This is a genomic window from Corallococcus sp. 4LFB (assembly GCF_046520365.1).
Classification (GTDB): Bacteria; Myxococcota; Myxococcia; order Myxococcales; family Myxococcaceae; genus Corallococcus; species Corallococcus caeni.
Window position 1 is genome coordinate 1 of sequence record NZ_JBKGHJ010000003.1, and the last position, 54904, is coordinate 54904.

63 protein-coding genes (1 of these 63 cut by a window edge) are annotated in these 54904 nt (G+C 68.9%); 14 read left to right on the plus strand and 49 right to left on the minus strand.

From position 1 onward, the window contains the following. The 13 genes from ACLEQD_RS00585 to ACLEQD_RS00645 all read right to left on the minus strand — a co-directional run. On the minus strand, nt 1–576 hold a 576-nt coding region (locus ACLEQD_RS00585; protein WP_410380917.1), incomplete at its 3' end, for a DUF2924 domain-containing protein. 109 nt (nt 577–685) lie between these two features. Beyond that, the gene (locus ACLEQD_RS00590; protein ID WP_141593112.1) at nt 686–910 is read right to left on the minus strand and encodes a DUF6900 domain-containing protein; all 225 of its coding nucleotides are present in this window, start codon (nt 908–910) and stop codon (nt 686–688) included. 184 nt (nt 911–1094) lie between these two features. Beyond that, complete coding sequence (locus ACLEQD_RS00595; RefSeq protein WP_141593113.1) at nt 1095–1319, minus strand: DUF6900 domain-containing protein; 225 nt, start codon at nt 1317–1319, stop codon at nt 1095–1097. A 71-nt stretch (nt 1320–1390) separates the two neighbouring features. Continuing rightward, complete coding sequence (locus ACLEQD_RS00600; protein WP_141593114.1) at nt 1391–1684, minus strand: hypothetical protein; 294 nt, start codon at nt 1682–1684, stop codon at nt 1391–1393. An 81-nt stretch (nt 1685–1765) separates the two neighbouring features. Then, a complete protein-coding gene (locus ACLEQD_RS00605; protein WP_194858591.1) occupies nt 1766–1984 on the minus strand; it encodes a hypothetical protein in 219 nt (72 codons plus the stop codon). Nucleotides 1985–2115: 131 nt separating this feature from the next. Beyond that, the gene (locus ACLEQD_RS00610) at nt 2116–2553 is read right to left on the minus strand and encodes a hypothetical protein (protein ID WP_141593115.1); all 438 of its coding nucleotides are present in this window, start codon (nt 2551–2553) and stop codon (nt 2116–2118) included. A 10-nt stretch (nt 2554–2563) separates the two neighbouring features. Beyond that, nucleotides 2564–2893, minus strand: a complete 330-nt coding sequence (locus tag ACLEQD_RS00615) for a hypothetical protein (RefSeq protein ID WP_410380920.1) — start codon at nt 2891–2893, stop codon at nt 2564–2566. Continuing rightward, a complete protein-coding gene (locus tag ACLEQD_RS00620; RefSeq protein WP_410380922.1) occupies nt 2878–4473 on the minus strand; it encodes a hypothetical protein in 1596 nt (531 codons plus the stop codon). The genes ACLEQD_RS00615 and ACLEQD_RS00620 overlap by 16 nt, the downstream gene beginning before the upstream one ends. Before the next feature lie 64 nt (nt 4474–4537). Next, on the minus strand, nt 4538–5644 hold the full coding sequence (locus ACLEQD_RS00625) for a phage tail protein (RefSeq protein WP_410380925.1): 1107 nt from the start codon (nt 5642–5644) through the stop codon (nt 4538–4540). Nucleotides 5645–5883: 239 nt separating this feature from the next. Then, on the minus strand, nt 5884–6279 hold the full coding sequence (locus ACLEQD_RS00630; protein ID WP_141593118.1) for a hypothetical protein: 396 nt from the start codon (nt 6277–6279) through the stop codon (nt 5884–5886). Nucleotides 6280–6284: 5 nt separating this feature from the next. Next, nucleotides 6285–6980 carry a hypothetical protein gene (locus ACLEQD_RS00635; protein WP_141593119.1) on the minus strand — a complete coding sequence of 232 codons (696 nt, stop codon included), beginning with the start codon at nt 6978–6980 and terminating at the stop codon, nt 6285–6287. Nucleotides 6981–6987: 7 nt separating this feature from the next. Next, nucleotides 6988–7515 (minus strand): hypothetical protein, encoded by a 528-nt coding sequence (locus tag ACLEQD_RS00640; RefSeq protein ID WP_141593120.1) that lies wholly within the window; start codon nt 7513–7515, stop codon nt 6988–6990. A gap of 1 nt (nt 7516) precedes the next feature. After that, entirely contained in the window at nt 7517–9046 is a 1530-nt protein-coding gene (locus tag ACLEQD_RS00645) for a baseplate J/gp47 family protein (RefSeq protein WP_410380927.1), read from the minus strand. A 688-nt stretch (nt 9047–9734) separates the two neighbouring features. Here ACLEQD_RS00645 and ACLEQD_RS00650 point away from each other — a divergent pair. Further along, nucleotides 9735–11231, plus strand: a complete 1497-nt coding sequence (locus ACLEQD_RS00650; RefSeq protein WP_141593122.1) for an AAA family ATPase — start codon at nt 9735–9737, stop codon at nt 11229–11231. 200 nt (nt 11232–11431) lie between these two features. Here the strand turns inward: ACLEQD_RS00650 and ACLEQD_RS00655 are convergent, their stop codons facing one another. The 27 genes from ACLEQD_RS00655 to ACLEQD_RS00785 form a co-directional block, all read right to left on the minus strand. Next, the gene (locus tag ACLEQD_RS00655; RefSeq protein ID WP_141593123.1) at nt 11432–11818 is read right to left on the minus strand and encodes a GPW/gp25 family protein; all 387 of its coding nucleotides are present in this window, start codon (nt 11816–11818) and stop codon (nt 11432–11434) included. A gap of 10 nt (nt 11819–11828) precedes the next feature. Continuing rightward, entirely contained in the window at nt 11829–12503 is a 675-nt protein-coding gene (locus ACLEQD_RS00660; RefSeq protein ID WP_141593124.1) for a hypothetical protein, read from the minus strand. An 8-nt stretch (nt 12504–12511) separates the two neighbouring features. Continuing rightward, a complete protein-coding gene (locus tag ACLEQD_RS00665; protein ID WP_141593125.1) occupies nt 12512–13090 on the minus strand; it encodes a phage baseplate assembly protein V in 579 nt (192 codons plus the stop codon). A gap of 10 nt (nt 13091–13100) precedes the next feature. Beyond that, nucleotides 13101–14384, minus strand: a complete 1284-nt coding sequence (locus tag ACLEQD_RS00670; RefSeq protein ID WP_410380930.1) for a phage late control D family protein — start codon at nt 14382–14384, stop codon at nt 13101–13103. Further along, a complete protein-coding gene (locus ACLEQD_RS00675) occupies nt 14381–14722 on the minus strand; it encodes a hypothetical protein (RefSeq protein ID WP_141593127.1) in 342 nt (113 codons plus the stop codon). The genes ACLEQD_RS00670 and ACLEQD_RS00675 overlap by 4 nt, the downstream gene beginning before the upstream one ends. Beyond that, entirely contained in the window at nt 14722–15234 is a 513-nt protein-coding gene (locus tag ACLEQD_RS00680; RefSeq protein WP_141593128.1) for a peptidoglycan-binding protein, read from the minus strand. The genes ACLEQD_RS00675 and ACLEQD_RS00680 overlap by 1 nt, the downstream gene beginning before the upstream one ends. Nucleotides 15235–15248: 14 nt before the next feature. Then, nucleotides 15249–17933, minus strand: a complete 2685-nt coding sequence (locus ACLEQD_RS00685) for a phage tail tape measure protein (protein ID WP_141593129.1) — start codon at nt 17931–17933, stop codon at nt 15249–15251. 191 nt (nt 17934–18124) lie between these two features. Next, on the minus strand, nt 18125–18898 hold the full coding sequence (locus tag ACLEQD_RS00690; protein ID WP_141593131.1) for a hypothetical protein: 774 nt from the start codon (nt 18896–18898) through the stop codon (nt 18125–18127). Between the two features lie 234 nt (nt 18899–19132). After that, nucleotides 19133–19594: a phage tail protein gene (locus ACLEQD_RS00695; protein ID WP_141593132.1), complete on the minus strand. Its 462-nt coding sequence runs from the start codon at nt 19592–19594 to the stop codon at nt 19133–19135. 11 nt (nt 19595–19605) lie between these two features. Next, the gene (locus tag ACLEQD_RS00700; protein ID WP_141593133.1) at nt 19606–21822 is read right to left on the minus strand and encodes a phage tail protein; all 2217 of its coding nucleotides are present in this window, start codon (nt 21820–21822) and stop codon (nt 19606–19608) included. Further along, entirely contained in the window at nt 21819–22148 is a 330-nt protein-coding gene (locus tag ACLEQD_RS00705; RefSeq protein WP_141593134.1) for a hypothetical protein, read from the minus strand. The genes ACLEQD_RS00700 and ACLEQD_RS00705 overlap by 4 nt, the downstream gene beginning before the upstream one ends. Further along, a complete protein-coding gene (locus ACLEQD_RS00710) occupies nt 22145–23047 on the minus strand; it encodes an IPT/TIG domain-containing protein (protein WP_141593135.1) in 903 nt (300 codons plus the stop codon). The genes ACLEQD_RS00705 and ACLEQD_RS00710 overlap by 4 nt, the downstream gene beginning before the upstream one ends. Then, nucleotides 23047–23652, minus strand: a complete 606-nt coding sequence (locus ACLEQD_RS00715; RefSeq protein WP_141593136.1) for a hypothetical protein — start codon at nt 23650–23652, stop codon at nt 23047–23049. Before ACLEQD_RS00715 ends, ACLEQD_RS00710 begins: the two co-directional genes overlap by 1 nt. A gap of 7 nt (nt 23653–23659) precedes the next feature. After that, the gene (locus ACLEQD_RS00720; RefSeq protein WP_141593137.1) at nt 23660–24301 is read right to left on the minus strand and encodes a hypothetical protein; all 642 of its coding nucleotides are present in this window, start codon (nt 24299–24301) and stop codon (nt 23660–23662) included. After that, the gene (locus ACLEQD_RS00725) at nt 24298–24576 is read right to left on the minus strand and encodes a hypothetical protein (RefSeq protein WP_141593138.1); all 279 of its coding nucleotides are present in this window, start codon (nt 24574–24576) and stop codon (nt 24298–24300) included. Before ACLEQD_RS00725 ends, ACLEQD_RS00720 begins: the two co-directional genes overlap by 4 nt. Further along, a complete protein-coding gene (locus ACLEQD_RS00730; protein WP_141593139.1) occupies nt 24573–25097 on the minus strand; it encodes a hypothetical protein in 525 nt (174 codons plus the stop codon). The genes ACLEQD_RS00725 and ACLEQD_RS00730 overlap by 4 nt, the downstream gene beginning before the upstream one ends. After that, nucleotides 25097–25735 carry a hypothetical protein gene (locus ACLEQD_RS00735; RefSeq protein WP_410380934.1) on the minus strand — a complete coding sequence of 213 codons (639 nt, stop codon included), beginning with the start codon at nt 25733–25735 and terminating at the stop codon, nt 25097–25099. The genes ACLEQD_RS00730 and ACLEQD_RS00735 overlap by 1 nt, the downstream gene beginning before the upstream one ends. A 1-nt stretch (nt 25736) precedes the next feature. Further along, the gene (locus tag ACLEQD_RS00740) at nt 25737–26114 is read right to left on the minus strand and encodes a hypothetical protein (protein WP_141593141.1); all 378 of its coding nucleotides are present in this window, start codon (nt 26112–26114) and stop codon (nt 25737–25739) included. An 8-nt stretch (nt 26115–26122) separates the two neighbouring features. Continuing rightward, nucleotides 26123–26290, minus strand: coding sequence for a hypothetical protein (locus ACLEQD_RS00745; protein WP_410380936.1), 168 nt, complete (start codon nt 26288–26290; stop codon nt 26123–26125). Next, complete coding sequence (locus tag ACLEQD_RS00750; protein ID WP_141593142.1) at nt 26284–27063, minus strand: phage major capsid protein; 780 nt, start codon at nt 27061–27063, stop codon at nt 26284–26286. The genes ACLEQD_RS00745 and ACLEQD_RS00750 overlap by 7 nt, the downstream gene beginning before the upstream one ends. 44 nt (nt 27064–27107) lie before the next feature. Further along, complete coding sequence (locus ACLEQD_RS00755) at nt 27108–27806, minus strand: hypothetical protein (RefSeq protein ID WP_410380940.1); 699 nt, start codon at nt 27804–27806, stop codon at nt 27108–27110. Continuing rightward, complete coding sequence (locus ACLEQD_RS00760) at nt 27803–29155, minus strand: XkdF-like putative serine protease domain-containing protein (protein WP_410380942.1); 1353 nt, start codon at nt 29153–29155, stop codon at nt 27803–27805. Before ACLEQD_RS00760 ends, ACLEQD_RS00755 begins: the two co-directional genes overlap by 4 nt. Next, complete coding sequence (locus tag ACLEQD_RS00765) at nt 29148–29333, minus strand: hypothetical protein (protein WP_141593145.1); 186 nt, start codon at nt 29331–29333, stop codon at nt 29148–29150. Before ACLEQD_RS00765 ends, ACLEQD_RS00760 begins: the two co-directional genes overlap by 8 nt. 55 nt (nt 29334–29388) lie before the next feature. Further along, the gene (locus tag ACLEQD_RS00770; protein WP_410380944.1) at nt 29389–30468 is read right to left on the minus strand and encodes a head morphogenesis protein; all 1080 of its coding nucleotides are present in this window, start codon (nt 30466–30468) and stop codon (nt 29389–29391) included. Beyond that, nucleotides 30449–30730 carry a hypothetical protein gene (locus ACLEQD_RS00775; protein WP_141593147.1) on the minus strand — a complete coding sequence of 94 codons (282 nt, stop codon included), beginning with the start codon at nt 30728–30730 and terminating at the stop codon, nt 30449–30451. The genes ACLEQD_RS00770 and ACLEQD_RS00775 overlap by 20 nt, the downstream gene beginning before the upstream one ends. After that, entirely contained in the window at nt 30727–32526 is a 1800-nt protein-coding gene (locus ACLEQD_RS00780) for a phage portal protein (RefSeq protein WP_228558382.1), read from the minus strand. The genes ACLEQD_RS00775 and ACLEQD_RS00780 overlap by 4 nt, the downstream gene beginning before the upstream one ends. Next, nucleotides 32523–32723 (minus strand): hypothetical protein, encoded by a 201-nt coding sequence (locus tag ACLEQD_RS00785; RefSeq protein WP_410380946.1) that lies wholly within the window; start codon nt 32721–32723, stop codon nt 32523–32525. Before ACLEQD_RS00785 ends, ACLEQD_RS00780 begins: the two co-directional genes overlap by 4 nt. 328 nt (nt 32724–33051) lie before the next feature. Here ACLEQD_RS00785 and ACLEQD_RS00790 point away from each other — a divergent pair, with 328 nt between their 5' ends. After that, nucleotides 33052–33309 carry a hypothetical protein gene (locus ACLEQD_RS00790; RefSeq protein ID WP_410380948.1) on the plus strand — a complete coding sequence of 86 codons (258 nt, stop codon included), beginning with the start codon at nt 33052–33054 and terminating at the stop codon, nt 33307–33309. A 121-nt stretch (nt 33310–33430) separates the two neighbouring features. Further along, the gene (locus ACLEQD_RS00795) at nt 33431–34315 is read left to right on the plus strand and encodes a hypothetical protein (RefSeq protein ID WP_141593149.1); all 885 of its coding nucleotides are present in this window, start codon (nt 33431–33433) and stop codon (nt 34313–34315) included. A 156-nt stretch (nt 34316–34471) separates the two neighbouring features. On the opposite strand, the gene ACLEQD_RS00800 is transcribed toward ACLEQD_RS00795, so the two are convergent. From ACLEQD_RS00800 to ACLEQD_RS00810, 3 genes are all read right to left on the minus strand, one after another. Beyond that, the gene (locus tag ACLEQD_RS00800) at nt 34472–35578 is read right to left on the minus strand and encodes a hypothetical protein (protein WP_410380949.1); all 1107 of its coding nucleotides are present in this window, start codon (nt 35576–35578) and stop codon (nt 34472–34474) included. Further along, entirely contained in the window at nt 35575–36483 is a 909-nt protein-coding gene (locus ACLEQD_RS00805; protein ID WP_410380951.1) for a YncE family protein, read from the minus strand. Before ACLEQD_RS00805 ends, ACLEQD_RS00800 begins: the two co-directional genes overlap by 4 nt. A 103-nt stretch (nt 36484–36586) precedes the next feature. Beyond that, nucleotides 36587–37195 (minus strand): terminase, encoded by a 609-nt coding sequence (locus ACLEQD_RS00810; RefSeq protein WP_228558652.1) that lies wholly within the window; start codon nt 37193–37195, stop codon nt 36587–36589. A gap of 440 nt (nt 37196–37635) precedes the next feature. Between ACLEQD_RS00810 and ACLEQD_RS00815 the strand changes: the two genes are divergently transcribed. Together ACLEQD_RS00815 and ACLEQD_RS00820 are read left to right on the plus strand one after the other, a co-directional pair. Next, the gene (locus ACLEQD_RS00815) at nt 37636–37905 is read left to right on the plus strand and encodes a hypothetical protein (RefSeq protein ID WP_410380953.1); all 270 of its coding nucleotides are present in this window, start codon (nt 37636–37638) and stop codon (nt 37903–37905) included. 196 nt (nt 37906–38101) lie between these two features. Then, nucleotides 38102–38716, plus strand: a complete 615-nt coding sequence (locus ACLEQD_RS00820) for a tyrosine-type recombinase/integrase (RefSeq protein ID WP_141594636.1) — start codon at nt 38102–38104, stop codon at nt 38714–38716. A 1039-nt stretch (nt 38717–39755) separates the two neighbouring features. Here the strand turns inward: ACLEQD_RS00820 and ACLEQD_RS00825 are convergent. The 6 genes from ACLEQD_RS00825 to ACLEQD_RS00850 all read right to left on the minus strand — a co-directional run bounded on the left by ACLEQD_RS00825 (nt 39756) and on the right by ACLEQD_RS00850 (nt 44444). Continuing rightward, nucleotides 39756–40730 (minus strand): AT hook motif domain protein, encoded by a 975-nt coding sequence (locus tag ACLEQD_RS00825; RefSeq protein ID WP_410380955.1) that lies wholly within the window; start codon nt 40728–40730, stop codon nt 39756–39758. A gap of 8 nt (nt 40731–40738) precedes the next feature. Next, complete coding sequence (locus ACLEQD_RS00830; protein WP_141648559.1) at nt 40739–41569, minus strand: hypothetical protein; 831 nt, start codon at nt 41567–41569, stop codon at nt 40739–40741. Continuing rightward, nucleotides 41545–41883: a hypothetical protein gene (locus ACLEQD_RS00835; RefSeq protein ID WP_013375358.1), complete on the minus strand. Its 339-nt coding sequence runs from the start codon at nt 41881–41883 to the stop codon at nt 41545–41547. Before ACLEQD_RS00835 ends, ACLEQD_RS00830 begins: the two co-directional genes overlap by 25 nt. After that, on the minus strand, nt 41880–42539 hold the full coding sequence (locus ACLEQD_RS00840) for a 3'-5' exonuclease (RefSeq protein WP_141649525.1): 660 nt from the start codon (nt 42537–42539) through the stop codon (nt 41880–41882). The genes ACLEQD_RS00835 and ACLEQD_RS00840 overlap by 4 nt, the downstream gene beginning before the upstream one ends. Then, nucleotides 42539–43714, minus strand: coding sequence for a RecB family exonuclease (locus tag ACLEQD_RS00845; protein WP_410380958.1), 1176 nt, complete (start codon nt 43712–43714; stop codon nt 42539–42541). Before ACLEQD_RS00845 ends, ACLEQD_RS00840 begins: the two co-directional genes overlap by 1 nt. Before the next feature lie 130 nt (nt 43715–43844). After that, a complete protein-coding gene (locus tag ACLEQD_RS00850; RefSeq protein ID WP_410380960.1) occupies nt 43845–44444 on the minus strand; it encodes a hypothetical protein in 600 nt (199 codons plus the stop codon). A 1636-nt stretch (nt 44445–46080) separates the two neighbouring features. Between ACLEQD_RS00850 and ACLEQD_RS00855 the strand changes: the two genes are divergently transcribed. The 9 genes from ACLEQD_RS00855 to ACLEQD_RS00895 form a co-directional block, all read left to right on the plus strand. After that, nucleotides 46081–46890, plus strand: a complete 810-nt coding sequence (locus ACLEQD_RS00855; protein ID WP_410380962.1) for a sigma-70 family RNA polymerase sigma factor — start codon at nt 46081–46083, stop codon at nt 46888–46890. A 155-nt stretch (nt 46891–47045) separates the two neighbouring features. Next, nucleotides 47046–47387, plus strand: a complete 342-nt coding sequence (locus tag ACLEQD_RS00860) for a hypothetical protein (RefSeq protein WP_410380963.1) — start codon at nt 47046–47048, stop codon at nt 47385–47387. A 6-nt stretch (nt 47388–47393) separates the two neighbouring features. Beyond that, complete coding sequence (locus ACLEQD_RS00865; RefSeq protein WP_410380965.1) at nt 47394–48128, plus strand: hypothetical protein; 735 nt, start codon at nt 47394–47396, stop codon at nt 48126–48128. 87 nt (nt 48129–48215) lie between these two features. After that, complete coding sequence (locus ACLEQD_RS00870; RefSeq protein WP_410380967.1) at nt 48216–49730, plus strand: DEAD/DEAH box helicase; 1515 nt, start codon at nt 48216–48218, stop codon at nt 49728–49730. A gap of 26 nt (nt 49731–49756) precedes the next feature. Then, a complete protein-coding gene (locus ACLEQD_RS00875) occupies nt 49757–52963 on the plus strand; it encodes a hypothetical protein (protein ID WP_410380969.1) in 3207 nt (1068 codons plus the stop codon). 788 nt (nt 52964–53751) lie between these two features. Continuing rightward, nucleotides 53752–53931 carry a hypothetical protein gene (locus tag ACLEQD_RS00880; protein WP_410380971.1) on the plus strand — a complete coding sequence of 60 codons (180 nt, stop codon included), beginning with the start codon at nt 53752–53754 and terminating at the stop codon, nt 53929–53931. A 91-nt stretch (nt 53932–54022) separates the two neighbouring features. Beyond that, nucleotides 54023–54580 carry a DUF2924 domain-containing protein gene (locus ACLEQD_RS00885; RefSeq protein WP_410380973.1) on the plus strand — a complete coding sequence of 186 codons (558 nt, stop codon included), beginning with the start codon at nt 54023–54025 and terminating at the stop codon, nt 54578–54580. Further along, nucleotides 54577–54777: a hypothetical protein gene (locus ACLEQD_RS00890; RefSeq protein ID WP_410380975.1), complete on the plus strand. Its 201-nt coding sequence runs from the start codon at nt 54577–54579 to the stop codon at nt 54775–54777. The genes ACLEQD_RS00885 and ACLEQD_RS00890 overlap by 4 nt, the downstream gene beginning before the upstream one ends. Next, nucleotides 54774–54904: the start of a recombinase family protein gene (locus tag ACLEQD_RS00895; RefSeq protein ID WP_410380977.1), read on the plus strand. It continues 1423 nt past the right edge of the window; the window shows 131 of its 1554 coding nt (coding positions 1–131); it begins with the start codon at nt 54774–54776; the stop codon falls past the right edge of the window. Before ACLEQD_RS00890 ends, ACLEQD_RS00895 begins: the two co-directional genes overlap by 4 nt.

Here is a 54904-nt window from a genome sequence, read left to right on the forward strand (position 1 = left end):
CTTGAAGAAACGAGTCCGGCTCGGGATGCCCGCGTCGCGCCAGGCCTTGTCCAGGACCGCCAAGTCCTCCGCGTCGAAGGAGAGGGGGATGACGCGCTTGCCGTCCTCGCCCACCTTCACCTCGCGCTCGGGACGGGGGCCCACCGGCACGCGCCCGGCCTCCGCCTCCCGGATCTTCCACTTGAGGTAGGGGATGTCGCTGCTGCCTGTCGGGCGTCCCACGACTTCGCGGTACTTCGCCTGCACCTCCTCGAGCGACATGTTGGCGAAGCGCCCGCGACGGGGAGCCGGCTGCGTGCCCTCGGCCGGGGTGTCGGCCCGTGCGGCAGGCGCCGGAGGCGCGCTGGGGGTGGCGGCCGTCGCCCGGTGGGTGGGGCTTCTCCGCTTCTTCGCGGCGAGTGCCTCCTCGATGCGGCGGATGAGGTGCGTCCTGTTGGGGCTGCGCGTCTCCTCGCCCACGACTTCGCGGTACCGGGCGCGCAGCTCCGTCAGGTTCATGGACTCCAGCTTCTTCGTCTTCGTCGTCTTCGTCGTCTTCGTCGTCTTCGTCGTCTTCGGTGCGGCGTTGCGAGGCATGGTGGTGTTTTCCTTTCCGGGCCGTGGGTACACGTCTGCCGTTCACGGGGGCGGCCCGGCGGCCCTCGTGCGCGGCTGCCCCGCTGGGCGGGGCGTCGGTGGTGGTGGACTACTTGGTGGGTGTGTTGCTGGCGTCGCGCTTGCCGGCTTGGTAGGCCGCTTCGAGGGCGTCCCTCAGTTGCCATACCGCCACTTCGTAAATGTCGAGGCTGTCGCTGTTGCGTGTCTTCAGTGTTTCAATGTTCATCTCCTCGCGCGCAACGCGTTCGAGGGTTTCTGCGGGCGCCCGGGCGGGCTTCGAGGGGCTGCTGGGGCGCGGCTTGCTGGGCGTCATTGTTTCGTCCTCCCTGTGCGCCTTGGGCAGGCGCGTGCGAGGCATATGCGCTCTGTTTTTGAGGCATAGCAAGTCGAGTGGAGAGGGTTTGGGGTCGCCCTGGCTGTGACGGGCGCAGGGAGCTGTTTCGCTGTTGGTGTGTGTCTATTTGCTGGGGCCCTCCTGGAGCGAGGGAGGGAAGGCGCTATTTGCTGGGTGTGTTGCCGGCGTCGCGCTTGCCGGCTTGGTAGGCCGCTTCGAGGGCATTCCTCAGTTCCCCTACCCCCACGTTGTGGAAGTCGAGGCTGTCGCTCCAGCGCCTCTTTAGTGTTTCGATGTCCATCTCTTCGCGCGCAATGCGCTCGAGGGTTTCTTCGGGCGCCGGGGTGGGCTTCGTGGTTTTGGCGGGCCGGGGCTTGCGGGGTGTCATTGTTTCGTCTTTCCGTGCGCCTTCGGCGGCGCGCGTGAGGCATACGCGCTCTGTTTTGCGCGTATGGCAAGTCATTGCCCGCTAGGCTTGCTCAGGTGCGCGAAACACTCCAAGTCGATGGCGCGTGGATCGACATGGACGAAGGGGGTGGTGCCGTCCGGGAGGACGGGGGCGGCGTCGATGCAGTCCTCGGCCGTGACGCCTCCGAGGCGCGCCAGCGTCTCGTCGTCTTTCACGTAGTAGTCGTCCGCGTCCGGGTTGGCGTCGGGGCGAAGGGCGCCGCGCAGCACCGCGAAGATGCGGACCTTCTGCCCCCGGAGGCCGGGGATTTCGCTGCCGAGGTACGTGGTGTCGGTTCCGAACATGTGTCTCTCCCAATGCGTGCTGGTGATTTCGGTGCTGCGAATTCGGTGCGGCTTGGCGGGCAACGAGTGGCCTCGCGGCCTCTATTCATCCATCAAGTAGAAGAAGCAGCTCAGGTCGTCGGCGCGCACCGTGACGCGCGTGGGGCTGCAGGTGCGATCCGGGAGGAGGCGGGCCACCTCGACGCGGTCCGAAGCCTTGACGTCGTGTCCACGGCTGTGGACCGCGAGGATGCGGACCTCCTGCTGCTTGTGTCCGGGGACTTCGTCGCCGAGGTAGATTGCGGTGGTGCCGATATACATATGAGTCTCCCCTCGCGCAGTGGGGTGCGCGCGAAGACATACATGCTCTATCTTCGAGGCATAGCAAACCGAGAAGAGTGATGTTCGGACTGCTTCGGGGTGTGGGGTCTGGTTTTGCTGGTGGTGTGTGTCTATTGGCTGGACTCTTCAGGGGCGCGGGGCTGTTCGTCGGCGAGCACCGCGATTCGGAGGCCCTGCGGGAACCAGCGCTCGCGAGCCTCCTGCGACAGGGGATGCACGGCCACCTTCCTGGCGCCGCCCCCCTTGGGCTTGAGCACCGTATGCAGGCGTCCGCGCTGGACGAGCTCTGCGTGGACATGGCCGACGAGGAGTCGGTGCAGGTGTCCGAAGCTCCCTGGCGCCGGATGCGCCGGCTCGCTCTCGGCGGCGCGGATGAGAAATTCGGTGGAGCGGCAGGCGGGACAGGGAGGGAGCTGGACGAGGCTGTCGTCCACGTCCTCCCGACGCGCGACGCCGACCTCCAGGGTATCGAGGGAGAGGCGATTGCCACTGCCGCACCGGGCGCAGCGCTGAAGTACGTCGTCGGTGGTGACTTCGTGAATGGCCATGGGGGCGCCCTTACGCGACAGCGGTGTATGAGCCGAACCAGTACGTCGCGGCGAGGCCTGGGAGGTTTTGGTGGCTGTAGAAGGCGAAGCCGTCTTTGTCCGGCACCATGACGGTGGGATTGCCGACGAAGCTTCCGGAGAAGGCGTAGGGGCTGAGGGTGATGGAGGAGGGCGCGGAGGGGAAGCGACTGCGGAACGTCACCGAGCCGCCGCCGGCCAGGCTGTCATGCGCGACAGTGTCGCTGTTGCTGTACTGGAGGCCGAGCCGGCCCACCTCGCGCACGCTGCCCGCCAACTCGAAGGAGGTGTTGCTGGCGGTGCTACTCAGCGGGAGTCGCAACGTGCGCGTCCAGGAGGCGAAGGTGGCGGTGAGGCTGGCGTCATGGAGGAACTCGGCCTCGTTGCGTGAGAGGCGGAAACCGCCCGCCGCCGCCCCGGTGGTGTCGCGGGCCCAGGCGCTCCCATTCCAGGCGGCGTTGAGGGTGAACCACACCGAGTCGCTGTCGGCGTAGAGGCGCAGCCGCGCGGCTGCGCGCCCGCGCCCTGGGTGTCGAGGAGAAGGACGCGACCGGCGCCCAGGACGGGCTGGAGGATGGCCTTGTGCTGGCCCGCCGACGTCTCGTTGCCGCGGAAGTGCCCGCCGCTGAAGGTCGAGAGGACTTCCGCGAGGGCCGCTTCGACGGTGCCCGCCGTCAGCAGGTTGCCCGCGTCCGCGACGGAGACGGAGGAGGCCGCGTGAGCATCGGCGGACTGGGTGACGTGCCCGTTGAGGAAGCCCAACAGCGCGGCCATCTGCTGCCGCAGGCTGCTGGCAGGGAGGGAGTGGGGCGTCCCGGCCAGCGCGTCTCCTCCGACACGAGAGGCGCCGGGACTGTTTGCCGTCGTCTCGCCGAGGCGGGTGACGACCTCCTGGAGTTGAGCCTGCACGCTGGTGCCGCTGATGTAGCCGTGGGGTGTGGCGCCAATGGCGCTGGCGTGGTGGGCCCCCGTGGCCGCGCCCTGGTGGGCGTTGACGAAGCCCAGCAGCGAGGAGAGCTGCGCATCCACGGTGCCTGCAGGCAGGAGGTTGGGCGTGCCGGGCACCGCGTCCGCACCCACGCGGGAGGCGCCCGGTGTGCCAGCAGCGGCCGAGGAGAGCTTGTCCGCGACTTCGTCCACGGCCTCCTGCACGGTGGTGGAGGTGATGAATCCGTGGGGCGCGTAGTCCACGGCACCAGCCCCGTGTCGCCGGGCGGCGCCGGAGAAGTGCCCGGCCAACTCGGCGTCCACCTCGTCCAGTGTCGCCTGCACCGTCTCCGTGCTGGGGCTCAGGACGTCCCAGGTGCCGCTCTCCACGGCCACCGAGGTGCCCCGGGCGAAGATGAAGGCCTGCCGGCGGGAGGTGTCCAAGTCCGCGGCGAGAATCTGCGTCTGCCCGGGGCGCCGCCGGACGTCACACAGCAGCAGCTCGTCGGGCTGGAGGGCGGGCTTGGGCGCCTGGCCGACGGGGCCCTCCGGCGCCTGGCGCACCACCAGCACGAAGGACTCGTCGCGGCGGAAGTACACCTGCTGGGAGTTGCCGTCCGTGCGCGGCTCGGACAGCAGTCGGGTGAAGCGCAGGAAGATGCCCACCCACCGCTCGCTGCCCGAGGTGGAGACGTCGGTGGGGATGCCGGAGACGTCCACCGCGCAGTCCACCGTTTGCCCGGTGCCGAAGAAGATGCGCTGGCCGAGGTTGTCGTAGGCGCGGCCCGGAGCCGTCAGGTCGACGGAGAGGTTGGGCACGGGAGAGTGCGGCGCGGGCACGGCCCCGGAGATGACACCGTGGACGCCCAAGTCAGAGGCGAGGTTGCGGTCGGCCTGCTCCAACTGCGCGAAGGCCAAGTCCAGCTCCGCCTCCGTCACCTTCTGCCTGAAGAAAAAATCCAGCCGGTTGCTCATGCCTGTGCCCTCCAGAGGAAGACAAAGGCCGGGCGCGAGAAATCGGGGACATGCTGAGCGAGCTTCAGTGCAAGACGGTCGTTTCGCCCAGCTCGCTGAGTCCCAGCTCCCAGTGCTCGGGGAGAATGGGCGGCAAGGGCTCCACCATGTCCACGAAGTGGGTGTGCGCGGGCTTGAGGTACTCGACGAGGGCGCGCAGGCGCTGGCGCTCCGAGAGCGTGAGAAGGCGGTCCACCTCGACGTTGAAGGCGTAGCGGGCGAATCGCTCGGAAGGGCCCAGCACCCAGTCGACGCCCAGCTCGGACTCGCCCAGCACGAGGGTGTCCGAGGCGAAGGGGGAGATGGCCCTCACCTCGATGCCCAAGAAGAAGCGGATGGCGTTGCGCAGGCCCAGTGCGGTGCCCTTCTGCTGGTACATGTGCACGAGGATGGCGGCCAGACGGCGCCGAGCGAGGACGTCCAGCTCGAAGGCGAAGGGGTTGCCCAAGTCCTGGAGGATGGCGTCCAGGAATGCCTCCGGCGCGCGCTCCAAGTCGAAGACGTCGGGGAAGGCGTCCAAGTCGGACAGGAGCAAGTCCGTCACCTCCTGGAGGCAGGACACGAAGCGGTGCAGGTCGCCCGTCACGTCGTCGCGGCGGTTGTGGCGGGGCAGCATGTCCCAGAGGCGGAAGTGCCGAGAGGGCGGCCTGGCCGGCCGGAAACCCGCGAAGGTGGCGCGGTGGTAGGGGGCGAGCACCAGGTTGCCGTGCGCGTCCGTCACGCCCTCCACACGCACTTCGTACACCACGTCCGGCGTCAGCTCCGTGTCGAGGGCGAAGTGGACGAGAAGGCCGTCTGCTGCGGCCTCGGTGACAACCACCGGGACGGCGGGCGCGCCGCGCGGGGTGAGGGTGAAGCACGCCGAGGGCGGCACCCGGACAGACTCGTAGAAGGCGAGGCGCACGGACTTGGGCCCCACGGCCTGCGCACCCACGAGGCGCGGGGCCGTCCTGTCCTCCACGGTGAAGGTGTACGTCTCGTCGAGGAGGTGCGCGCCACCGGCCGTGGCCGAGATGACGTGCACGGAGACGGTGGCCTGGCTGGCCAGCGGCACCGCCGGGTGGAGCACGACACGCAGGGTGTCCGCCGTCTGCGTCGCCGCCGCCAGCGGCCCCGCGAAGGCGGGTTGCACCTCGACGCTGTCCCGCCCGCGAAGGCGAGGACTCCGTCCACCCAGACGCGGGTGGACGCCCGGGCGATGCCGTCTACGCCGACGTCCACCAGCTCCAGCTCCAGCGCGGCATCAACGGGGACGTCCTCCTCCTCGGGGCCCGGAGCGCGGTTGAGGAGGAGGGGGCGGCGCGTCTCGGCGAAGAGGGAGACGGTGTCGACGTAGAGGGTGGGCAGCTCAACCGTGGCCATAGCGACACCTCACGGGGAAACGAGCTCCAGGCGGACGCCCACCGTGTGGACGCCGGAGAGCTTCGAGACGTTGGCGGCCATGTCCGTGACGAGGCGCTCGCGGCCGGGGCGCCCGAGGCAGCGGGCGTACTTCACCCCGCCCACGACGAGGGACGCTTCCCAGGCCAGGCCCGCCGGGGCGCCTGAAGGCACACGGAGGCGCAATGCGGCGCGGACCAGGTCCACGCCGGTGACGTCCACGGTTTGCGTCACCTCGGCATAGTCCCCGGGAGCCAGCTCGAAGCGGCGCCCAGGCTCCTCGTCGCCGAGGACGAAGAGGTACTCGCCCGAGGCGGGCGTGGCCCGCTGGGGACGAATGCGTCCCTGGCCCAGGCCGAGGCGGCTCGTGAAGGCGGTGAGGGCCATGGGCGTCACACTTGCCGGGACAGCTCGAGCGAGTCGAAATAGGCGCGGCGCGTGACGTCCTTTACCGCGAAGCCGAAGCCGCCCCGGCCGGAGGTGAGGGGTTGGCTGCCGGAGTTGATGCCGAGGGCGTCGTCGATGAAGGCGGCCATGCCCGGCACGGGCTGCCAGTCGGGAGGCGTGCCGAGCGGGTGCGCGGCCAAGTCGTTGTGGAAGGCCTTGAGGACGACGTCGCCGTTGGCGTTGACGATGACGTCCAGGCGCAGGTGCAGCCAGGCACCCTGCGAGAAGCTAGCCGAGGACTTCAGCAGGACGCCGGGGCCGTCCGCGTCAGGCAGGCCCGTGGCCACCGCCCCCTTTCGCAGTACCACCCGGTGCGGCTCGTCGTCGGAGAGTCCGAGGAGGTAGGCGGAGTCGTTGACGGAGGTGCCCTGCCCGCAGAGGAAGAGGAAGGGGGAGAAGCCGGTGGGGCCGCCACCGGGCCCGCGCTGGAGGCAGCCACGAATGCTGCCTCCCTTGGCCATGGGGGCGAAGTCCGGGAGGTTGGCGAAGAGGCCAACAGCGCCCTGCGCCGCCGACAGCGAGTTGAACGCGAAGAGGAAGTTGCTGCCGCCCGGGGGACGGGCAATGCCCGCCGTCACGCCTCTGTCCACGGTGGCGATGTCCAGTCCGCCATTGAGGTAGGTCCAGTCTGCGAGTGCCATGGTGTCCTCACTGCGTGGTGGCTGCAGGCCACCCGGTGTTGAAGTCCTCGGTGGGCTGCGTGGTGCTGAAGAGGGCCACGCGCGCCGTCACGTCCTCCCAGCGCCAGGCGTAGGCCTCGTTGGTGTGCCAGCGCTGCTCGAAGTCCTCCCGCGGCGACTCGCTGAAGAGGCCCTCCACGGAAGCTGCGTCCCCCCAGTCTTTGAGGAAGGGCTCCTGGCCCCATGTCTCGACGGCCTGCCCCTCGAAGCGGTGCGGGACGAGCTGCGCGGGCGGCAGTTCGAAGAGGAAGGCGTCGTTGTCCCAACCTCGGGAGAAGGCCTCGAAGCCCTCGCGCTGGCCGAAGAAGGCGAGGGCCACAGGGACGTCGGAGAGGGCGGCGCGCCACACGTACCAGCGCTCGAAGTCCTCGCAGGACTCCTCCGGCACACCGAAGCCCGCCAGGGCTTCGAGGCGAGTCACCGCCGTCAGTGTCCAGTGGGCAGCCTCGCCGGGCTGGCCGCCCGCGTCCTCGAAGCTGGGGTTCAGGAGGGCCATGTCAGAGGAGCCCTCCGGTGTCCCCGTCCTGCAGGGTGACGCTTCCGAGTACCGGCAGCTCCCGCACCGTTAGCTTCACGTCCGCAGGCAGGCCGTTGAGCGTCAAGTCCATGCGCGAGTCGCCCAGCTTCCGGACGCCGGGCACGTCGCGGATGACGTTGAAGACGTCAGACCAGGCCACCTCGCCGGACGGGACGCCCTGGGCGTCCTTGCCGTTGAAGCCGAAGTCGATGCGCGGATTGGGCGTGCCGTCCGGCTCGCTGATGCGGAAGTAGGCGGCGAGCGCCTGGCGGACGCGCGCGGAGACGGCCTGGGCCGAAGCGCCCTGGCGCAGGAAGAGGCGCACGGAGACGTCCACGCGCAGGTACACCGGCTCCTGGACGCTCACCTGGAAGGTGAGGGTGCAGGGGTAGACTTCCGTCACCTGCCGCAGCACCTGGGCCTTGAGCGCGGGCGTGGGGACTCCGCCGCCCTGGGGCACCACGTAGAGGATGCCGGCGTTTTCCGGAATGGAGGCGTCCTCGTTGGACGTCAGCATGAGCGCGCGCGCCACACCGGGCAGGCGCCGGGCGTTGATTTCGAAGTCCTCGCGGGAGACGGTGCGCGTCAGGGCCCGGAGGCTCTCGGGGACGAGCAGCTTCGCGGAGGCCACCGTCTGCCTATCCGCGCCGCCGGAGGCGGGGGAGGGGTTATGGACGGCCACCTGCACCGCGTGGCCGTGCACGTCCCGGAAGTTGCCCTCCACGACGACGAGGCGGCCCGCGTCCACGTTGCCGGCCGCGCCGCCGCCCGTCTTGTACACGACCGCCACGGTGCCAGCGGGCGGCAGGCCGTTGGTGCCGTTGCCAAAGCGGATGGTGGCCTTGTCCCCCTGGTCCACCGAGACGAGGAAGTGGGCGTCGACGGCGCGCGAGTTGAGGAACGTGTCGGCCTCGGTGAATGCGCCCTGGGCGGTGGACACGCGTGCGGAGCCGTCGAGGTAGGGGGCGAAGTCCAGGTGCACCTCGAAGTCAGCGAGGCCACGGGCGTCGAAGAGCTGGGTGTGCGTCTTCGAGTGCTCGGCCACGGCGAGGACGCGCGGCGGGTTGGCGCCGGCTGGAATGGTGACGGGCAAGAGGAGCTGGAAGCGGACGGCCTCCGTCACCTCCTGGGTGCGGACGACGGTTCCAGCGGGGAAGGTGACGGTGGCTGTGGGAGGTTGGGCCAGGCGCAGCTCCACTTCAGCCGTGGCCGCCTGGGCGCCGTGAAGCCGGTAGCCCAGCATGCGCGCCAGGGCGATGACGTTGCGGCGCTGGGTGGCCGAAACGAGGCGCGACTCGCGGGCGAGGTTGTCCTGGTAGAAGCCGAGGACGTCACCGACGAAGGCGTACATCTCCAGCAGCAGGTTGCCGAAGCTGGCGACTTCGAAGTCGCTCCAGTCGGCGAAGACGCTCTTCACCAGCGCTAGGAGGCGTGCGCGCAGGGCGTCGAAGTCGCGGTGGGTGTAGTCAGTGGACGCGGGAAGAAGTGGCACGTCGGCGAAGGCCTCCATCGGGAGGCAAAGGCCTTGGGGCCACCTTTTCAGGGGACATCGGGGACATCGATTCGAGTCGGGATCCGCCTCGTCTTAGGTTGCGACCGAGATTAGGTCGCCTCAACATGTCGTCGCGCGATGAGGACGAGAGGTCGGGGGCCGCCAAATCCACGAAGTTCGGCGCGGTCGCCCACGATTAAGTCGGGCAGGCGAGGAAGTTCATGCTGGCACGGACCAAGTGACGGATGGGGCCCGTATCACCAGGGACTGCCGCAGGGCTGCACGCGCTGTTTCTCTTCACGACCGCTGCGGTCGACTTGTTACCTCGTTTGGGCTTCGGGCGTTTCGACCGTGCCAGCTTGCCGTTGGTACGCCATGCCTCGGAGGCGTTTCGTGGTCCGTGCCGGCGACTGTCGTGGTGATGCTGCGGTTGGTGCTCCCGACGGGTTGTAACCTCTCGACTATTCAGGGAGGCAGGCGCCTTGCGTGTCCGGCAACGAGATGTCGGCCTCCTGCGGTGCAGTGGGTCCAGGGTTTCGAGTCCAGGTCTGTCCTGGGGGACAGAGGCCATTTGTTCGGTTTGGCTGTCGGAACCGGGCGGCAAGGAGGCGGCCCGCCAGGGTGGGTCAGGCGGGAGGTCACTGGGCCGTCCGGATTTTCCGTGCGAACATCCGGGCCGCCGGTCTGGCTGTAAGGGAAGGGACCTATGCAGGTATTCCAAAGCGAAATTCGGCCGACGCAAGTCAACGCACTGATCTCGAAGGTGCGGAAGCGCAACTACGAGAAGTACCTCATGCGGGTGGTTCTCGAGAAGGTTCGGGGCTTTGAGAACCAAGTGGTCAACTTCGACTTCCCGGTGACGGCCCTGATTGGGCCGAACGGAGGAGGAAAGACCACGATCCTGGGAGCTGCGGGGTGTGCCTACAAGATCATCAAGCCGCAGATGTACTTCGCGAAGAGCGGGACCATCGATGACAGCATGCAGGACTGGCGGATTGAGTACGAGCTGATCGACCGGGACATCAATCAGAAGGAGCCCGTTCGCCGGTCATCCAGCTTCCGCAGCTACAAGTGGAAGAGGGAGTCGGTTGCGACTCGCGACGTCGTTGCCTTCGGCATTTCGCGCACTGTTCCTGCGAACGAACGGCGTGAGATGCGGCAGTACGCCTCCACGAAGTTTGAGGTCGGCGAGAAGCGCGTCGAGCAGATCGAGAAGAGTGCGCTTGATGCGATCCGGCGCATTCTTGGCAAAGAGGTCTCTGGCTATACCCGAATTCGGGTTGATGAGCGCGGTCGGGTTTCGATGCTGGCTGGGACGACAGGAAGGGGGGCTCGCTACTCGGAGTTCCACTTCGGTGCTGGTGAGTCGAGCATCATCCGGATGGTGATGGCGACAGAGGCTACTAAGGATGGTGCGCTCATCCTTATCGAGGAGATCGAGAACGGCCTTCATCCAGTGGCAACCGTTCGGATGGTTGAGTACCTCATCGATGTCGCCGAGCGAAAGAAGGTCCAAGCAATCTTCACCACTCATTCCAACGACGCGCTTAAACCGCTGCCTTCCGATGCGATTTGGGCCTCACTGGATGGAAAGGTGTTCCAAGGCAAGCTCGACATCCATGCGCTTCGGACCATCACCGGACAGATCGAGGCCAAGCTAGCAATCTTCACGGAGGATACGTTCGCGTCGGACTGGGTGATGGCGATGCTGCGGTCGCAGAAGGACATCGCCGTTGACCACGTCGAAGTCCACTCGATGGCGGGTGATGGAACCGCCGTGAAGATCAACGAGAACCACAACAAGAACCCGGCCATTTCGTTCTCCTCGGTCTGCTTCATCGACGGGGACTCACAACAGAAGACCTCGGACGAGGGCCGGGTCTATCGGCTTCCTGGCGAGTGCCCAGAGGAATACGTCTACGATCAGGTTATGGCGGTACTTGAGAACAAAGCCGGGATCTTGGCCGTGGCGCTGCACATGGACTACGAAGACCAGCAGTGGGTTTCCGATGTTGTTAGATCGGTACGGCACACCAACATGGACCCGCACCTTCTCTTCTCTCAGGTCGGACGACAGCTCCGCCTGCTCGCTGCGGAAACGGTTCGGAGGGCTTTCCTTTCGGTTTGGGCGTCGTCGTACCCGGAGGAGGTAAAGAGCCTTCTTGCGCCGCTGAGGGATGTCTTGCCGGCTGAGCGAAAGTGAGTGTGGCCGTGGCTCGTCTCCCAGCGGTTCAAGAAACTGGAGCAGCTCTGCTCCGCGCTCCCGAAGCTGCGCGGGGACATTCACGACAAGCGGCAAATCGCCCTCGTGCCTGAAGACCATGAGTCGTGTTTGACGAGCCGGTAGTAGGACTTCAGTAAGAGCTTTCGGAGCGTTGTGTCCGACCGGCTGTTGCTCGCAACTCAAGGTCCCCGTTGGAGGGGAACGTCGAAGTCCGCCGTCGTGTCACCCACGCGCACGCGCACACGAAGCGTCAGCGTGGCTGCGTCCTGCTCGACGCGGACCTGCACGAGCTGGACGCCAGGCAGCCAGCGCGCGAGAGCGTCACGGACGTACACGCGCGCCAGCTCCGCCAGCACGGTGTCGTTGCGCTGGTGGCGCAGCCGCGAGAGTCCGGCCCCGAAGCTGGTGCGCCAGGGCATCTCGCCGGTGGAGTGGGGCGTCGCTCCCTCCGTGAGCAGCACCTGCCGCACCTTCGAGGCGAGCAGCTCGGCCCCGCTGCCCACGGCGAAGTCCCGCTTCCTGTCTCTGCGGAAGGGGACGAGGAGATTCTGGCGGGCTCGACTCATGACGTCCTCCTCACGGAACGGGGATGGCTGCGCGCACCTGCTGCAGCGTGCGGACGATGGCATCGAGGGGGGCAATGGCTTCTTCCAGCGCGCTGCCCTCGAGGCTGGAGAAGTCCGGCACCTGGGGGCCGCCCACCAGGCCGAGGAGGACGTTGAGGAGGGCCATGAGATGGGAGAGGGCGGCCAAGGCCTTGCCGACGTTGACGGCCTCCTGGGCGACATTGGCCTCCGCGCAGCCGGCCACCCTCAGTAGGCCCGCGTCCCCGAGTTGGACGGCGCGCATCCGGGCCTGCCCGACGCTCGACAGGCGCAACTGCAGGTGGAGGAGCTGGCCACGGGCATGGCCCAGCTCGCCCAGGACGATGTCGATGACGCCCACCACGGTGTACGGCACCGAGAGCTGGGGGACGAGGCGGAGCAGCTTGGACACCTTCTCGGCCAGCTTCGGCAGGGCCGCGGCGATGGCTGTCGGGTCCGGCGGAGGCCCCAGCGCGTCAGGTATCGCCTTCACGACTTCGACGAGGGCCAGCACCGCGCCGATGATGTCGAAGAGGGGCGTGAGCGGCGCGAGGGCTGGCTGGACAGCCTGCAGGAGCTGGTGGTGCTGCAAGGTGGCGCCGCCAGGCAGGGTGAGGGTAGGCGCCTCGGGAAGCGGGGGGATGTGGATGCAGATAGGCAGCGCCATGGGCTTCCTCAAATCGGCTCGGCGATGGGACGCACCACCCGCCCGGCGATGGTGACCTGGGCCGCCTCCAGGGAGATGGCGCCCACCGCCCGCAGGGTGAGGGCGGTGGTGGCCTCCAGGGTGACGGTGTTCTCCTCCGCGTCGAAGGTGAGGCAGTCGCCTGTCTTCCGGTTGGTGAGCTTCATCTTGCGGTGGCCTGCGGACTCGTCCATCTCGATGCGGAAGGTGGGCGTGGCGAGGACGCGGTTGTCGGGCGGAGACACCTGGGCTTCTTCGGGAACCTCGCTCTGACCGCCCGGCTTCCCCCAGTGCGCGCTGAGGTAGTAGGGGGCGTCGACGTCGCCCTGGTTGAAGAAGACAGCCACCTCGGCGCCCACGTGCGGCACCGCGAAGAACCCCGTGTCCTTGGCGCCACCCCCGGAGGTGCCCAGGGGCCAGGCCCAGGCGGACTCGGGCTCAAGGACGCCAGGAATGCACAAGCGGACGCGGCCGAGCTGATCGCCGTCGTCGCGGCTGGTGACGTAGCCCACGTACATGCCGAGGAGGCGCGTGTCGTGGGTGAGGATGTCGTCGTCGAAGGTGCTCATGGTGGGCTCGCTACCTGGGGAGACTCATTCCTGCTTCGGGGTCCTCGACACCGATGGGCTGTCCGTCACGGCGGTACTCGATGTACCGGGTGCCGGTGTCCCGCTCGAATGCCTCGACTTCCTTCAGTGCCCCAGTCGTCTCGGGTGCGCTGGTGTTGGGCCGTCCGCCCTGGGGCTGGCCCTGCTTCTCGGCGCTGGCTTGCTGACGCTGCCCCGTGCCGTCACGCGACAGCTTCAAGTCGGTGGTGTAGCCGGAGGAGGAAAGGACGTGCTTCGCCTCGGTGACGTAGTACTTCCCGGACAGGAAGCTGGAGATGCCGCGCACCTCCACGACGGACTTCGCGCGCAAGCTGGGGTTCCCCACCACCTGAAGGGACAGCTTCACCGTGCCGGCTTCCGCGCGTCGGAAGCGGGCATCGGACTCGCGCTGGGCTTGGGCGGGTGTCGATGCCGAGGTGGGCTGGACGCTGGTGGTGCTGTTGCGGAGCTGCAGCGACGTGGTGCCCGTGCGCTTGTCCACCACCTCGAGGAAGTCCGCGAGGGTGGTGCGCTCCACGGTGCCACTGCTCGCCTGGGCTTCGAGGTTTCTCTTGGCCATGGCGTCCCGGCCGCGCACGTCCACCTTGCCCACTCGGCGGCCCAGCTCCGACTCGACGTTGACCGAGAGGACGTCGCCCCGGCCTGAGTCGGCGTACCACCACAGCACATGGGTGGGCGCTGCGGCCTGGTTGCGCGGGCCGAAGGTGAGGCCCCTGTCGTCGACGTGGAACTGGAACTCCTCCCGCGCGGCCAGGCGCCGGAGGAACCTCGCGTCCGTCTCCCCGGCCTGGTGGATGGTGTCGAAGGACTCTCCGGTGTCTTCGACGTGGACGGAGTCCTCCTCGTAGCCGTGCTCGGCGGCCACCTCGCGCACTACCTGGGCGCGCGTCTTGCCCGCCCAGGTGCGCGTCTTCGCTTCGCGGTGCATGAGGGCGCTGAGGGCCTGGCCCTCGACGGTGAGCACCTGGAAGCCCTTCAGCTTCTTCACCACCACTCGCCGCGGAGGAGCCATGAGCCCCGGGTAGCCCCAGGACACCTCCAGCACCGTGCCGCCCACCAGCTCCGCCCTGTCGAAGAGGGCCAGGTCGAAGTTGTCCAACTGGAGGGACAGCTTGTCGGCCTTCGTCGCGCTGTCCTCGAAGGTGAGGCCGAGGACGCGGCCCTCAAGGGAGAGGGGCTCGCCGCTGGGGGCCCTCTCGTGTGCCAGCAGCGTGAGGCGCACGCCAGGCGCAGTCCTGTCGAGGGGCCGCGTCATTCGCTGACCCTCCGCCGCTGCTCGCTGAGGATGACGTCGGTGAGGACGCGCAGCGAGGGGATGTAGACGCGCCGCCCAGCCTCCAGCTCCAGCGTCGCGTCGATGATGGGCTCCGGCTGGAAGTCCGCGATGGCCCACCAGAAGCCGCAAGCACGCGAGAGGGGCGCGAAGTAGCGCCCGGCAAGCCCCCAGAGGGAGTCGCCCTCGGCGACGAGGTGGACGCGCGTGTCCGCGTGCGGCTGGAAGCCGTAAGGGACTCTCTCGCTGAGGAAGAGGTGGCCAGCCTCGTCCCGGAGGCCGAGGGAGAAGGAGTAGCGACTGCCGGCGTGAGGGGCCACTACGGCACCTCCTGGCGGAGCTGCTCGGAGGTGACGCGCGTGTCCAACACCTCCTCGAAGGTGACGGTGGCGGTGTAGACGAGCACGCGGCCATCGACGGCGAGCTGGCGGTACTGGAACTCCACGCTGGCGACGACGCACTCCACGGTGAGGACGCCGGGCCAGAGGACGAGGACGCGCGGGGGGGCCGTCGCCAGCACGCCCTCGGTACCGGCCGGGGGCACAGTGAGGGCGCGGACGAAGGCGCGGAACGCCATGATGTTGGACGTGTCGGCCTGCTGGGCGGCGAAGAAGGCGTCCAGGTAGAACTCGACGCCCGAGAGCTGCCGGTTGGAGGTGCCCTGAAACTGGAGCACCTGGTGGGAGAGGCCCGGCACCGCCAGGCGGTTCCAATTCACCTGGCACTTCTCGGTGAGCTGCGTGGGGTTGAAGAGGCACTGCATGGCCTCTCCGGTGAGGACATTCACCAGCACGCAGCGAGGAGGACGGGCGAGGCCAGCAGCGAAGGACACGTGGGGCCTGCCTTTCAGTAAGACGCCATGGGGGAGAAGCTGCGGGAGGCGGCGTCTCGCTCGGCGCGCGCCGTGGCCTGGGCAAGCACCTCTCCGTCCACCTGGACACTCACGAGGACGGGCGCGGCGGGAGGCGCGTCGGGCTGCGAAGAGAGCACCTCGGGTTGGGGCAGCGAGGCCTGGAGGGCTGCCACGGCCGGCATGGACGAGGACTCCAGGGGCCACTCCGCCGGCAAGGTGGAGGCCGTGGAGGCGACGGGCGCCGGGGCCGAACTGGGGGAGTCCTCGAGGCCGAAGGCGACGGACAAGTCCCGGTGGAGGCCCAGCCGAGCCGTGCGCAGGGCCTGCTGGAGGCCGGTGTCCTTGCCGAAGAGGCTCGCCACCGCGTCCGCGACGCCGAGGATGGCGCCCACCAACTCCAGGAGGACGCCGGAGATGGCGTCCACCACCCCGAAGACGATGAGCTTCAGGCCCGTCCACGCCTCGGCCCAGTCGCGGGTGAGGATGCCACTCAGCATCAACACCACACCCCAGAAGACGTCGACGATGCCAGAGAAGGCGGCCAGGGCCGCGTTGAGGATGCCCCCCACCACCGACACCACGAGGGAGATGGCGGACACCAACACGCCCACGACGGTGGTGATGTTGCCAATGGCAAACCCAATGGCTTCCCCCATGAGCGTCCACCCACTGGTGCCCTGCTGCACAGCGGAGGTGGTGCCAAAAAGGCCCGAGAGCGCCCCACCGAGGACGCGGCCCAGGTGCGCCAGGCTGCCCAGGAGGACGTCGACGCCGGCCTTCATGTAGTGCCATTGCCCGGCCAAGCCCTCCGCCACCTCGGCACCGGCCGTCATGCCCATGACGACGAAGTCGAAGACGCGGGCGAGGACGCGCCCCACCGTGGCCCCCGCCTCGCCGAAGGCCGCGAACTTCGAGGCTGCGGTGGCCGCGTCGTCTCTCTCGGAGAGGAAGCCCAGCGCCTCGCCCACCCGCCGCAACGTCGTCTGGAAGGTTTCGAGGGTAGGGCGCGCGGCTTCGAGTCCGGAGGAGAAGCCGTCGGCGAGGCCCGAGAAGAAGCTGTGGAGGCGATGGCCCCACAGGTAGAGGTTGATGAGGAAGTCCTTCAGGCCGGCGTTTTCAGCGCGGCCCAACTCCTCGCGCACTGCCCCCGAGAAGCCGCCGTCCTCGAAGAGCTGGACGAGGCCGCGGAAGGCGAGCGTCACCTGCTCCTGCACACGCCGCGCGAAGTCGCCCAGGCCCCCGAGGTTGTTGCGGACCGCGTAGGCGAGGCCAGCCACCGCGACGCCGAGGAGAACGACAGCGCCCACGGCCGGAAGCACCGTGGCGAGCAACCCGCCCACGGTGAGGCCCAGCACCTTGAGGCCCACCACCAGCAGCGCCAGGCCCACCTGGCCGGAGACGACGGCGCCGACGAGGGCGATGACTCCCCCGGCAGCCAGCGTGAAGGCCGCGAGGGCACGCTTCACGGGGCTGGGCAATGCCTCGAAGACGCCCAGCACCTGCTTCACAGCGTCGGCGACGAGGGCGACGAGAGGCTTCAACACCTCGTCGAACGGCTCCCCCAGGACGATGGCCAGCGCCTTCATGCGTCCGGCCAGCAGCTTCGTCTGCCCCTCGTAGGTGTCGAGCATCTGCTTACGGAACTTCTCGGCCGTGCCCCCTGCATTCGTGAACTCGTCGCGCAGGTACTCGAGGGCCGCGCCGCCGCGGACGACTTCGCCGGTTTGTTTGCGCACGCCGTCGGTGAGCTGCTTGAGGATGGCATTCACGCCGCCCAACGCCTCGCGGCCGAACGTCTTCAAGAGAAAGGCGCTGCGCTGGGCCGCCGTCATCTGCTCGAGAGCAGGGGACAGCTTGTCGAGGATGCCGAGGAAGCTGAGGAAGTTGCCGCCCGCGTCCGTGACGGCGACACCGACGCCTCGCAACTGCTGCTGCACCTCCGGGTCCGCCATGCGCTCCATGGCGACGGCCACGGCGGTAGACGCGCGCTCCACGCCCGGGACGACGTTCTTCACGAGCCCCAAGGCGATGAGCGTCTCGGGCAGCTCCTGGTTGAGGGCCTGTGCGCCTCGGGCCGCAGTGCCCAGGGCCAGGGGCAACTCGTTCGCGGAGAGGGCGAAGACGTTGACGGCCTGGAGCATCTGGTCGACGGAGAGGGAGGCCTTGTCAGTGGAGAGGCCGAAGGCCTTCATCGCCTGGGACGCGAGGCCCGCTGCACCCTGGGGCGTCAGCTCCCCCAACGAGCCACCGGCCAGGTCCAACACGGGCTCCAAGAGCTCCATGGCCTCGGCGGCGGTGAAGCCGGCCTGGGTGAGTTCTCGCAGGCCCAGCACGGACTCCGTGGGAGTGAACTGCGTGGCGAGGCTTGCTTCGAGGGCGGCGTCACGTAGCTGCCGCAGCTCTTCGGCCGAAGCTCCGGAGACGGCGGCAACCCCCGCCACGGCCTGCCCGAACTCACCTGCGGCGTTGGCCAGGGAGAACGAGGCGCCGATGGTGACAGCGCCGGCCGTGAAGAGGGCCATGGCGACGCCGAGGCGTTGGAAGGCGCCTTCAATCCGCGTGGTGCCCAACCCCACGCGCCTGTCCAGGCTCATGAAGTTGCGCTCCACCCCCTGAAAGGTGCCGGAGGCCAAGTCCCGTGCGGTGAAGACGAAGCCCATGCCGACGTTGTTGAGCACGCGCTACCTCCGCTTCGCGGACTTCTCCAAGGCCTTCGCCTCGCGACTGCGTTGCTGGCCGATGCGCTCGAGGAGCCAGTCCCTGTCCGAGGTGGGCAACTCCAGGGCGTCACCGAGGGGAGCTGCGAGGCCGCTGCCTCCGTGCTGGTGCCAACACAGGTTGAAGAGGCCCTCGCGCCACGTCTCCAGCGTCACGCCGGGGAAGAGGTGGAGCGCTCCCGGCGCCTCGCTGTCCGGGCCTGCCCCGGAAGGAAGAAGCCCCGGTCGAAAGGGAGCTCCACCTCCTGGCGCATGAGGCACTCGGGGCACTCGACTTCGAGCGTCGTGTCCACGCCGCAGTCGACGGCGTCAAACTCGTCAACGAGGAAGTCCGCGTCGCGCAGGCTCAAGTCTTCGAGGAAGCGGCGCTTCTCGCGCGCGTCCACGCCGTCGACGTCCAACACCCGGTAGGCGAGGACGGAAGACAGCAGCTTCTCCGGCGCCGCGCGCTGGAGCTGCGGCAGGCGCCGCTCGTCCTCCCCTGTCAGCAGCTTGAAGCGCACGCGCTTGCCAGCGTCGGGCAGCGTCGTCTCGAAGCGGTTGCCGGCCATGAAGGCCGCGCGGCTGGCGTCCGAGAGGACTCGCACCGGCAACTGCGTCAAGTCCAGCTCCCAGTCGATGCGGGCCCGGCAGGCCGCGTTCTGACAGGGGACGGCGAAGACGTACTCGGGGCCGTAGGTGTGGACGCGCACCTGGAGCAGGGCGAAGAAGCGGTCCCCCTGCAGCACCTGGCCCCAATCCACCTTCCCGTCGGCGAAGGCGTAGGGGCCTGCCTCCAGCAACTCTTCCCAGCACGCTGAGAGCAGCTCATCCACCTGGCCGCCGCTCTTCGCCAGCTTCCTGTCCGCGAGAATCCGCTCCTCGCGCACCTTCATGCCGCGGATGCGGCCCGTCAGCCCCGAGGGGCACGAAATGGTGTCCGCCATGTCCTTCCTCCGGAAAGGACAAAGGCCTCGGACGACAAATCGGGGACATCGACAGACGCGGCACCCAGTCGAGGCAGGGGACACTGGGGGACGAGCGAGGACTTTTGTGAACGCTGCGCCGAAGCCACGCTCGTGACGAAGTTCGCCAGCTCATGGGCTGAGCGGGCGCCTCTGTGCAACGTCAGGCGCCCGCCAGGGTGCAGCACTCATGGAGAGTACGTGACTGGCTGGGTCCTACTTGGCCAGCTCGAAGAAATCGTAGGTGAGGGTGACACTTTCGATGACATTTTCATCGGACTCGTTGTCCCACTCGCCCGCGACGAACTTCACCGGCCAGGCCCGGGAGAGGCTCCACCGACGCAGCGTGGTGCCGTCCCTGTCTTGCTGGACGATGTCGAGGTTGCGCTTGTAGAGGCTGTCCGGCAGGCCCAGGCCGCTGGTGGTGTGGACGACGTCCTGGAACCAATCGAAGAGTTCGTGGTCCTGCGTGGCGCCTCTCTCCAGGGTGACGTCGGAGAAGGTGAGGCGCCCCGGGGACTTGTTGGGGATGAGGCTGCCGCCCTCGAAGTATTGGACGTTGGCGACCTCGACGGACAACTCGCTGCACTTCTGGAAACCGGAGTGCCCGAGGCCGTCAGCCTCACAGAGAAACTTGAAACGCTTATGGAAGCTGCGCGGCTGTCCGATGATGGCCATGGCCAGTCTCCTTAGAGGCCCGCCGAGGCCAGCTCGGCTTCGAGGGCGCGGGTGTCCTGGGCGATGCGCAGGACGATGAACTCGGCCGGCTTGGTGGTGGCGAGCCCGATGCGCGCCACCAGTTTGCCGGCGAAGACCACGGACGGCGGATTGAGCGCGTCCGAGACGTCGACGAAGAAGGCCTTGGCGGGCTCCTGACTGCGGAAGGCCCCGTTCTTCATCTGCACGAGCAGGAAGGCGGCAATGGAGCGCCGCACCTGCGCGCGCAGCCCCTCGGTGTTGTTGCGGTGCCTCGCGAACTGCAAACCGGACTTGAGGCTCTTCTCGATGAAGGACACCCCGCGCCGCTCGGCGACGTAGGGGAAGTTCCCGCTGGCCTTCAGCGTGCGGCTGCCGTCGATGAAGCGCGGCAGGCCGGGCCCGGTGGTGAGCGGATTGATGCGGCGGGGGTAGACGATGTCCCGCTTCTTCTCTTCCAACGTCTCCTTGGACTCGAAGCCGAGGACGCCGAACATGCGCCCGGCCTCGATGCCCGCGGGCGCGTCGTACACCCCGCCGGGGCGCGCGCCGTCATTGCGCGCGAAGACGCCGGCGATGATGCCGGAGGGCGGGACGACGAGTTGCTCCTCGTTGCCGAAGACGCCGCGGGCGGGGTTGAGCACCTTCACGCGGGGCCAGTAGATGGCCGCGTGCTCAGAGAGTCCTTCGAGGGCGGCTTCCTGCGAGACGTAGGAGACGATGTCCGTGGCGCTGTAGCCCGAGGGCGAGTCGAGGACGGCGAAGACGAGGCCGTCGCGCGCCACCTCACAGTAGCGCACCATGGCGTTGTGGACGGCGGGCGTGGCGCGCCCGGGCACCAGCAGGAGGGACAGGTCCTGCACCTCGTCGAGCGCGTAGAGGCCCGTCCTACCCGCCTCGGAGCCGATGAAGTCGGTGTCGTCCAGTCCGACGAGGCCGTCCGCGCCGCCTGAGAGGGCCACCGTCTGCACGTCCGGAAGCGCGTCCGGCTGCACCATGAAAGCCTGGACGTAGGTGGAGCCGGTGCGCCTGTCATTGAGGATGCGCTCGACGTAGCGCGCGTCGCCCTCGACGGTGGAGAGGTTGGGGAAGGACTCGCGGTAGGCGCCGTCCTCGAGGACGAGGACGTCGAAGGTGTCGGGGGAGCCGTTGGTGGAGGGACGCACCTCCACCTCGAGGCGGTTGGCGTAGGCACCCGCGTCCTTGGCCTCCAGGTGGAGGACGTCGGTGGCGCCGGAGGCGTCGCCCGTGTGCGGCATCGCGTCCAGGCCGAGGCCGGAGCGCGCGTCGCCCTGCACCTGCAAGGAGGCGCCAGGCCCCGTGGACTGGGTGAGCAACTGCAAGGCCCCCAGGGAGGACGGCGCCACGCGGACACCCGCCACAGCAGCCTCCACGAGGGCTCGCACCTCGGCCAGCTCGACGGCGCGCAGACTCTGGACGTTGCCGCTCCCCACCTGCGGGCCGCCAGGGAAACCGAAGAGGGCGCCCGCCACCTCGTCGCCCACCTCTAGACGGCTGGAGGCGCCCTGGGTGTCGCTGGCGATGCTCAGCACACCGTCCTCCACGGTGGCGCGGCCCCCAACGAGTCCGGCGTTGAGGACGGCAGCGACCTCCTGAGCGGACGCCTGGGCCAAGTCGCCGAAGTCCCCCTCGTTGAAGGGGATGAAGACGTCCCGCCCGTCGTCCACACGCACACGAAGAGACTGTCCGGCGGTGAGGGCGTAGGGCCCCGGGCGGCCAGCGGAGACAGAGGCCGCGACGCCGGAGAAGACGACGTCCACCGCCTCGGTGCCGTTGGCGGACACTTCCAGGCGCTGGCCGTCCCGCAGCGTGAAGGGAGGACGCAGGGTTCCGCGCACGACAGCGGGCGTCGGTCCACCACCCGTTGTGAGGGCCGCCGCCGCGCGCGTGGCCGTGTGCGACGCGGAGTCAGAGGCGTCCTCGTAGTGGGCGGTGCGCACCACCCAGAGGTGGCTGCCGCCATTCTCGAAGAATCCCATGGCGGCGAGGGCGAGGTCCGAGTCCGGCGTGAAGCCGCCGAAGGTGGCCTGGTACTCCTCGAAGGAGGTGCACAGCACCGCCTGGCCGATGGGGCCGCGCTCCGCCAGGCCGACGGCGCCGGCCACGGAGGTGGGCGCGGAGGGAATGCCACGGACGCGAGGCTCCTCCTCCTCAACCACGATTTTCGACGACAGCAGCTCACGACTCACGAGGCACCTCGCTTCTTGCGGGACGCGCGCGCCGACACCTCCGGCGCGGCAGAGGGTGGCGACGACGGCGGGGCCGTGGGGGCTTGCCGCTTCAGGGCGACTTCTCCGCGGCGAATGGCAGCAGCCACCGCGGGCACGCAGAGAGCGGCCTCGGGCACGTCCTCCAGCGACACACCCGTGGCCAGGGTGAGGGAGGAGGGCAGGCGTCGGCCGCCACGGCCTGGCTGCACGCCGCAGGCGCACTCGCCGCGCGCGACGCAGTACGACTCATGGGGCAGGAGGAAGGTGACGAGCCTGCCCAGGGTATTGGTGAGGGTGACACTCATGAGGTGCCTCCAGAGAGAGAGTCCGTTTCGAGGTGCGTCCCGGCGACGGCCTTGCCGAGGTCGAGGGGCAGGCCCGAGTCCACGTCGAAGCCGCGCACCACCAAGCCCCAGGTGAAGGCGCGCACGTCGTCGCGGCTGCCGAGCTGCGTGCGCACCTCGCCGTCCGCGTCCATCTCCCAGCGGACGGTGCCGCGCGAGGCGTCCTCGGCGTCCCTCGGCATGGCCAGCCAGCGGTTACGGTTGAGGAAGGTGGCCACGGCGGCCATGAGGTTGAAGAGTTCGGCGGTGCGCTCGGAGGCCACCGTGAGGGTGAAGGCCAGGTCCACCGTGTACGCGGGGCGCCTGCGCACCAGCTCCGCGCCGGAGGGGCCCTGCACGACGTCCTCGTGCAAGACGTTGGTGGAGTAGCGACGACTCTCGCGCAACGTGGGGCCTGACAGCACCACGGAGGGCAGCGCGGCCATGGCGATGACGTTGAGGCCGTCCGCCACCGTGTCGTCGTAGTCGACGGAGACGCTGGCGCTGACGTTGGCCACCACCTGCCGTTTCAACTCCTGCAGCAAGGTGCGCACGAGGCGGGTGAGGTCCGCTTCCTTCGCGACGCGCGGGCGCAGGTAGCGGTACGCTCCCGGCAGGACAGCGGCCTCTCCTGGAATGGGGCGTCCGTCCGCAGAGAGGTTGAGCAGCTCCACGTCGACGGTGCCCGCCTCATGGGGCGGCGTCCTCACGTCGACATGCGAGGCGCCCGACTGCTGGCGCATGGAGATCACCTCCGCGCGCAGTCCGCCCAGGCGCACGGCCACCCGCGCGGCGAAGCCCACCCCGGCGAGGCGTAGGATGTCGCCGCCGCTGGTGGGCCCCGAGGAGGGCGTCACGGAGGCGAGGGAGGGGACGGCCATTACCCGGGCCCTCCGAGGCCCAGCTCTTTCGCGACGCGCGCGAGGAAGCGGCGGCTGGCGCCCTGGCGAAACCGTGCGAAGGCTGGCCGCAGGAAGGGGCGCGCTGGCGTCTGAGTCACAATGACGCCGCGCCCCCTGCCGCTGTTACGCGACTCGCCAGCCAGGCCGGCCTGGCGCAGCAGCGCGAAGAGGAAGCGCCGCATCTTCGGCGTCATGGGGATGACGACGGGTGGGCCTCCGTACTCCTGGAGCTGCGCCACGTCGACGAGGGACTCGCCGTCCGGGCTCTTCGCGGTGCGCGACACGCCGATGAAGGCCTCGTCGCCCTCCACGACGACGGAGATGGAGTTGCGTAGCGCGCCCGAGACGAGGAGGGCCTTCGTCCCGTTGAATCCGGCGAGCTGGCGCGCCGCGAGCGTGAGGGGCGAAGGCGGGCGGAGCGGCTCTCCACCCGGTGCCTGCTGGGTGAGGCCCTGCACCACCTCCTTGCGCAGGGCGTGCGCCTCCTGGCGCAGCGCCGTCTGGAGCGCACCCTCAAGGCGTGACGAGCCCGCCGCCAGCAGTTGGCGGGCCCGTGCCCAGTCTCCGGTGCGCGAGACGGCCATGGGGGCCTCAGCCCTTCTTCGCCCGCAGGTGGGGGACGTGCGAGTTGAGCCACTCGAGGGCTACGTGCGTGGCCTCACTCACCACCGCGCCGTGGCGAACGGACACAGAGGTGAGGGCCAGGGTGTGGGCGGCGACTTCCACGTCCTCCGGCCGGCAGCCGTAGTGCTTGAGGCCCTCGGCGATGGGGCGCACGGCGGGGAGGGTGCCGTAGCGCCAGTAGTGCAGCTCCAGGTTGCAGGTGTAGGCCTCGGCCTCATAGCGGGCGCGGGCGGCGGAGCTGGTGAGGTAGGCCAACTCGTAGCTGGGGCCCTCCTCGTCGTGCTGGACGACGTGCTGGTGCTCGTGGACGCACACCACTACCTGGGCCCACAAATCCCAACCGGACTTCGGCGTGCCCACCTCGAAGGGCAAATACAGGGTGCGGCCAACGGTGGTGGCATAGCGCTCGAGGAAGCGCTCCCTGTCGAGAATGCCCATCCGTCGAAGCACCTCGGCCGCCAGCTGCATTTCGAGCGAGTCCGACTTGCTCGCCGTCTTCGTGCGCAGGCGCGACTGCATGTGCTGGTAGAAGGCCCACACCTCCGCGGGCTGGAAGTCGCGCTGGAAGAGGGGGCCCACGCCAGGCAGGGACTGGAGGTAGCCCTTCACAGGACACCGCCTTCCACGGCGCCCGCGTCCACGGTGGTGGGCAGGCAGGTGTGGCCGGCGATGCCTTCCTCGTCGACGTAGGTGCAGGTGAAGGCCGTGCTGCTGTGCTCGCTGACGGCGTTGCAGTCGGCCAGCACCTGCCAGTTGCCATCGCCGTTGCAGATTTGCGCGACGTTGCCAGCGCACCGTGTGGATACCGGCGCACACCCGTCCGGCGCGCGGCAGCGGGTGAGGAGAGCGGTGGCGAGAAGTGGGGCGAGTAGCAGTGCTTTCATGCGAGTCCTCGGGCTTGGGGCCTGTCGTTGAAGGTGACGAGAAGGAGGTTGCGGCGAGGCCTCCGGCGGTGGAGTCCGAAGCCCGTGGGACGTGCCTCGGTGACGTAGAGCCCGGGCGGCGTCCTCACGGCCTGCACGAGGGCGCCCGCGACGTCGTAGAGGGCGCCCAACCTGTCGCTGGGGCGGATGAGGGCGTCGCCAGTGGCCGCGTCGACGAGGCCGAGGCGCTCCAAGTCTCGGAAGTGGAAGACGAGCTCGAAGCTCGTCCGGGGGCTGTTGCCGGAAGGTGCCATTCGCAATGAAGCAAAGGCATCCGGCTCCACCTGGCAGGGGACACGCACGGGTGGAAATTCGCGGCGGAAGGCTTCGGCCACGCCGTCGTCGTCCGCGTCCACCAGCACCGGCTCGCGGAAGTCCGCGTCGTACCCGCTGGCATGGGGGCCTGGGCCGGGGCCAGCCATGGCGGCGGTGTCCAAGCGGTACAGCTCCGCCAAGAAGGGGTAGATGAGCCGGCCTCGCACTACGCGGCTCCGGGCAGCGAGGGCTTCACGTAGGCCGAGAGAAAAAGGTCCACTTCGGGCTCTCCGGTGAGAGGCCGCACGGAGGGGCGGACACTGTCGAGGCGGTAGCTCTGCTCTCGCGTGCGCTCCTCCACCACCCGCCAGTGCGTGCGCTCCTCCAACGAGTCTTCATCCGCCAAGGGCGAGAGGCTGCGCAGGACGAGAAGCATGCAGGCGCGGCGAATGGCGGGCGGCGTGCGCCCCTCCGGCGTCCCGTCCGCCTCGGTGTAGCCCCAGCGCGCGCCTACGGTGACGCTGCCCTCACCACGCGGGAAGACACGGCCATGGCGGAAGGTGAGGCGTGGCCCATCGAAGCCCGGGCCCACCGGGGCACCCACCACCACCAGGTGCTCCCTGGAGAAGGACACGTCCGCCCCGTACAGCGCCAGGCGGTAGATGCGGATGGGCGGCACCGGCAGCCAGAGGGACGGGGTGCCGCGCCCGTCGAAGTGCAACGTCGCCGAGCGCGGCTCGAAGTGCCACCCCGTCACCTTGTCAATGGTGCGCGTCGCCTCGTCGAGGAGGACGGCCAGGCGGGTGTCGCCCGCCATGGCCGGTGTAACGCCCTCGGCGCGCATGTCGGCCACCGTGGCGTACACGTCAGTCCTTCTCCCGCTTGGCGCGGCGGGTGTCCTTCTCCTCGCTGGCCTTCGGGAGGTCCTCCGTCGTCAGCGTGCCGGCGGGCCGCGCTGCACTCAGCTTCAGCTCGTCGCTGGCGCTGCGCTTCACGCGGGCCTCGTCGGCCTCGGTGGCGTCGAGGGATTTCGCCTCCGCTTCCGTGGACACGTCGAAGGCGAGCGGCGAGTAGGTGTCGCCGGGCAACTGGTGCACGGTGCGCAGGTAGTCCGCCACCGGCTTCTCCACCCGGTACCAGCCGCGCTCCTCCTGGAATTTGATTCCGGCATACGTGTAGCGCCGCAGCACGTGGCCCCGGCGCGCGTCGTAGGCCTTCAGTCGGACGAGATAGGTGTTGTCCATGATGAGCCTCACAACTGCACGTTGATGGCCTTGGCCGTGCCCGACTCCTCGGCGAACTTCGCGTCGAAGCGCAGCGTGGCCACCACCTTCAGTGTGCCCTCGGAGATGTCGCGCGCCGACTCGATGCGAATCTGCCGCCAGATGCCGACGTGGATGTTCTTGGGATTGGTCAGCAACACCGCCGTGCGGTCATTCGTCGCACCGAGGTTCTCCGGCCAGAGGGGGATGGGCCGCACCGGGACACCCGAGTAGAGGACCGGCGCATCGCCCTCGAGGAACTTGTCGCCGACCGCCGTGGCCCGCTCCGCGAGCGTGCTGCGGTAGTCCAGGTCCGCGTCGACGCTGGTAAGAGGAACCCCATGCTGCTCTTGTCGCGCAGGTGCTCCGAGGGCAGCGACTTGAGCAGGTCTCCGAGGACGTCCTTGCTGATGGGCGCGCCGGCCGCGTCGACGACGTTGCTGGTGGCCTGCTTCAGCACGCCATCCATCGTGGCGAGGAAAGGGTCTGCCGAGGCCGTGTCCCCGTTGACGAGAATCTCCTCCATGTCCCTGGAGATTGCGTCCGCGAGCATCTCCATGAGCGTCTGGCGCAGCTCGCCGCGCTCGATGCTGTCTTCGAGCACTTCGTCGGAGAGGCGCACCTCGCCCTTGAAGAGCTTCGCGTCCAGCTCCACCTGGGAGAGGTCGGGCTTCACGCGCTGGGCGGCGGGGACGGCGGTGGCCTCCTGGCCGGGGCGCAGAATCCGGCTGCCGAACTTCAGCTTGGAGAACTGCTGCTTGGGGGCGGCCATGGGGACAACGGTGCACTGCTGGAGGAGCACCGATTGCTTGATGAGGAGTCGCAGGAACTTCTGCGCCTGCGCGGGCTGGAGGACGCCTCCGCCGGCCGTGAGGTCGGCGAGGGCCAGGTCCGCCTTGGCCAATAGGGTGCTGTTGTCGATACGACTCATGGGGATTCCTTGGGCGTTGAGGCTTCCTGGGGCGGGTGGGGACGTCAGACGTCGTGGAAGGAGAGGGCCTTGTCGACGCTCTCCCGGTTGAGGGGCTTGTTCATGTCGAGGGGCCAGCCGACGTCCTCGACGGGAGGCTTCGGCGGGCGCTCCGCGGGGGCGCTGCTGTTGGGCAGGCCGAACTGCTTCTCCACGCGGCCCAGGCGCTGTTGCTGCTCCTTCACGGAGCCCTCCAGCGCGCGGACGGCGTCGGTGAGCTTCGTCAGGCCCTCGATGACACCGGAGGTGTCGGGGCTCGTCGCGGGCGCGGGCGGAGCCGACTGAGGAGGCGGCGCGGGGTTGGCGGCCTTGGCGCGCGCGTCGACATCCTCCTCGTCCTCGGAGTCGTCCTCGCGCTCCTCCAGCGCGTCGGCCAGTGCGCGCAGGTGCTGGGCCACCTCCACCACGCGCACGCCGTCGATGCCATCCGTGGAGGCCAACGCCTCGACGAGGGCCGTCACCGCTTCGAGGGCCTGTTGGGCAGCGGTGAGGACTGCGTCCTCGGCCTTGTTGGTGTCCGAGGCGGTGCTGCTCGCGCCCTCGGCTTGCGTGGTGTCCTGGGAAGCGTTGTCCATGGTGTCTCCGTCTCGCTTCACGAGGAGGAAGCGGTGCTTGTTGGCGGCCCTGTCCACGAGGGACACCTCCTCCACCACCATGTCGACGAGGCGGTGGACGGACGCGGGGCCTTGGGCGGTGGTCGTCATGCGGCCTCCGGTTGGGTGTCAGCGGCAGGTGTGTCGGAAGGGGGCGTCTCGGAAGACGGGGAGGCCTCGGGGAGACGGCGCGCGGTGCCGCCAATGGAGAAGCCCGTCAGCTGTCCGTCCTTCACACGCCCCCAGAGCTCGTCGGAGAGGACGCGCACCGCGAGAAGCCAGGTGCCCTTGCGCACCTGCACCTCGCCCAAGACGAAGTCGACGGGGGCCAGGTAGCTCTCCAGCACCTTCACGTGCCCGTTGACGCGCATCTGGTGCATGAGGCCCAGGCCGCCGAACTCCTCCATGAAGCGGTGCGCGGCCTGCCGAATCTCCGCGGCGGAGTAGATGTCGCCCTGCGCGTCCACCGTCTCCGGCTCCAGGACGACACCCAGGACGTACCGCTCGTCGTCGGGCTCGACGCCCTTGAGGAGGGACGTCGTGGTAGCGAAGGGGGCGGTGCCGGACGGCCCCTCCGGTTGCCAGTCGTCGAGCGCGAAGTCCCCGTCACTCTCCAGCGCCTTCGCGGCGGGCTGGTAGTTGCTGACGAGCAGCTGCGTCAGCACGGAGGAGCCGCCCACGCCGCGCATGGCGGCGATGGTGCGAGGCGTCCGGATGCGCTTCACCACGAAGCCGGAGTCCTTCAGCATCCCGGGCAACTTCCCCCGGATGCCATACGTCATGAGCCAGCGGCCCTTGAGCGACTTGAGGACGCCGTAGAAGCGCTCCTCGTCGAAGTCGCCCTCGCCAACGTCGACGTTGTAGCCAGGGTACGGAGGGTCGAGAAAGAGGACGGTGTCCTTCCCGTCGTACTTGCGGACCACCTTCTCGTAGTCCCCGGCGTACACCTTCACGCGCTTGAGGCGCGGGGCGTGCTGCTCGATGCGGGCGAGCGTCTTCGCCTCGACGCCCATGCCGTTGGGGCTGACGCTGCGACCGCGCAGCTTCCCGTAGGAGAAGTGCGTCAGGTAGAGGAAGCGGTGCAGGCGCTCCACGTCCCCCTTCGGCTTGGCGTCGAAGAGGCTCTTGAAGGTCTTCTCGTCGCCGACCCACGGCAGCTTCTTCAGCTTGGCGAGGCCCGCTGGCGTCAGCTTCTGGATGAGCCGGTACGCGTCGGCGATTTCGGGGTCCGCGTCGTTGATGGCCTCGACGTCCGAGGGGGCCTTCTCGAAGAGGACGGCGGCGCTGCCGGCGAAGGGCTCCACGTACGTCTTGTGCGCGGGCAGCATTGCCACCAAGCGCTTCGCCAGGCGCTTCTTGCCAGCAGGGCTGCCCCAGATGGTCTTCTCCACCGGCTCACCCTGGAGGGACTCCAGGACGTGCCGGGCCCGGGCGAGGGCTTTCGTGAGGGCGTCACCCATCCTGGAGGCCCTCCGGGTCGAAGCCCCACGTCAGCTCTCCCGAGGTGGGGAGATTGAGGTCGCGAGGCCAGACGATGGGCGTCGCCTCGGCCTTGGCCGTGGAGGTCGACTCCTGCGTCGTCGTGTTGCCCTCCGGCGTCGGAGGTGAGGTGGGGGTCGGTGTCGAGGTGGCCTGCATGGCGTTTCGTCTCCGAAAGAGACAAAGGCCTGCGGCGCGAAATCGGGGACATCACTTAAGTGACGGCGAGCGTCGTGGTGCGGCAGAGGCCGTGGTACGGCGGGAAGCCCACGCCCGCGTCCGCGAGCTGCCGGTCCGAAGCGAGGGAGCGAAACTCGCCGACGTCGTCGCGGGTGCCGGCGGCGGAGCGGAGCACCTCGGCCAGGCGCGTCTGTTGGCCACCTCGGTTGACGTAGAGGAGGGCACGCCCGGTGTCCGCGTCGAGGCGCTCCCTCACCCAGGGCAGCTCCTGCTTCACGTCCTCTGGCCGCTCGAGCGACTCGACGCGCTCGAAGCGCTTGAGGGCATCCGCCACTGAGAATGTCTTCCCATGGAGGAAGCGGCACGCCTGGGTGGTGGCCTCGTCGAGGACGGCCTCGATGCGGTAGCTGCGCACGCCGGCCTCCGCGTAGCTGCTCACCTGGGCGAAGGAGCGTCCCTGGCTGACGAAGTGGCTCGCCACCACCTCCCAGTAGAAGGGGGCCCGCTCGATGAGGGCGCCGCGTGCGGCCCTCTCCAGCGACTCGGCGATATCGCTCCTGCCGAGGCCGGCCTCCAGCCCCTCGGCCACCAGGCGCCGGGCCTCATGGCCGAATGCGTCCAGCCGGCGCCCGTACTCGTCCCGGACGAAGTTGCCCTGGGTGCGGACGATGTGCTGGGCGATGCGCCTGTCCATGGCGTTGAATCGGGCGGCGAGGGCGAGGCCCTGCTCGCGCCGGGCGTGGCTGCGGGTGGACGCCACCACCTCCTCGGCTGCGTCGCCGAGGGGCGCCTGGATGCGGGAGGGGATGACGGCCGTCCGCCGGCCCGCGGCCTCCAGGGACCGGGCAACGAGGCGCCTGCGCTGGGCCGCCGTCGTCTTCCTCCAGTCCACGTCGAGGACGGCCACCGCCTCTCGCATGGCGTCCACGTCCGCGCGCCCGACGGCGCGGCGAAGGCGTGCGGCAAGCAGGGCCACGGCGCGGTCCATGCCTGCAGCGGTGCCTACGTCCAGGGCCTTGGCCACCGGCAGCCGGAGGACGTCTCCCAGGAGAGCGTCCGCCACCTCCCGCGCTTCGTGCAGGAGGAGGAGGCTGTCAGCGGGGGCCGTGCACACGGGGCACCTCCTGCGTCACCAACTCCACGGAGCTGCGGCGCCTGGCGCGCACCTCGACGCCGGCCGCAGTGGGGGAGAAGACGACGTCGTGGCTGGCCGAGCACCTGTCACACAGGGCGAAGACGAGGAGGCCGTTGCGCCACAGCGTCGTCGTCTCCTCCAGGGGACCGCGCTTTCGGCACATGCGGCACTCCAGGACACCGCGCTCGGCGTCGGCCTGGGCCTGGAGCACCCACGCTCGCTGGAGCTGCTCGGGTGTCATGTGGAGTGCCCCGAGAACCAGGTGTCGAACTCCTCGCGGGGGACGGGGACGTGCTCGGTGTCCATGTACCGGCGGGCCAGCGCCAGGCGTCCCTGGGCCAGGCGCTCCTCCTCGGCCCGAAGCTCTTCTCGCAGCCCCAAGAGGCGTTTCGCCTCGCCCAGCAGTGAGCCCTTGTCCTTCTGGGGCTTCAAGTCTTCGACGCCCGTCTGAATGCCCGCCAGCGTGAGGGTGAGGGGGCGCTTCACCCAGTCGTCCGCAATCTTGCGGAACTCGCGGTGGAAGATGTCGCCGGCCAGGTGGCGGCCCTCCTCGGGAGTCAGCACACCCACGCGCACCAGGCGCTCCACCATCTCCGTCATGCGCTCCGGGTCTCGGGTGGCCGTCGTCTGGCTGCGGAAGCGCCAGAAGCGCACGCCCATGTCCGCGAGCACCTTGCGGTTGAGGAGGAAGTCGAACTCATCGCGTTCGGGTTGGAAGACCTGGTCCTCGGCGAAGCGCAGCTGGGCCTCGGCCACTGAGCGGTTGAAGTCACGGCCGTCGCCGCGCAGCAGCGGCGGCAGGCGGAAGGCGCTGCCCACCTTGTCGATGTTGCGCTGGTCGTACTGCTGGAAGAGGGCGTCCTGCTGCTGGGCGTCCGTCAGGGGGCGCAGCTCAATCTTCGCGCGGCCTCCGTCGCCGGTGCCGGCGCCGTCCGCCTCGAGGATGAGAATCTTGTGGAAGTTGGCCTTGCCCTTGAGGTTTTCCTCGATGAAGCGCTCGATGCGCGGCACGGACGCGTCGGAGAGCCGCCCTCCAGAGACGAGCAGCGCGAGGGGAGGGACGGACTTGTTGTTGAAGTAGAGGTAGTTGACCTCCTCCATCTGCCGGGAGCCGAGGACGGACAGCAGGGTGCCCACCCAGCGCGGAATGCCGTAGGGCGAGCGCGGCGAGTGGATGGCGAAGTGGATGAGCTCCGTGGCGGGGCCGTCCGAGGCGTCCGCGGCCTTGAGGGCGGCGACACTCGCGAAGACGCGGCCGGTGAGGCGGGAGATGACGCGCGAGTCCCCGAAGGACTTGAAGAACACCCGCTCGCTGCCCTGCACTTGGATGTAGCGGCGCAGGCGTCGACGGGTGCTCACCGTGTCGAAGCTGACGGCGGAGATGCGCACGCGCTCGCGCACCTCGACGGCCTCCTTGTCGAGAGGGAGGAGCCGCACTGTGTACGAGGGCACGTAGACGAAGCGGGCGATGTCGCCCTTCCCGTCGCGCAGCACCTCCCAGTAGGCGTTGCCCGTCACCTCCAAGTCATGGCGGGTGCGGCGACGCAACTCGACGAAGCTGCCGTCGAAGCAACAGAAGTCGAAGAAGGATTCCAGGCGGGCCTTCTCCACCCGGGCCTGCTGACGCACTGCCTCGGCATGGGCGGTGACTTCCTCGTCCGTGGGAAGCGGGGGCGTCCCCGAGGGCAGCGTGCCCGCGTCACGCGCAGCCAGGCGCTCCAGGGCCATGGCGTCGGCCACTTTCTCCCGGGCGCCGTCGGCGTCGAAGTCGATGGCAGGCTCGAAGCGGTACCCGAACCCGTCGATGTTCGTCGCGTAGGCGTCGACGTTCTGCCGCAACGAGTTGGAGTGCTCGACGAGAAGGCAGAGGGCCTCCGGCTCATAGGGAGGGGTGAGGGCGCCTGCCTCACTGAAGGCAAAGGCCTCCTCGCCCCCAGGGCGGCTGGCGGGCTCATCCACGCGGGCGCCCACCACCACTGCCTTGAGGATGGCTTGGAGGCGCTCCTCGGCTTGGTGGACCTCCGCAGGCCCCGTCACGGGCGGTCCTCCACGTAGGCAAGGAGGCCCGTGGGGGTGTGAGAGACGGCGCGCACGCGTTGGCCGCGGGCTGCCACCTCGGCGTGGACTGCCTCCAGCAGGTTGTCGTGGGTGGAGGACTCGACGGTGAACTCCGGCCCGGGGTGTGGCGCGCCCGAGGGGGAGGAGAGGACGAAGACTCTGACGACGCTCTGCACACGGGCCTCCCACACGAAGTGGAGGCAAGGCGCGCGGTGGGAGGGGCGCCCCCACGTGAGAGGGCGTTGGGAGCCGCACGCCTTGCCTCCAGCCAAGACAAAGACCGCGGGCCCAATTTCGGGGACATCCAGCGCGTGCTTTTTCTCTCAGGGACTGCGCATCAATGAGTTGTCTTCGTCGGAAGACAGAGCGCTATTGGCAACACCTGCGGCTGAAGAGAGGGAGCCCACGCGCGAGCCGAAGCGCATGCGTGGGGGCGCCTCTGCTGCCGAGACTCACAGAGACGATTGGGAGAGACAGTCGATGAATCCAGGCCAGGGGTGTTTGATGCGAGAAGGGGACGCGCGCGGCGTCGCGTCCACTGGTGACGTTGCCGCCACGACGGCCGACGTGACGACGTGCCCATGCGGGTGCCCGGAGCGGGAGGACGAGGCACACCACCCGAGCGACTTCCTCGTGACGGCCGAGGAGTACCCCGAGCACCCTGCTGCCCGGGCCGGCTACGAGGGATGGGTGTTCTGCGTCCACTGCGGTGCGTGGCGCGCCGACGATGATGACGCGCCCGACGCGGACTGGGTGCCCTGACGCGCGCTGTATCCGCGCGGAGTGCTGGTCGCACGAACCCCGCTCCTCATGGCAGGAGCGGGTCGGTCGCGCCGTCCATGGTGAGCACGTTGAAGCCCCTCTTCAACGCGGAGGAGACACCATGGACACCTACCGTGTCGCGAGATTGCCCGCGCGCCTGCGTGGCTTCGCGCTGCCGGACACGAGCACGCAGCCCGGAGGCTACGTCGAGGCGGGGGACTACCTCGTGCTCGAGGAGAAGGCCCACCACCCCACGCTGGACACCGACTACGCCCGGCTGCTGGTGCCGAAGCTGGGCGCGCTCGACACCTGGGTCTGCACGCGCTGGCGCGCCCAGCGCTACGCGACATTCGCTTCCCAGGAGTGCGCGCCTGCCATGGCCCGGCTGTCGTTCGACAACGAGCCGCTGGCTGTCCCGGAGGCGCGGCTCATCGCGCTCCTGGGAGCGTTCCCCGACTACAGGTACGACGTAAGTCGGGCGTACTACCCGTGGGCGCTGCCCGGCGTTCGCGTTCAACTCGCGCCGCCCCGGCTGAACAACTGCTGCACCTTCGTCGAGGCCTTGTTGGTGAAGGCCTTCTCCGAGGCGCATGGTGCGGTCTTCTCGTGGGACGTACGCCGCCACCGGCAGATGATGATCGCCTCCACGACCGACTACTTCTCTCCGGTGACGGCAGCCGCCGAGTCCGGCATGGCCCTGCTGGCGCCGTCGGCGGACGTGCCTCCCCACCCTTGGACACTCATCCAGGGGTGGCGCAGCCAATGGGGCTCGGGGCACACCTTCCTCGTCGCGGACTTCCACCCGGAGACGGACAAGGTGCTGGTGCTGGAGTCCAACGCCGCCTACGGGCTCGACGGCGTCGGCTACCGTGGCATCGGCAACCTGCGCGACGTCGGCCTCCAGCCACCTGCGGACTGGTGGACGCAGAGCGAGGTGTGGACGTGGCGCCGCATCTGCTCGACGTACCCCGTCCGGCGCCAGGCGTGGCTGAAGGTCAAGGAATGATGGGACCGTGGAGTGGGCTCTCTCCTGAAGCACTTCCGAAGACGGAGTTCTCGAAGTGCCGCCCCAAGAAGCCCCATCTATTAGTGGAAGCTGACCGTGGTCCGCGCGAGCACCAGCCAGGACGTGCGCCGGTCGGGCTCCTCGAGCGGCGCGGTATCATAGCGCTGCACGTAGCCGGCGGCGCCAAGTCCCAGGAAGGACGTTGCCCACCAACGCACCGCCAGCGCGCCGCTCCGCGAGCCTCCTGGCGGCACGTCGACGCGCCGCGCCCAGCCACAGGCGTCGACGCGCGCGGCCAGCTCCAGCGCGCCGTCCGGCAGCTTCCCGCGCGCAGGGTCTCCAGCGCGTCCGCGTCGCTCGCGCTCGCCTGGGGCCACAGGGGGCCATCGCTTCGGGGCTGGCCCCATACGACATAGGACATCTCCAGCGAGGCGCCCTGGCTCTCCATCGTGGGCAGCGCCTCGCGCGGGGTGCCTGGGTTGCCGTCCGTGTCGCGCGAGCGTCGCTCCCACGCTGCGGCGCCTCGGCCGCGACACGCAGCCGTCCCGCGTCCACGCGCGCGTGCGCCTCCGTCACCGTGCGCGTGCCGCTGATGGGCGGAGGCCGGTAGTAGACGAAGCCCTGCGGCCCCGTACCTCCGATGCCGGCCCGGTCGAACGCGCTCTCCACATGCACGCCCGCGCCCACCCGCGCGCCCCAGAAGGACTGCGTCGCTCCCGCCGAGCGGCCCCATCGTCCGTCCACGCGCGTATCCAGCGCGGGGTGCTGGTTGTCATTGCCCAGCGGACTGCGTGAGCCATTGCCCACCCGCACCCACGTCTCCAGCGGCAGCGTCGAGGGCGTCCATCTCACCTCCAACCCGAGGTCGCGCCGGGGCCAGAACGCCTGGTCCAGGCCGGACAACTCGGGGATGGCGCGCGCCTCCAGGTGCTCGTCATGCGCGCTGGGGAACAGCGGCGTCTTGTTGTAGCCCAGGGAGATTCGCCAGTCCTTCAGGCCCGTGAACGCCACGAAGGCGTCGATGAGCACCGGCTTCTCCAGCGCCCACTCCGCCACGCCGCGCGCCACCAGCCACGACACCGGCCGGGCCTCGGCGCCCAGCCGTAGGCGTGCGAGCGTGAAGCCGTCGAAGCCCTCCACGTCCGAGCCATGCTGGCGGTAGTCCACCTCGCCCACCAGCGTTGGCCGCAACCAATCCTCCTCCGCGAGCGCCGGCGACGCGGCCAGCCCGCAGAGCAACACCCAGCCCTGTCCTCGCATCATTCGACCGGGATGATCTGCAGGAAGTGGGTGGTGCCGTTAGTCTCGTCGTCATCGTGGTCCGCGACGAAGAGGCGGCGGTTCGCGGCGTCGTACGCGATGCCGCGCACCTGCTGGAACCCGCTGGCCAGCGCGGACGTGGCGCCGTCAGCGGTGGAGATGCGCAGCACCTTGCCGTCGCGCGTGCCGGTGAGTAGCGCGCCGCCAGGCCCGAGCGAGAGCAGGTCCGGCTCGGTGATGGTGGCCAGCGTGGTCAGCTCGGAAGGGTTGGACAGCGGCGAGCGGTAGATGCGCCCGGCAATCTGGTCCGAGATGTAGAGCGAGTCCTCCACCGCGAGCACGCCCACGGGCTTCACCAGCGCGCCCACCACCTCCGTCTCTGTCCCTGTCTCCAGCGACACGACGGCCACGGAGCCGACGTTCACGTTGTTGTTGCGCACGAAGTAGCTGTCGAACAGCCGTCCGTCCCGCGCCACCGTGAGTCCGATGCGGCGCCGGTTGGTGGGCAGGCCTGGGACCTCGCCCGGAGTGCCATCCGGCCGGACGAAGAGCACTGCGCCCGCAGTGCCGAAACCGAAGCGCACGGTGACCAGCGTCCCGTCCTGGAGGCGGACGACCTCGCCCAGGTTGGGGCTGTTGGCGGGGGCACCCGGCAGCGCAGCGGCCAGGGAGACGCCTTCGCCATCGCGGTACTTCAGGACGCGGTGGTTCTGGTCATCCGCAATGTAGAGCGTCTGGCTGGCCTCGTCCCAGAAGAGACCGTTGGGGTCGCCGTCGAGGGAGATTGCGCGCGGCCCCCGGTCCGCCTGGACGCCGGAGTCGGGGGTCGAGGGGCCGGACCCGGAGTCGTCGCAAGCGCCGAGCAGGAGTCCGCAGAGGAGGAGGGTGCTGGAAGAGAGGAGCTTCATGGGCGCGGATGATGCCATGTCCTAGTGGGCCGGGCAGCATGTCGGGCGGTGATGCTGTCCGAACCATCTCGTGCTGAGGTTTGAGGGCGGGACTCGGATTCCACTAGCCAATCACGCGCACCCCAATCTCCCCGGTCCCTCGTCGCTCCGGCCCTCGCTCGCGCTGGCACGCCAGGGCGACTGCCCAGAACTTGTCCGCGTGCCCGCGGTTGGTGCGCTCGGCGTCGAAGGACACCTTCCCCGATGGGAGCACGCGGCGCTTGATGGAGTGAATCTGCCCGACAAGCTCGCGCTCACGCGGCAGCGTGACGTCGCGGCGCTGGAGGAGAATCTTGAAGTCGGTCGCCCAGCGCTCCTTGGCCTCGTTGGTGAAGTTCTCCGCCACCACCTGGGGGAAATCGCGGGCTAGGTTCTCCGCGAGGTTCATACCGATGCCGCTCCGGTCGACGGACAGGCGCGCCACGGGCAAGACGGAGAGGAGGCGGCGCAGGTGGGCTTCCTGTTCCGCGAAGGGGATGCCTTCGAAGCTTCGCAGCATGCGGCACGTGAAGCGGCCCGCCACCTCTTCGAAGACGGCCAGCTCGGACCTGTCGCGGGTGCGGCCCACGTCGAAGCCCGCGACCAGGCGCCCCTGGGGCACGGGCACGTCGGACGCATCCTGGGCCAGCGACAGCTCGTCGGTGGTGCACGGGAGGATGAGCTCGTAGGGCAAGAAGCTGTAGGACTCGTCGACGTAAAAGACATTCGAACTCCTGCTGGAAGTCCTCCTGCGGCAGGGAGTCGAACTGCTCCACCAGCACGGGGCGCCCGAAGCGAACGACGCGCTCCTCGGTGGGCATGAGAGGGGCTTCCACCGCAGCGCGCCGCACGTCGAGGGAGAAGAAGCGGCACAGCCACCAGGGCACCTGCTGGCGCGTGTGGTGCGGGTACTTGCGCAGCTCCTGCGAGGCAATTTCCCAGAAGATGCCGCGCCGGCCCAGCGGGGTGCTGCAGCCCGTGAGCTGTCCGTGGGAGCGCAGGATGAGGGCGGTGCTGCCGGTGTAGACCTCACGGTCGTTCACGTAATGGGCCAACTCGTCAAGGTACGCGTCGCCGCGCTTGCCGCGCGGTGGCTTCGAGGGCACGGAGATGATGCGCGAGAGGCGGCGGCCCTTGGCGTTGGACTCGAAGGCCAACTCCGTCTTCGCGTCGGTGACGAGCTTCTTTTGGAATGCGGTCGGCAGCTCCTCGTACACCTGCCGGGCGATGAGCACCTTCTCCACGGCGTCGCTCAAGTTGTACGAGACGAACACCGCCGTGTGGCCGTCACGCAGGTGGCAGCGCGCGAGGGCTTCCAACGCGAAGAGGAAGGAGAAGCCCACCTGGCGGCTCTTCGCCACCCAGCGGAAGCGGGAGCGGTTGTCCAGCAGCGCCTGCTGGTAGGGCTCCAGCACCACGGGCTCGCTGTCGTAGTGGCACAGGCCGCTGATGAAGCCCGACTCGGTGGCGAGCCACTGGGTGAGGTCGTCCTCGGTGCGCTTGACGATGCTGAGTGTCACGACTTCCTCCCTACATGTTCCGTTGCTTTCTCGCGGCACCAGAGCGTGCATGGCCGCGTCCTCTTCACGACGGAGTTGCCATGTCTGCCTATGCCGCTGTCGCCCGAGCCCCGCGCACCCTCACGGAGAAGGAGGTGGCGCTCCTGCTGCGCGCCACGGGGGAGCACAAGGAGGGATTCAGGGACCACTGCCTGTACAGCCTCGCGCTGGCTTCGGGCCTTCGCGAGCACGAGCTGGTCGCCCTCAACATCGGCGACATCTTCGACGAGCGCGGGCGCGCACGTCGGCACGTGGCGCTGACCGTCTTCAAGGGCAGTCGCCGGCACCCAGGCCCCCAGGAGGTTGTCCTCTCGGACACGGTGCGCGCGAAGCTGGAGAAGCTGTTGCGGCTGAAGCGCTCGCAGGGGCACGACGTGGGGCCCCAGGCGCCGCTCTTCCTGAGCCGCCTGGGACTGCGCCTGTCCACGCGGCAGGTGCGCCACGGCTTCGGAGTCTGGCAGCAGCGCGCGGGCCTGGAGAGGCACCTCAACTTCCACGCCGTGCGCCACACCGCGTGCACCGGGGTGTACCGGAGGACGAAGGACATCCGCCTCACTCAGCGGTTCGCGCGCCAGCGCAGCATCGACTCCACGGTCATCTACACGCACCCCTCGGACGACGAGCTGGTGCGCGTGACGCAGGACTTGCCCTGCTGATGGGGAATGCCGCCTCCGCGCTGAGCGCCCGCGAGAGCCCCTGGCTGGGCCGGGGTGCCGCGCGGAGGCGGTGAGTGGAGGCTGTGCGCGGAGTCCGCCCAGGCTGCCCCTGGCGCAACCGGCGAAGAAAGTGAACAGCGCGAGGCGTTCACTTACCGGGCGCAAATGAACGGGCGCGGGGTGTTCACTTTTTCGGAGGTGACTCTCTCGAAAAGGGCCCCAGGTACACGCCCCGGCGGCGCCACCCGCACGAAAGATCGCACCACCCCCCACCCTGGCGTCAGGGGTAGGCGGGGTAGGCGTGCTGGCGTCATCGGTAGGCATGGTTGCGCCCGGCCGGGGCAGGCGGTGAAGGTGACTGGGGAGGAGCTGGGCCGCGAGGGCGCGCGGCAGGAGGCCCAACCAGCGGAAAGCGGCCATTGGCCTCGGCGCTTCGGCCCCTCACGAGGCCTCGTAAGCGCGCGAAACAGCGTGGGGGCGGTGACGCAGAATGGCCGCCTTTACCTATTTTCGGCCATTCGGCTCGGCCCTGGTAACGGCACGCGCGCCCAGGTGCGCGCGGGGCGGAGCGCGGGGGCGCGGAGGGCTTGGCTCGGAGTCGTGGGGCTCACGAGGAGGACAAAGGCCTGCGGCCCGAAGCGCTGGGGGACACGCGCGCACGAACGGGGCGCCACGCGGCGACAGGCGCGGTGCGCGGGCTGACCGGGGCCGAGCGCCAGGTGGGCCACGTGGCGGCCGGCGGGGCGCAGCGGAGGAGGGCGTCCCGGGCCGGGGAAGTGAACGGCGCGCGCGTCCACCTCGCTGGACGGAGTGTGCTTCCGGGCGCGAGTTCGGGCCGGAACTCGGACCGCGGTGCTCGAGCACCTGGTGGCTGTCCGACCTAACCTCGCGAAACTACGAAGGCTGTGGCGCCAGGCGTGTGCTTCTGCGCGCCAGGTGGAGCTCCCGGGGGAAAGTGACCAGGCCAGGCCAGGCGCGGCGAAAGTGAACGGCGAAACTGAACGCGAAAGTGCCCGCGTTCACTTACCGGAGGGTGCTCTCAGTCGGGGTCGGCGGGGGCCGCGACGTCCATGGGAGGCGCCACGGGGGCGCCGTCCTTGTGGCTTCCCGGCGAGGCTGTGTCGAGGTCCTCGTCGTCGCTGCTCACCACCTCTGCGTCCACCTCGCCGCGCACGGCGGGCGTCGTCTCGCGCGCAGCGCGCAGGGCCTGGGCGTGCCGGGCCTGGAGGCCCTCCAGCGAGAAGCTGGCGTGCAGCTCCTGGCGGGAGTCGGCGCCGCCTTGGACGAACTCCTTCAGGCGCACCATGGTGTTGAAGTCGGTGGGGTTGTCGACGCGCACGCGGCCCTCGGACAGCGCCTCCTCGAAGCCGAGGAGGTAGCCGTCAATCATCTTCAGGGCGTCGTCCTTGGAGACGGCGATGGCGTTGGCGCGCAGCTCGATGAGCTTCGCATCCGCCTTGGTGGCGATGCGCGTCTTGGCCTCCTCGCGGCGGCGCAGGCAGTTGTGCTCCTTCGCGTAGTTGGCGACGAGGGAAGTCGCGACGCCGAAGCGCTCGGCCAGCTCGCGGTACGAGGCGTAGCTCGTCATGGTGGAGCCATCCGGCAAGCTTCTCACGTCGCCGAAGACGAGGGCGCGGTCCAGCTCCTGTCGCGGTAGCGCGGGCTCCTCGGACTTGCGGGGGCGGCCCGTCTTGCGCTTCGGAGGAGGAGGCGCTTCGTCCGGCGTGGGCGTCGCGTCCAGCGCGGGCGTCTCGTCCGGCGGCTCGCCCGCGAGGAGGCGCTTGCGGCGGCCGAGGCAGTCGTGCTGCTGGGCGTACTTGGCGACAGCGCTGTGGGCGACGCCGAAGCGCTCGGCCAGTTCGCGCAAGGAGGGGAAGCGCCGCTTCACACGGCCCCGCGTGGTGGGCACCTCTTCGCCTTCCACGAGGAGCCGGTCCACCTCGTCGTGAGGCAGCCGGGGGCCTTCGGCTTTCGTGGGGCGCCCCAGCTTCTTGAGGGGCTTCTTCTGGGCCATACCTTCCCTCAGCAGCCGTTGGAGGGCTGGGCCACCGCATCGACGACCTGGGTGCGCAGCCGTTGCATCAGCCGCGTGCGCTGGCGCTTCAACCGCTGATACGTCCTCTCGGCCTCGGCGGCGTCGCCTTCGACGAGGCGGCTGACGTAGGTGCGCAGCTTCTCTCGCCGGACGACGGTGGCCATGAGGACTTCGACGTCGCTGTGAGGCAGGGTGCCCCGGGCCAAGTGCACCAGCACGGCGTCGCGCTTCACGAAACTGCGGCGGACGCTGGGCCGCCTGGGGCTCTCCACCGGCGTGGCGTGACGGGTGTCCGGCAGCCACTCGGCGAGCTGCGCCTGCGTGTACGTCTCGTGCTGTTCCGCGCGCTCCTTACGGAGGTGCCGGAACACCTCGCGCGCCGTCTGCTGGCGCAGGCGGACGGCCGTCCAGTCACCCCAGCGGGAGAGAGGGAAGGCGCGCGCGACGGAGAGGAAGGTGGCGAGAACGAGCTGGTCCAGGTCCTCCCGGGGCACCGCGCTGCCGAGGAGGCGGCGGCGCAGGCGCCGCAACATGGGGGCGTAGGCGGCGGCGAGGCCCGCCGTCCAAGCGGGGCTGGAGGAGGCCTGCATTTCGGCCACCAGGGCCCGAGTGAGGGCTTCCCTCTCCGGGTACGTCTCCTCGCGCGCGTCAGCCAACGTGACCAGCACCGATTCGAGCGTGGCGTGGCGCGCGAAGGCGGGCCGCCGCGTGCGCGCAGCCGCGAAGACGGCGTGGTGCCGAGGGGAGAGCGCCTCCACACGCAGCAGGCCCAGGAGGTGGCCGAAGAAGTCACTCACCGAGGACGGGCCTCCCACCACTCGCGCACCAGCTCGAGGAAGTCATCCAACTGCATGGTGACGAGGGGCGTCTGCCCGTCGTCCTTGCACACGGCCAGCGGCCAGCGGCCCGGCGGGCACGTCTCCACCGCCTGGCGCATGGCCTCGCGGACGTTGGTGCGCTGGTGGGCCTTAGCCTCGACCCAGAAACACGGCACCTCGACGTCCGACATCTCCTGCCCGGTGCGGTACTGGAGGCCGCGGCGGATGACGGCCTCGGGCATCGCCTCACGGAAGCGGTGGACGAGGGCGCGCTCCCAGTCTGCGCCCTTGCGACGAGAGGAGGCGCCGCTCACGAGACACCTCCCGACTCCTCAAGCAGCCGCTCCATGTGCCCGCCACGGCTCATGCGCACGGCAAGGCGGCGAGCCACCTCCAGTGCGCAGCGGGCGTCCGCCATGGCGCGGTGAGGCGTGGGGCGGTGGATGCCGAAGTGTTTGGCCAGGGCGTTGAGGGAGAGGGACTCCACCTCGCCCGTGGCCAGCAGCGGCCACGCGAGGCTTGCGGTGTCGAGGCGGTGGTAGTCGACGCTGGGCAGAGCCAGCCCGGTACGGCGATACCCTGCGGTGAGAAAGCCCCAGTCAAAGCTGGGGACGTGGCCGGCCACGAGGGTGCCCGCCAGGAGCGGCGACACGGTGGCCAAGACTTCGTGCAGGGGCAACGCGTCCCGCCACTCCTCGTCGGAGTAGCCGCACACGGCAAGGGCCTCGGGCTGGGCATCGGCCAACCGGGTGGGCTGCACGCGCGCCTCATACTCCGCCAGCACCTTGAGGCTGCGGGCGTCGACGCGGAGGATGGCCACCTCCAGCACTTCGTGACGGGAGGCGTCCAGGCCCGTCGTCTCCAGGTCAATGAAGGCGAGCGTCCGCAGGTGCGGTGGCAGGCCGGCGAAGAGCGGCTGGCGGAGCGCAGAGACAGGAGTGGTGTCGGAATCAGATTGAGCGAGCAGCACTATGCGACCTCTTTGGCCCAGAACCTGGGCGAGTGGTGTTTGGCGGCGAGGGAGTCCAGCTCCGCCTTCAGCAGGGCGGCGCGTGCGCTCCCCAGGCGTTTGCCCGCGTCCTTCAGCAGCGCGTCGAGGGCCTTCTTCTCGACGCTGGCGAGGCGCTGCATCAGCTCCTCACGGGGGAGGCCGGTGGTCCGGGCTAGCACCGCGACGGTGGGCTCCAGTGGGTAGTCGAGGCTGGTGGTGTTGAACATGCGGTAGCGCGTGCCGGCGAGGACGAGTTCGTCCTTCTCGGCGAGGTGCGCGCGCAGGACGCCCTCCAGCTCCGCCTTGCGCGCTCCGAGAATCTTCGCGAGGTGGGCGACTTCCTGGCGCTCGCGGGCGACGGACTCCAAGTCGGACGTGTCCTCGCAGACGACGTCACGCTGTCCCTCCAGCGCCTGGGCGTAGGCGGGGCAGTTGCGGCGGTGGTCGCAGTACACGCAGTTGGGGTTGAGGCGGGCGGGGAAGGACTCCGCCTTCTCCATCTGCTGGCCCAGCGTCTCGATGTAGGCGAGGGCGGCTTCCAACTGCTCCTCGGTGCGCGTCGTCTCCTGCCGCACGCCGTGGCGCAGCATCCACATGGAGAGGCGCACCTTCTTCGCCCAGGGCCACATGCGGCGCGCGGCGAGGGCGTAGAGGCTGAGCTGGAGGCTGGAGTCCAACTCCTCGCGGGTGAAGAGCTGGTGGTTGGACTTGTAGTCCATGACGTGGACCGTCTCGTCGTCTACCCAGTCGACGCGGTCGATGAAGCCCAGGACGGTGAAGGGGCCCACCGGCAGGCGGAACTCCTTCTCGACGGCGAGAATGTCGCGGGAGTCCACACGCCCCTGCTGGCGCACGAAGTCCTGGAGGATGGAGAGGCCCTGCTGGAAGAGGTCCAGGCCGGAGAGGCCCGAGGCGGCCCACTCTTCACGATAGAGCTGGAGGGCGTGCTCCTCGGAGAGACGGCCCGCGTACTCGGTGTCGACGACTTCCTGGAGGAGTCGCTCGAGGACTGCGTGCAGCGCCTTCCCGAAGCTCAAGGGGACGCCGGGCTCGGCGGTGTGCTTGTCGAGGTAGTGGAGCTGGTAGGACAGCGGGCAGGCCTCGAAGCGGCTCAGCCGGCTGTATGACAAATGCTCGTTTCGCAGTGCGCTCATGACGTGGGCCTCCGGACCGGTGCAGTGGCGTGTCGCGAGACAGTCATCACGCTCTTTTCGAGACACACATCAAGTCGATGCGGGGAGGCAGAGCGGTCCCGTGTGCTTGTTTCACAGGTGAGGGCCACGCTCATGGCGACACCTCATCCGCGGAGGCCGGCCGCTTTTCGAAGGACATGACGCGTGAGCCCGGGAAGGCAGACAGGACGCGCACCAGCGTGGCGGCGTGCTCCGGGGTGAGCTCCTTTCGGGCTTGGCCGGTGTAGGCAGGGACGAGCCACACTTCGCCGTAGGTTTCGGAGGCGAAGCACACCTCGGCACCGAGGGCCTTGAAGCTGGCGATGTCCTCGTCGGTGAGGCCGCGCAGGACCTCCGCATCCAGCTCCTTCACACCGGGAGACGGAACTGGTGGCGCGGGCTTGGAGGCGGGGGCCAGGGCGGGCTTCTTCGAGCCAGCCTCGGTCAGCGGATGTCCGAACAAGTCCACCGCAGCCGGGGCGGACTTCGCCGGAAGCGCGGGGGAAGGGGGCGCGACCTCTTCACGAGGAGCACGGGGCTGCTGATTCACCTTCAGCCACTCGGTGCAGGTGCCCACGCCGGGCAGGGTGCAGCCACCGCCAGTCCGGTAGTGCAGGCAGTGCTTGCCCTCGCCTCGGACATACGCTTCGCACGTCACGCCTGGCGGACGATGCTGTGCGGCGGTGGGCTGGAGGTAGTGCGTAAGGGCCATGCGCGGATGTCGGCGGCGCGTGTTTGCCGATGCACCCTAAAAGCACCCCATCCCTCCGTTTCGGGACAGGATTTCTTTTTGCCCGATTTCTTTTTTGATTTTCCGGGGGCGAATGCCACGCGGCCATAAGGCAGAGCAAAGGCCTCCGGCGCGATTTCGGGGACATGCCTTCTCCGGGTGGCAGAAAGGTGGCAGCCGGTGGCAGGCACTTTTTGAAAGACTGCCACGAAATTCCCCAGTGAAAACAACGGAGTGGCAGTGGTGGCAATGGTGGCAGTGTTTTTTGGGGTAATGCACCCTAGGGAGAGTGAGACTTCGAACCCCCTATTGAATAGTGCCATTCAAATATGCGCGCGCGTCACGTAGGGGTACCTGAAAAAAGACTGCCACCACTGCCACCAAGAGATAAGTTATTGAATTGAAAGAAGAAAAAGGTGGCAGATGGTACTGCCACCCACCTGCCACCTCTGCCACCCCTCTGCCACCTTCAAGACGTTGAGTGAAAGTGCTGCGGCGGATTGTGAAGAGTCACGCAGGTGGAGCGCGCGGCGTCGGTGGGCGCGCTCCTGCCCTGGCCTGTGAATGGCTGCAGAACGGCCGGAAACGGCCTCTACGCGCGTGAACGGGAGCGGGAGCCACTTCGGGCCGCATCTGACGCCTTCCGTGTCATCTGCGCCCTATCAGGGCCGTCGCTTCCCGGATTTCTGAGACGCGCAGGATGGGCGGTTGGCAGGACTGCTCAATGCGAAGGTGGGGTAGTGATACAGCGAGACAAGGGTGTTTCACATGGCGCGCGTCCGAATGTCTGGACGAGCAGTTTGCTGCGCGAAACCGAAGCCCGAATGGGTGGGCGGCTCGTGCCTTCCGTGCGACGTCGAAGCCCGGGTGGCGACGTGCGGGCATGAAAGTCGCAGAGGCGCGCGCGACCGTGTCCCCGACGCCGCATCAACCACCTCGGATGTCTCCATTGGAAAAATCGGATGCGACGGAAGCAGGGTTGAATGCGTGACTGTCTGGGTATTGGGGGTTTGGGAGGAACTGAGACATGAATAACAAGTATCGCCATGAAACGCGGAGGGGTGCTGGCGGTATGGGAGGCCTGGCTGTGCGTTTCTCTTCGCGCCGTCACGCCGTGGTCACGCCCAGGTTGCACGGTGTCGCTCGTATCGCTTTCGGGCATGTCTCAGCCAGGTGTCGCCCTGGGCTGTGCGGGGGCTGTGTGAATTACTGGTTCGACACGATGTGCTGGTTTGTTGTGATTGGCTCAGCCCTGGTGGTGCCAAGGCGCTGGTGCGCCATCCGGATGGGCCTGGGCCTGAGCCGAGGGAACCGCGTCCTGGCCCACCTGGGCTCGCCGCTCTCCCATTGCCGCGCTCCCAGTCGCAAGGGAGCCTGCGCGTCACCATAGCGAGGGGTATGGGGTGCGCGGAGTGTCCGCCCAACCCTTCGACAGACGCGTCGCCGCCACGAGGTGCCCGCCGAAGACGGGGCTGCCTCGGAGGTGCTGGCGTCATTCCCTCAACGGGGCTCGGCCTGGTCTCCCCTCTCACCTGGCACTTCCCGCGCGCCGAGCGCAGGGCGGGGGCGGCATGCAACTGTGAGTCGTGGTTGGGATGCTCTTCATCGAGAGCTTGGCATGGCCCTCCAGACGGCCGAGGCGCGGCGCGCCTACCGCCTGTTGCGGCGCAACTGGGAGGTGCTCTCCGACTTCGAGGAGCCGGAGGCCCTTGTTTCATTTCTCACGGCGCGCGAGGGCGACTCGCACGTCAAGGATGGGGTACTCGCGGGCCTCGTCACCCTGGTTCAGATGAGAGCTGCGGCGAGCTCCTTCGTGGCGCTGCTGTGGCTGGGCCTGTGGCCTGGGCTGGACAGCGTGTATCGCCGATGTCGCAGGCGAAAGGAGTACCGGCCCGCGGAGGTGGTGTCCTCGGTGGCCGCGTCCTTCATGGCCCTCGTGGCACGCGTCAATTTGTCAGGCGTCCAACGCGTGGCGGGGACACTCGTGCGCGGGACGGAGCGCGACGTCCTCAAGGCGTGGCACAAGGAGCTGGTGGAGCAACGCCGTCGCGCGCGCCTTGAGTCGCTGGCAGACGTGGATGGCTGGGAGCCCTCGGTGCCGTGGCTCACTCCCTTCGTCTCGCGAGCCCGCTCCTTCAACGCCGAGGTGGAGGAGCTGCGCGCGTGGCTCCTCCCGCTGACGGGGGAGGACACTGACCTGGTGGTGTCCCTCGTCCTTCGCGAAGAGGACGCTGTCGAGGTGGCAGCGAGCCTTGGATTGTCGCCCGAAACGGCGCGCAAGCGCGTCCGGCGGGCCCTGGCTCGCCTGCGGAAAATGAAGAATAAAATCCCCGAAAAAGATTTCTTGTCCCGAAACGGCGGGTGGGGGTGCTTTTTAGAGTTTGTGGATTCTGAAACAACCGAGAGGGCACCGGGAGGGGGCGGCTGACGAGATGCGCGAATCGTATGTCCCCTTCGCGCGCCGCCTGACTTTGGGGGAGTAACGGGGCCACCCGCGCCCCAATCCAATCCTGCTTCGACACACCCTGTCCGCCCCCAGCGGACAGCAACGCCCCTGTATTGCCTACAGCCTGGAAGGACTGAATGAAGACAGCCGCGCGAAACAACTTCGAGCACGATGAAACATACGTGCGCTTCTTCGCTCGCATCGACGGGCACCGCCTCCGGGTGGTGAGCCGGGGCGACTCAAGGGCGGAGGCGGAGGGGCGCAGCGCCTGCCTCTGCTGCGAGTGCGCCGACGCACAGGCCAACGACTACGTCCGCCTGCCGGGCCTCTTCCGCCGCTGGGAACTCGAGCATGTCGTCGACAGCACGGCGGACTTCAACATCGAACCGGCGGGCTGCACCGCGGACGGCACCGAGTTGTTCTCGGTGTACCGGCGCGAGCGCCACGCCTCCACCACGCACTGCCAGAAGGAGGAGTGAAGCACCATGGCCAACATGTGGGAGCAGACGGCAGCAATGGCGAAGCAGCACGAGCAGCAGGGCGGCGCCTGGCTGAAGCTGGCGAATGACGGGGACACCACCGTCGTCGTCTTCCTCGGGGAGCCGCACCCGCGCGAGGTGGTCTTCCTCGACAACAAGTTCGTCCCCTTCGACGAGAAGCTGAAGGCCCAGGGCCACAAGCCCTCGCTGCGTGTGGCCCTCAACGCGGCCGTCTACGGCACGAGGGAGGTGAAGGTGCTGGAGCAGGCCGTCACCTTCTTCAACACGCTGATGGAGCTGCGCGCGAAGTACGGAATGGAGAAGTGGGCCTTCGAGGTGAAGCGCAGAGGAGCGGCCAAGGACCCGAAGACGACGTACTCCATCCTCCCGGACCGGCAGCTCACTTCGGAAGAGACGGCGGCCTTTCAGGAGCTGCGCCTGCATGACTTGCCGAAGTTGTACGCGGCCGAGGAGGCGGCTGCGGCGAGCGGCACGTCGCCCACGGGCGCTCCCAGTGCGAAGGCGAGCGAGCCTGTCGACGTGAAGCTGGCCCAGGCGATGGCCACTGCCCTGAAGGGACTGCCGCGCGAGGCCGTGGACAGGTTCCTCCAGAAGTTCGGCGTGCAGCGCATTCGTGACTTGCCGGCGTCTAAGGGAGAGCTGGCGCGCGCCTTCGTCGATGCCCTCGTCACGGAGTACTCCGCGGAGAGTCCCGCGGACGTGGACCCCTTCGGGCCGTGAGCCCGCCCCGCTGAAGTCGGTTGCCGTAGCCATGCGCGAAGGGGGCCCGTTGCGTGCCCCCGACGCGCCTCACTGAGGACGACAAGAATGGTGGAAGACTTCTCCGAAATGCGCGGGGACGGGGGACGTGTTGTCTCTCGCGCCCAGGACTCCAGCGTGGGCGCCGCGCCGTCAGCGCCTGCGCGCAACGCGGGCACGGCCACCGGCATGAGGACGCTGCGCGTGCGCGTGGATGCCGGACTGCGGCTCGCGGCGGGCGACGTGCCGCCGAAGATGGGGGAGGCCCTCTGCCGGGCACTCTCCCTTCCAAACCCCGCGTATTTGAAGCTGGTGCGGCTGCGCAAGCGCCCGGGAGCGGAGCCCCAGACGCTGTACTTCTTCCGCCAGCAGGAGCGGGAGCTGGTCTTGCCGCGCGGGGCCATTCACCTGCTGCGCCGGGCCGCGGACGAGGCCGGCCTGACGCTCTCCTTCGAGGACGCGCGGGTGCTGCCCAAGCGCCTGGCGAAGCTGCCAGTGGTGCCCCTGCGCGACTACCAGGCCGAGGCCGTGGAGCGGCTGGCGAAGGCCACCCAGGGGATGGCGGTGCTGCCATGCGGGGCAGGGAAGAGCGTCCTCGCAGTCGGCGCAATCTCTCGGCTCCGCACGCCGACACTCATCCTCGTCCACACCCTGGACTTGGCGGAGCAGTGGCGAGAGCACGTGCGCGAGCGCCTGGGCATGGAGGCGGGCCTCGTGGGCGCGGGCGAGGAAGAGGTGCGGCCCATCACCGTGGCCGTCGTCCAGTCCCTGGCCCGGTGGGAGGAGGCGAAGCTCGACGCCTTCCTCCATGGCTTCGGACTGCTCGTCCTCGACGAGGCCCACCATATCGCCGCCAGCGCCTTCCACCGTCTCGTGGACCGCTGCCCGGCACGCTACCGGCTGGGACTGACGGCGACGCCCGAGCGGGAGGACGGGTTGACGCCGCTCTTGCGCCTGTACCTGGGCGCGCCCCTGGCTGTCGTGAAGCACGAGGACCTCGTCGCGCGCGGCGTGCTGGTGGTGCCCGAGGTGCGCGCCGTGGAGACGGCCTTCGACTACCCCTACTTCGGCGCCTCGGACTACGCGCCCATGCTGGAGGCACTGGCGGAGGACAAGGCGCGCAATGACCTCGTCCTCGGCGCCGTGGCCCGCGAAGCGTGGGCAGGCCACCTGTGCCTCGTTCTCACTGGCCGGGTGGACCACTGCGAGCTGCTGGCGCATCGGCTCTCGGCCGCCGGCCTGTCGGCCTCCGCGTTGACGAGCGAGGTGCCGCGCGAAGCGCGCAGGGCCCTCCTGGACCAGGCCCGCGCCGGGCGCGTCCGTGTGCTGGTGGCCACCAGCCTGGCGGATGAGGGGCTCGACTTGCCGCGCCTCTCGCGCGTCTTCCTGGCGTACCCCGGCCGCGCGCGTGGACGCACCGTCCAGCGCCTCGGACGCCTCATGCGTCCCCACCCGGAGAAGAAGAGCGCCGTCCTCATCGACTTCGTCGACGGGAAGGTGCCGCTCTTGCGGCGCCACCACGCTGAGCGCCGCCAGCAGTACGCCACGGTGCTGGGAGTGGCCGCCGCGGCCAACGCACGTTGAACCGATGCAGGGAGTGAGCACCTTCGATGACGACACCTTCTGACACCACTCCAAGCACTCCCAACCCCGACGCCATTCGCGCTACCTGGCAGTGGCTCGCGCACGCACAGCACGGAGTAAGCGAAGTCCGCGTCATCCGCCCGGGCGGCGGAGGCCTTCTCGGCCTGGGCTTCTTCGACGACGAGGAGGCCTTCGTCGCGGCCTGCGTGGCGGCCAATGCCGGTGGCAACGTGTACGTGGGCATCCAGCCTCGACCCCGGCGCCTGCTCGAGCTGGCCCCCAACGCCCTCCGCCCATTGAGGACCGGGGCGGGCAGCAAAGACATCGAGGTGGTGACGGCCACGGTGGTGGACCTGGACCCCGTGCGCCCCAAGGACACGGCCAGCACCGAGGACGAGCTCTCGCTGACGCTCCAGGTGGCGGAAGCCGCCGCGGCCTGGTGCGAAGCGCAGGGCCTCGTCCGTCCGCGGCTGATGATGAGCGGCAACGGGGCGCAGCTCTGGTTCGCCCTGCCGCCGCAGTCCCTGGAGGGCGAGAGCCACGAGCGCGTGCAGGCGGGCCTGAAGGCCTTCGAGGCCGAGTTCCGTGCCCGCTTCGCCTCCGAGCGCGTGCGCGTGGACTCCATCCACGACGTGGCCCGCATCATCAAGGTGGTGGGCACCGTCAGCCGGAAGGGGACGGGGTCGGCGGAGCGGCCTCACCGAGCAGCTCGGGCGCTCGCCAGCTTCGAGCGCGTCGAGGATCCGCAGCTCCTGGAGCGCCTGCTGAAAGCGCCGAAGCCGCCGCTGGAGCCGAACCAGGCGCATCCAGCCCAGGTGGCGATGCCGCTGGCGCCCTCCGCCTTGGTACCGCAGGGGACAGTGAAGGCCCGCCGGACGGAAGCCGGGGAGTACGACTGGGCGCACCCGGTGGAGATGTGCGGCCCGGTGCAGCGCCTGTGGGAGCAGGGGGCGGAGGACCGGAGCGTCGCCATCTTCAACATGGTGCGCTTCTTCACGCACAAGGGGCTGGGGCTCGACGAAATCACCGAGCTTGTCCTCGAGTACGACAGGCGCGGCCTGGGTAAGCTGAAGGGCCGGGACGGCACCGGCTACATCCGCAAGGCCTACGAGAAGGTGGTGGCTACCGCTCGCGAGGATGGCGCCGTGGCGCCGCCCTGCCACTCCCTCCAGGGGCTGGGCTACTGCCGAGTGAATCGCGAGCCGGACGTGCGCTGCGAGCTGTACGACGTCGTCTTCGACATCGAGGCGGCTGTGGAGCGCCTGGCCACGGTGCCGGCCCAGGACGTGGAGTACCGCCTCAAGCCAATTCTGGAGGCCATCGCCCACCGGCCACCTTCCGCGCAGGAGAAGTACCTGGCGCTGCTGGAGGTGCGCACGGGCCAGCCCGCGCAGAAGCTTCGGCTGTCCATGGCCCGCGCCGTGCGCACTTCAGCGGCGGGCGCGGGCGCGGCGAGCGCGGACTCCAATGGAGGTGGGAAGGGCGGCAGCGGCGACGACACCATCGACGGCGAGGTGTTCGAGGACGCGTACTGCTACTACACGGTGACGCAGCGCGGAGAAGCGAAGGCGATTTCCTCCTTCACCTTCACCCCGCAGGCCCTCGTCGAAACCGAGGAGGGAGAGGTGTTCCTCGGGGACGTCCGCACGGACAAGGGCACCCACCTGGACGGAGCGCGCTTGCCGCGCCGGGCCTTCAACTCGCGCAAGGAGCTGCTGCACCACCTGCCCTCCGTCCACACGCAGTGGACGGGCAGCGACAACAACGTGCAGGGACTGCTGCGCGCGGTGGCGCGGCGTGCGGTGCCGCGGCTGCCGGGCACCAGCGTCCTGGGGGACTTCAAACAGGGGGCGCACCATGTGTGGGTGGCGCCCGGATGCACCATTGGGAAGGAGGGTTTCCTCTCCCCGTCGCCCGTGGCGTACCTGCCCAATGGGGCGTCACTCGAGTCGCGTGTCCGCTACGAGGCAACGGACGACGACAGCTTCCACGACGTGGCGCGCACGGTTTTCGAGTACCTGCCGCGAATCAACACGCCGCAGGTGGTGCTGCCCATGCTGGGGTGGTTCTTCGCCACGCCGCTGAAGCCGCGCTTCCTGGAGAAGGTGGGCTCCTTCCCCATTCTCTTCTCCTACGGGACACAGGGCAGCGGCAAGTCCAGCACCTGCACGGAAGTCTTCTGGCCGCTGGCTGGGGTGCCGGCCTCGGATGCCTACAGCGTGACGGAGACGGAGTTTGCGTTGGTGAAGCTGCTGTCCTCGACGCGCTCCGTGCCGGTGGTGTTGGACGAGTACAAGCCCCATGACATGCCGCCGCCGCGCCTCCACCTGGTGCACCGCTACATGCGGCGCCTCTACCGCGGAGAGACGGAGGAGCGGGGCCGGCCGGACTTGACGGTGTCCACCTACCGCCTGCAGGCGCCGCTGTGTGTCTGCGGAGAGACGCGGCCCACGGAAGCGGCACTCGTGGAGCGCATTCTTCCCGTCAGCCCGGAGAAGGCGACGGTGCAGCAGCCGGCCTACCGGGCGGCCTTCCGCGAGGTGACGTCCGTGCGCCTGGCCCTCTTTGCCCCTCGCTACATTCAATTCTGCCTGGGGCGGGACTTCGACGCGGACTACCGCGTGGCCCGCGCCGTCGCGGACGACTTCGTGAAGGGGCGACAGGTGCCTCCGCGCGTCACCGACAACGTGACGGCCATGCTGCTGGGCATTCACCTCTTCGAGGAGTTCGCCCGAGAGTGTGGCTACCCGTTGCCCGCCGACTTGGGCGCCCGTGAGGCCGTGGACGCCGTGCTGAAGGACGTCCTCGAGGAAGAGGAAGGCGTGCGAAACGCCCTCGACGTCTTCGTCCAGAAGCTGTCCACCATGGCGATTCAGGGCGAGCTGAAGCACCGCGTGCATTACGCCTTCGTCGAGGGACGGCTGTGCCTCCACTTGGAGTCCGCCTACGACGCCTACCGGATGTACAGCAAGCGCACCGACTACCGGGGAGAGATGGTGGACACGAAGGCGCTGCGACGCCTCATTCACGAAAACCACCGCGCGGGAGGGTACGTCGTTTCCCCCAGCGAGCGCGTCTGCTTCGCCGGCAAGTCCCTGCGCAGGTGCGCCCTGGTGATTGATGTCGCGAAGGTGCCCTTCATCTCCGCGGACGACTTCCCACACGTCGAGGAGGCAAGCCGTGGGTGGCGTGGCCAGGGCTATGGCTTCGCGGAGGAAGGGCGTCCTGAGTGAGTGGTTTCAAGCAGGCGGTTGGGTGGAGACCCATTCTTGAGGTGGAGTCATGACAAGGCTGTCGCGTAGCAAGCTGTGGGCGGAGTTTCTTCAACGTCTCGCGTCGGAGATGGAGCCGCTGACCCCCGTGATTCATCAGGGCCGGCGGCTGGTATGGCGGCAAGGGGAGTGGCTGAACCGGGTGGACCTCTCGCGCCACTCCTGGCCGGACAGGCATTTCCCCGAGGCGCCGCCGGTGACGCGGATTTCGATGAACCGACTCAATTTTGAGCCCCCCGAAGCCATGCTGCGTCGGTTTGGCCTCAGCGGGGTGACACACCCCTTGGGGGAGCCGCGCCTGCGCCTGGAGTGGACTGTCTACGGGGAGGAGTTGCTCGCCTTCGCGAGCTGGATGCCGCTGCTGATTCGTGGCCGGCTAAACCCGTGTGAGCCGATTCCACTGCCCCCGCACCCGAGCCACGTCTTCAATGGAGGGCTGCGGAGGACGAGCTATGCATGGACGGCCACGGCGTGGGAAGTCTACGCGCGTTGGCGGAGGACGGACGTGAGCCTCCCATTCATGGCGATTCCCGCCGACCGGGTGAAGCCGGCACGGGCCCTGACGAGACTCCTCCGTCTCCCCTCCTGAATTGCTTCCCCCTGCGGCCCCTGCCGGCCTCGGCAGGGAGGTGCTGCGATGCGCGGTGTTTCTCGTTTGGCGAGTGGCGTCGTCCTGGCGGGAGTGCTGCGGGTGCCATGTGTCCCCTCGATTTCGCTCCTGGGCCTTTGTCATGACGATGGATACGAGGATGTCGAATCAACATGAGGTTGAGGTTTCAGCCAAGGGGCGCTCCAGCACCCCGAAGCAGCGCCAGGACGAAGCGGTGGACGTCCTCGCCGATGCCCTCTGGGAGCTGTGGCTGCGTCGCCATGCGCAGCCGCAACGACAGGCGCCCGCGTGGGGCGCGGAGGAGAGCGCGCATGGCTGAGCCGCGGACTCTCGACTTGTCTTCTTTTGGGGACAGAGCGTCCATGGTTTTCGCCCGAGGGCCTGCTGCCCGGGGCAAAGGAGACAACACCATGGCGAAGAAGGGGACTGCACGTGCCGCGCGCAAGGAGCTCGCGGACGTGCCACAGCAACTGGCCGCGCTGGCCAGCATGTCGGTGCCGGATTTGGCGGAGAAGTACCAGGAGCTGTACGGCGAGCCCACGCGCAGCCGCAACCGGGACTACCTGAAGAAGCGCCTGGCCTTCCGCATTCAGGAGCTGGCCGAAGGGGGGCTCTCCGCGCGCGCTGTCACACGCATCTCGGAGTTGGGCGACAAGCTGCCCGAGCGCTGGAGGATGCGACAGGTGGAGGAGACGAAGCCCGCAGCACCGCCTCCGCCTGCCGCTGCGGACGTACGCGCACCCGCTGCGGACGGGCGCGACGCGCGCCTGCCCCCGCCGGGCACGGTGCTGACGCGCGTCTTCAAAGGCACGCAGCACCGGGTGACGGTGCGCGAGGACGGAATTGAATACGAGGGCCAGCTTCACCGAAGCCTCTCCAGCGTGGCCAAGCTGATTACGGGCACGGCCTGGAATGGCTTCACCTTCTTCGGCCTCAAGGACGGCAGCCCGAAGGCGGTGACGCCATGAGCGGCCCTGCCTTCTTCCAGACGCACATGGGGCAGCGCTTCTACGAGGGGACGATGCCGCAGCTCGTCCGAGAACTGCGGCGCCTCAACGACAACCTGGAGCGGCTGGTGACGGTGGCGGAGCAGCTCGCCGGGCAGAAGCCGGCGCCGAGCGTCGAGCCACGGGAACCGTCGCCCGGGGATTCGGAGGGGCCATGAGGAAGAGCAAGTCGCCACCCACGGACGCGAAGCGCTGCGCCGTCTACACGCGCAAGTCCACTGCGGCGGGCCTGGAGATGGCGTTCAACTCGCTGGACGCCCAGCGAGAGTCCTGTGTCGCCTACGT

Coding starts and splice junctions, on each gene's coding strand:
- ACLEQD_RS00590 (WP_141593112.1), bottom strand. CDS start 910: ATGACGCCCAGCAAGCCGCGCCCCAGCAGCCCCTCGAAGCCCGCCCGG.
- ACLEQD_RS00595 (WP_141593113.1), bottom strand. CDS start 1,319: ATGACACCCCGCAAGCCCCGGCCCGCCAAAACCACGAAGCCCACCCCG.
- ACLEQD_RS00600 (WP_141593114.1), bottom strand. CDS start 1,684: ATGTTCGGAACCGACACCACGTACCTCGGCAGCGAAATCCCCGGCCTC.
- ACLEQD_RS00605 (WP_194858591.1), bottom strand. CDS start 1,984: ATGTATATCGGCACCACCGCAATCTACCTCGGCGACGAAGTCCCCGGA.
- ACLEQD_RS00610 (WP_141593115.1), bottom strand. CDS start 2,553: ATGGCCATTCACGAAGTCACCACCGACGACGTACTTCAGCGCTGCGCC.
- ACLEQD_RS00620 (WP_410380922.1), bottom strand. CDS start 4,473: ATGAGCAACCGGCTGGATTTTTTCTTCAGGCAGAAGGTGACGGAGGCG.
- ACLEQD_RS00630 (WP_141593118.1), bottom strand. CDS start 6,279: ATGGCCCTCACCGCCTTCACGAGCCGCCTCGGCCTGGGCCAGGGACGC.
- ACLEQD_RS00635 (WP_141593119.1), bottom strand. CDS start 6,980: ATGGCACTCGCAGACTGGACCTACCTCAATGGCGGACTGGACATCGCC.
- ACLEQD_RS00640 (WP_141593120.1), bottom strand. CDS start 7,515: ATGGCCCTCCTGAACCCCAGCTTCGAGGACGCGGGCGGCCAGCCCGGC.
- ACLEQD_RS00645 (WP_410380927.1), bottom strand. CDS start 9,046: ATGGAGGCCTTCGCCGACGTGCCACTTCTTCCCGCGTCCACTGACTAC.
- ACLEQD_RS00650 (WP_141593122.1), top strand. CDS start 9,735: ATGCAGGTATTCCAAAGCGAAATTCGGCCGACGCAAGTCAACGCACTG.
- ACLEQD_RS00655 (WP_141593123.1), bottom strand. CDS start 11,818: ATGAGTCGAGCCCGCCAGAATCTCCTCGTCCCCTTCCGCAGAGACAGG.
- ACLEQD_RS00660 (WP_141593124.1), bottom strand. CDS start 12,503: ATGGCGCTGCCTATCTGCATCCACATCCCCCCGCTTCCCGAGGCGCCT.
- ACLEQD_RS00665 (WP_141593125.1), bottom strand. CDS start 13,090: ATGAGCACCTTCGACGACGACATCCTCACCCACGACACGCGCCTCCTC.
- ACLEQD_RS00670 (WP_410380930.1), bottom strand. CDS start 14,384: ATGACGCGGCCCCTCGACAGGACTGCGCCTGGCGTGCGCCTCACGCTG.
- ACLEQD_RS00690 (WP_141593131.1), bottom strand. CDS start 18,898: ATGGCGGACACCATTTCGTGCCCCTCGGGGCTGACGGGCCGCATCCGC.
- ACLEQD_RS00695 (WP_141593132.1), bottom strand. CDS start 19,594: ATGGCCATCATCGGACAGCCGCGCAGCTTCCATAAGCGTTTCAAGTTT.
- ACLEQD_RS00705 (WP_141593134.1), bottom strand. CDS start 22,148: ATGAGTGTCACCCTCACCAATACCCTGGGCAGGCTCGTCACCTTCCTC.
- ACLEQD_RS00710 (WP_141593135.1), bottom strand. CDS start 23,047: ATGGCCGTCCCCTCCCTCGCCTCCGTGACGCCCTCCTCGGGGCCCACC.
- ACLEQD_RS00715 (WP_141593136.1), bottom strand. CDS start 23,652: ATGGCCGTCTCGCGCACCGGAGACTGGGCACGGGCCCGCCAACTGCTG.
- ACLEQD_RS00725 (WP_141593138.1), bottom strand. CDS start 24,576: ATGAAAGCACTGCTACTCGCCCCACTTCTCGCCACCGCTCTCCTCACC.
- ACLEQD_RS00740 (WP_141593141.1), bottom strand. CDS start 26,114: ATGGACAACACCTATCTCGTCCGACTGAAGGCCTACGACGCGCGCCGG.
- ACLEQD_RS00750 (WP_141593142.1), bottom strand. CDS start 27,063: ATGAGTCGTATCGACAACAGCACCCTATTGGCCAAGGCGGACCTGGCC.
- ACLEQD_RS00755 (WP_410380940.1), bottom strand. CDS start 27,806: ATGACGACCACCGCCCAAGGCCCCGCGTCCGTCCACCGCCTCGTCGAC.
- ACLEQD_RS00760 (WP_410380942.1), bottom strand. CDS start 29,155: ATGGGTGACGCCCTCACGAAAGCCCTCGCCCGGGCCCGGCACGTCCTG.
- ACLEQD_RS00765 (WP_141593145.1), bottom strand. CDS start 29,333: ATGCAGGCCACCTCGACACCGACCCCCACCTCACCTCCGACGCCGGAG.
- ACLEQD_RS00775 (WP_141593147.1), bottom strand. CDS start 30,730: ATGACACCCGAGCAGCTCCAGCGAGCGTGGGTGCTCCAGGCCCAGGCC.
- ACLEQD_RS00790 (WP_410380948.1), top strand. CDS start 33,052: ATGCGAGAAGGGGACGCGCGCGGCGTCGCGTCCACTGGTGACGTTGCC.
- ACLEQD_RS00795 (WP_141593149.1), top strand. CDS start 33,431: ATGGACACCTACCGTGTCGCGAGATTGCCCGCGCGCCTGCGTGGCTTC.
- ACLEQD_RS00800 (WP_410380949.1), bottom strand. CDS start 35,578: ATGATGCGAGGACAGGGCTGGGTGTTGCTCTGCGGGCTGGCCGCGTCG.
- ACLEQD_RS00805 (WP_410380951.1), bottom strand. CDS start 36,483: ATGAAGCTCCTCTCTTCCAGCACCCTCCTCCTCTGCGGACTCCTGCTC.
- ACLEQD_RS00820 (WP_141594636.1), top strand. CDS start 38,102: ATGTCTGCCTATGCCGCTGTCGCCCGAGCCCCGCGCACCCTCACGGAG.
- ACLEQD_RS00825 (WP_410380955.1), bottom strand. CDS start 40,730: ATGGCCCAGAAGAAGCCCCTCAAGAAGCTGGGGCGCCCCACGAAAGCC.
- ACLEQD_RS00845 (WP_410380958.1), bottom strand. CDS start 43,714: ATGAGCGCACTGCGAAACGAGCATTTGTCATACAGCCGGCTGAGCCGC.
- ACLEQD_RS00850 (WP_410380960.1), bottom strand. CDS start 44,444: ATGGCCCTTACGCACTACCTCCAGCCCACCGCCGCACAGCATCGTCCG.
- ACLEQD_RS00855 (WP_410380962.1), top strand. CDS start 46,081: ATGGCCCTCCAGACGGCCGAGGCGCGGCGCGCCTACCGCCTGTTGCGG.
- ACLEQD_RS00860 (WP_410380963.1), top strand. CDS start 47,046: ATGAAGACAGCCGCGCGAAACAACTTCGAGCACGATGAAACATACGTG.
- ACLEQD_RS00865 (WP_410380965.1), top strand. CDS start 47,394: ATGGCCAACATGTGGGAGCAGACGGCAGCAATGGCGAAGCAGCACGAG.
- ACLEQD_RS00870 (WP_410380967.1), top strand. CDS start 48,216: ATGGTGGAAGACTTCTCCGAAATGCGCGGGGACGGGGGACGTGTTGTC.
- ACLEQD_RS00875 (WP_410380969.1), top strand. CDS start 49,757: ATGACGACACCTTCTGACACCACTCCAAGCACTCCCAACCCCGACGCC.
- ACLEQD_RS00880 (WP_410380971.1), top strand. CDS start 53,752: ATGTCGAATCAACATGAGGTTGAGGTTTCAGCCAAGGGGCGCTCCAGC.
- ACLEQD_RS00885 (WP_410380973.1), top strand. CDS start 54,023: ATGGCGAAGAAGGGGACTGCACGTGCCGCGCGCAAGGAGCTCGCGGAC.
- ACLEQD_RS00890 (WP_410380975.1), top strand. CDS start 54,577: ATGAGCGGCCCTGCCTTCTTCCAGACGCACATGGGGCAGCGCTTCTAC.